Annotated in this window: 49 protein-coding genes (2 of these 49 running past the window's edge); 28 read left to right on the top strand and 21 right to left on the bottom strand. The window is 72.5% G+C overall.

Translation table 11 applies throughout. From position 1 onward, the window contains the following. From AB5J51_RS33010 to AB5J51_RS32975, 8 genes are all read right to left on the bottom strand, one after another. A protein-coding gene (locus AB5J51_RS33010; protein WP_369779286.1) for a GMC family oxidoreductase crosses the window boundary here: on the bottom strand, positions 1–719 show its beginning. It extends 808 nt beyond the left edge of the window; 719 of the gene's 1,527 nt are visible here — the first part of the coding sequence; it begins with the start codon at positions 717–719; its stop codon lies off the left edge, out of view. A gap of 2 nt (positions 720–721) precedes the next feature. Next, the gene (locus tag AB5J51_RS33005) at positions 722–2,224 is read right to left on the bottom strand and encodes an aldehyde dehydrogenase family protein (RefSeq protein WP_369779285.1); all 1,503 of its coding nucleotides are present in this window, start codon (positions 2,222–2,224) and stop codon (positions 722–724) included. A 171-nt stretch (positions 2,225–2,395) separates the two neighbouring features. Further along, positions 2,396–3,439, bottom strand: a complete 1,044-nt coding sequence (locus tag AB5J51_RS33000; RefSeq protein ID WP_133898713.1) for a pyridoxal-phosphate dependent enzyme — start codon at positions 3,437–3,439, stop codon at positions 2,396–2,398. Next, a complete protein-coding gene (locus tag AB5J51_RS32995; protein WP_369779284.1) occupies positions 3,360–4,361 on the bottom strand; it encodes a GHMP kinase in 1,002 nt (333 codons plus the stop codon). The genes AB5J51_RS33000 and AB5J51_RS32995 overlap by 80 nt, the downstream gene beginning before the upstream one ends. Then, on the bottom strand, positions 4,358–5,203 hold the full coding sequence (locus AB5J51_RS32990; protein WP_369779283.1) for a Rossmann-like domain-containing protein: 846 nt from the start codon (positions 5,201–5,203) through the stop codon (positions 4,358–4,360). Before AB5J51_RS32990 ends, AB5J51_RS32995 begins: the two co-directional genes overlap by 4 nt. A gap of 12 nt (positions 5,204–5,215) precedes the next feature. Next, positions 5,216–6,013, bottom strand: a complete 798-nt coding sequence (locus tag AB5J51_RS32985; RefSeq protein WP_133898711.1) for an ABC transporter ATP-binding protein — start codon at positions 6,011–6,013, stop codon at positions 5,216–5,218. Then, the gene (locus tag AB5J51_RS32980; RefSeq protein WP_369779282.1) at positions 6,010–7,053 is read right to left on the bottom strand and encodes a FecCD family ABC transporter permease; all 1,044 of its coding nucleotides are present in this window, start codon (positions 7,051–7,053) and stop codon (positions 6,010–6,012) included. The genes AB5J51_RS32985 and AB5J51_RS32980 overlap by 4 nt, the downstream gene beginning before the upstream one ends. After that, complete coding sequence (locus AB5J51_RS32975; RefSeq protein ID WP_369779281.1) at positions 7,043–8,077, bottom strand: ABC transporter substrate-binding protein; 1,035 nt, start codon at positions 8,075–8,077, stop codon at positions 7,043–7,045. The genes AB5J51_RS32980 and AB5J51_RS32975 overlap by 11 nt, the downstream gene beginning before the upstream one ends. 154 nt (positions 8,078–8,231) lie before the next feature. On the opposite strand from AB5J51_RS32975, the gene AB5J51_RS32970 reads away from it, so the two are divergent. The 7 genes from AB5J51_RS32970 to AB5J51_RS32940 all read left to right on the top strand — a co-directional run bounded on the left by AB5J51_RS32970 (position 8,232) and on the right by AB5J51_RS32940 (position 15,809). Beyond that, positions 8,232–9,494: an MFS transporter gene (locus AB5J51_RS32970; protein ID WP_369779280.1), complete on the top strand. Its 1,263-nt coding sequence runs from the start codon at positions 8,232–8,234 to the stop codon at positions 9,492–9,494. A gap of 97 nt (positions 9,495–9,591) precedes the next feature. Next, positions 9,592–10,143, top strand: coding sequence for an N-acetyltransferase family protein (locus AB5J51_RS32965; protein WP_369779279.1), 552 nt, complete (start codon positions 9,592–9,594; stop codon positions 10,141–10,143). 190 nt (positions 10,144–10,333) lie between these two features. Then, positions 10,334–11,821: a Y4yA family PLP-dependent enzyme gene (locus AB5J51_RS32960; RefSeq protein WP_369779278.1), complete on the top strand. Its 1,488-nt coding sequence runs from the start codon at positions 10,334–10,336 to the stop codon at positions 11,819–11,821. Then, positions 11,818–13,143: a pyridoxal-phosphate dependent enzyme gene (locus tag AB5J51_RS32955; protein ID WP_136222391.1), complete on the top strand. Its 1,326-nt coding sequence runs from the start codon at positions 11,818–11,820 to the stop codon at positions 13,141–13,143. Before AB5J51_RS32960 ends, AB5J51_RS32955 begins: the two co-directional genes overlap by 4 nt. Before the next feature lies 1 nt (position 13,144). After that, positions 13,145–14,347, top strand: coding sequence for an aminotransferase class V-fold PLP-dependent enzyme (locus tag AB5J51_RS32950; protein ID WP_053790823.1), 1,203 nt, complete (start codon positions 13,145–13,147; stop codon positions 14,345–14,347). Between the two features lie 55 nt (positions 14,348–14,402). Beyond that, positions 14,403–15,158: a trans-aconitate 2-methyltransferase gene (locus AB5J51_RS32945; RefSeq protein WP_053790824.1), complete on the top strand. Its 756-nt coding sequence runs from the start codon at positions 14,403–14,405 to the stop codon at positions 15,156–15,158. A gap of 174 nt (positions 15,159–15,332) precedes the next feature. Next, on the top strand, positions 15,333–15,809 hold the full coding sequence (locus tag AB5J51_RS32940; protein WP_369779276.1) for a VOC family protein: 477 nt from the start codon (positions 15,333–15,335) through the stop codon (positions 15,807–15,809). A 76-nt stretch (positions 15,810–15,885) separates the two neighbouring features. On the opposite strand, the gene AB5J51_RS32935 is transcribed toward AB5J51_RS32940, so the two are convergent. After that, positions 15,886–16,308, bottom strand: coding sequence for a hypothetical protein (locus tag AB5J51_RS32935; RefSeq protein ID WP_136222397.1), 423 nt, complete (start codon positions 16,306–16,308; stop codon positions 15,886–15,888). Positions 16,309–16,683: 375 nt separating this feature from the next. Here AB5J51_RS32935 and AB5J51_RS32930 point away from each other — a divergent pair, with 375 nt between their 5' ends. Beyond that, on the top strand, positions 16,684–17,436 hold the full coding sequence (locus tag AB5J51_RS32930; protein WP_136222399.1) for a hypothetical protein: 753 nt from the start codon (positions 16,684–16,686) through the stop codon (positions 17,434–17,436). An 81-nt stretch (positions 17,437–17,517) separates the two neighbouring features. Here the strand turns inward: AB5J51_RS32930 and AB5J51_RS32925 are convergent, their stop codons facing one another. Then, the gene (locus AB5J51_RS32925) at positions 17,518–17,943 is read right to left on the bottom strand and encodes a hypothetical protein (protein WP_136222400.1); all 426 of its coding nucleotides are present in this window, start codon (positions 17,941–17,943) and stop codon (positions 17,518–17,520) included. A 306-nt stretch (positions 17,944–18,249) separates the two neighbouring features. Here AB5J51_RS32925 and AB5J51_RS32920 point away from each other — a divergent pair, with 306 nt between their 5' ends. The 5 genes from AB5J51_RS32920 (at position 18,250) to AB5J51_RS32900 (ending at position 29,010) form a co-directional block, all read left to right on the top strand. Continuing rightward, complete coding sequence (locus AB5J51_RS32920) at positions 18,250–20,577, top strand: efflux RND transporter permease subunit (RefSeq protein ID WP_369779275.1); 2,328 nt, start codon at positions 18,250–18,252, stop codon at positions 20,575–20,577. Then, complete coding sequence (locus AB5J51_RS32915; protein WP_369779274.1) at positions 20,574–25,274, top strand: type I polyketide synthase; 4,701 nt, start codon at positions 20,574–20,576, stop codon at positions 25,272–25,274. The genes AB5J51_RS32920 and AB5J51_RS32915 overlap by 4 nt, the downstream gene beginning before the upstream one ends. A 10-nt stretch (positions 25,275–25,284) precedes the next feature. Then, on the top strand, positions 25,285–26,001 hold the full coding sequence (locus AB5J51_RS32910) for a 4'-phosphopantetheinyl transferase superfamily protein (protein ID WP_369779273.1): 717 nt from the start codon (positions 25,285–25,287) through the stop codon (positions 25,999–26,001). A gap of 131 nt (positions 26,002–26,132) precedes the next feature. Next, a complete protein-coding gene (locus AB5J51_RS32905) occupies positions 26,133–28,568 on the top strand; it encodes a SpoIIE family protein phosphatase (protein WP_136222409.1) in 2,436 nt (811 codons plus the stop codon). A 211-nt stretch (positions 28,569–28,779) separates the two neighbouring features. Next, positions 28,780–29,010, top strand: coding sequence for a response regulator transcription factor (locus AB5J51_RS32900; protein WP_053786583.1), 231 nt, complete (start codon positions 28,780–28,782; stop codon positions 29,008–29,010). A gap of 41 nt (positions 29,011–29,051) precedes the next feature. Here the strand turns inward: AB5J51_RS32900 and AB5J51_RS32895 are convergent, their stop codons facing one another. Continuing rightward, on the bottom strand, positions 29,052–30,071 hold the full coding sequence (locus AB5J51_RS32895) for a serine/threonine-protein kinase (RefSeq protein ID WP_136222411.1): 1,020 nt from the start codon (positions 30,069–30,071) through the stop codon (positions 29,052–29,054). Positions 30,072–30,319: 248 nt separating this feature from the next. Here AB5J51_RS32895 and AB5J51_RS32890 point away from each other — a divergent pair, with 248 nt between their 5' ends. Beyond that, positions 30,320–30,745, top strand: coding sequence for a hypothetical protein (locus AB5J51_RS32890; protein WP_136222413.1), 426 nt, complete (start codon positions 30,320–30,322; stop codon positions 30,743–30,745). Between the two features lie 65 nt (positions 30,746–30,810). Here AB5J51_RS32890 and AB5J51_RS32885 read toward each other — a convergent pair whose 3' ends face one another. Next, positions 30,811–31,269, bottom strand: coding sequence for an Lrp/AsnC family transcriptional regulator (locus AB5J51_RS32885; protein ID WP_030300086.1), 459 nt, complete (start codon positions 31,267–31,269; stop codon positions 30,811–30,813). Positions 31,270–31,396: 127 nt separating this feature from the next. Here AB5J51_RS32885 and AB5J51_RS32880 point away from each other — a divergent pair, with 127 nt between their 5' ends. The 4 genes from AB5J51_RS32880 to AB5J51_RS32865 all read left to right on the top strand — a co-directional run bounded on the left by AB5J51_RS32880 (position 31,397) and on the right by AB5J51_RS32865 (position 36,638). Further along, positions 31,397–32,377 (top strand): EamA family transporter, encoded by a 981-nt coding sequence (locus tag AB5J51_RS32880; RefSeq protein ID WP_369779272.1) that lies wholly within the window; start codon positions 31,397–31,399, stop codon positions 32,375–32,377. Beyond that, complete coding sequence (locus AB5J51_RS32875; protein WP_133898693.1) at positions 32,370–33,563, top strand: aromatic amino acid transaminase; 1,194 nt, start codon at positions 32,370–32,372, stop codon at positions 33,561–33,563. Before AB5J51_RS32880 ends, AB5J51_RS32875 begins: the two co-directional genes overlap by 8 nt. Before the next feature lie 339 nt (positions 33,564–33,902). Beyond that, on the top strand, positions 33,903–35,906 hold the full coding sequence (locus AB5J51_RS32870) for a discoidin domain-containing protein (protein ID WP_369780350.1): 2,004 nt from the start codon (positions 33,903–33,905) through the stop codon (positions 35,904–35,906). 102 nt (positions 35,907–36,008) lie between these two features. Further along, positions 36,009–36,638, top strand: a complete 630-nt coding sequence (locus tag AB5J51_RS32865; protein ID WP_053790185.1) for a TetR/AcrR family transcriptional regulator — start codon at positions 36,009–36,011, stop codon at positions 36,636–36,638. 28 nt (positions 36,639–36,666) lie between these two features. Here AB5J51_RS32865 and AB5J51_RS32860 read toward each other — a convergent pair whose 3' ends face one another. After that, entirely contained in the window at positions 36,667–37,626 is a 960-nt protein-coding gene (locus tag AB5J51_RS32860) for a LysR family transcriptional regulator (RefSeq protein WP_053790186.1), read from the bottom strand. Positions 37,627–37,783: 157 nt separating this feature from the next. Between AB5J51_RS32860 and AB5J51_RS32855 the strand changes: the two genes are divergently transcribed. Then, on the top strand, positions 37,784–41,278 hold the full coding sequence (locus tag AB5J51_RS32855; RefSeq protein WP_369780349.1) for a M28 family peptidase: 3,495 nt from the start codon (positions 37,784–37,786) through the stop codon (positions 41,276–41,278). Positions 41,279–41,361: 83 nt separating this feature from the next. Here AB5J51_RS32855 and AB5J51_RS32850 read toward each other — a convergent pair whose 3' ends face one another. Further along, the gene (locus tag AB5J51_RS32850; RefSeq protein WP_053790188.1) at positions 41,362–41,640 is read right to left on the bottom strand and encodes a hypothetical protein; all 279 of its coding nucleotides are present in this window, start codon (positions 41,638–41,640) and stop codon (positions 41,362–41,364) included. 151 nt (positions 41,641–41,791) lie between these two features. On the opposite strand from AB5J51_RS32850, the gene AB5J51_RS32845 reads away from it, so the two are divergent. Continuing rightward, the gene (locus AB5J51_RS32845; protein ID WP_053790189.1) at positions 41,792–43,069 is read left to right on the top strand and encodes a VWA domain-containing protein; all 1,278 of its coding nucleotides are present in this window, start codon (positions 41,792–41,794) and stop codon (positions 43,067–43,069) included. Further along, positions 43,069–43,899 carry a hypothetical protein gene (locus AB5J51_RS32840; RefSeq protein ID WP_369779271.1) on the top strand — a complete coding sequence of 277 codons (831 nt, stop codon included), beginning with the start codon at positions 43,069–43,071 and terminating at the stop codon, positions 43,897–43,899. Before AB5J51_RS32845 ends, AB5J51_RS32840 begins: the two co-directional genes overlap by 1 nt. Before the next feature lie 69 nt (positions 43,900–43,968). Here AB5J51_RS32840 and AB5J51_RS32835 read toward each other — a convergent pair whose 3' ends face one another. Genes AB5J51_RS32835 through AB5J51_RS32825 form a run of 3 tightly spaced genes read right to left on the bottom strand, consistent with a single transcriptional unit; the run spans position 43,969 to position 46,669 of the window. Continuing rightward, positions 43,969–44,787: a hypothetical protein gene (locus AB5J51_RS32835; RefSeq protein WP_369779270.1), complete on the bottom strand. Its 819-nt coding sequence runs from the start codon at positions 44,785–44,787 to the stop codon at positions 43,969–43,971. Next, complete coding sequence (locus AB5J51_RS32830; protein WP_369779269.1) at positions 44,784–45,434, bottom strand: response regulator; 651 nt, start codon at positions 45,432–45,434, stop codon at positions 44,784–44,786. The genes AB5J51_RS32835 and AB5J51_RS32830 overlap by 4 nt, the downstream gene beginning before the upstream one ends. Further along, entirely contained in the window at positions 45,422–46,669 is a 1,248-nt protein-coding gene (locus AB5J51_RS32825) for a histidine kinase (RefSeq protein WP_369779268.1), read from the bottom strand. The genes AB5J51_RS32830 and AB5J51_RS32825 overlap by 13 nt, the downstream gene beginning before the upstream one ends. A gap of 178 nt (positions 46,670–46,847) precedes the next feature. Here AB5J51_RS32825 and AB5J51_RS32820 point away from each other — a divergent pair, with 178 nt between their 5' ends. Beyond that, positions 46,848–47,249, top strand: a complete 402-nt coding sequence (locus AB5J51_RS32820) for an LPXTG cell wall anchor domain-containing protein (protein ID WP_136222425.1) — start codon at positions 46,848–46,850, stop codon at positions 47,247–47,249. Here the strand turns inward: AB5J51_RS32820 and AB5J51_RS32815 are convergent. Further along, positions 47,246–47,917, bottom strand: a complete 672-nt coding sequence (locus AB5J51_RS32815) for a DUF2278 family protein (protein ID WP_053790195.1) — start codon at positions 47,915–47,917, stop codon at positions 47,246–47,248. The genes AB5J51_RS32820 and AB5J51_RS32815 overlap by 4 nt on opposite strands. Positions 47,918–48,061: 144 nt before the next feature. Here AB5J51_RS32815 and AB5J51_RS32810 point away from each other — a divergent pair, with 144 nt between their 5' ends. The 3 genes from AB5J51_RS32810 to AB5J51_RS32800 all read left to right on the top strand — a co-directional run bounded on the left by AB5J51_RS32810 (position 48,062) and on the right by AB5J51_RS32800 (position 50,209). Continuing rightward, positions 48,062–48,730, top strand: a complete 669-nt coding sequence (locus AB5J51_RS32810) for a DUF6445 family protein (protein ID WP_053790196.1) — start codon at positions 48,062–48,064, stop codon at positions 48,728–48,730. A 182-nt stretch (positions 48,731–48,912) separates the two neighbouring features. Then, positions 48,913–49,578, top strand: coding sequence for a molybdopterin-dependent oxidoreductase (locus AB5J51_RS32805; protein WP_136222676.1), 666 nt, complete (start codon positions 48,913–48,915; stop codon positions 49,576–49,578). Beyond that, complete coding sequence (locus AB5J51_RS32800; protein WP_053790198.1) at positions 49,562–50,209, top strand: cytochrome b/b6 domain-containing protein; 648 nt, start codon at positions 49,562–49,564, stop codon at positions 50,207–50,209. Before AB5J51_RS32805 ends, AB5J51_RS32800 begins: the two co-directional genes overlap by 17 nt. A gap of 54 nt (positions 50,210–50,263) precedes the next feature. Here the strand turns inward: AB5J51_RS32800 and AB5J51_RS32795 are convergent, their stop codons facing one another. Beyond that, positions 50,264–51,832 carry a hypothetical protein gene (locus AB5J51_RS32795; protein ID WP_369779267.1) on the bottom strand — a complete coding sequence of 523 codons (1,569 nt, stop codon included), beginning with the start codon at positions 51,830–51,832 and terminating at the stop codon, positions 50,264–50,266. A gap of 161 nt (positions 51,833–51,993) precedes the next feature. Then, a complete protein-coding gene (locus tag AB5J51_RS32790) occupies positions 51,994–52,188 on the bottom strand; it encodes a hypothetical protein (RefSeq protein ID WP_053790200.1) in 195 nt (64 codons plus the stop codon). Positions 52,189–52,388: 200 nt separating this feature from the next. Between AB5J51_RS32790 and AB5J51_RS32785 the strand changes: the two genes are divergently transcribed. Then, positions 52,389–53,342, top strand: coding sequence for a fibronectin type III domain-containing protein (locus AB5J51_RS32785; RefSeq protein WP_369779266.1), 954 nt, complete (start codon positions 52,389–52,391; stop codon positions 53,340–53,342). An 84-nt stretch (positions 53,343–53,426) separates the two neighbouring features. Continuing rightward, positions 53,427–55,529 carry an NB-ARC domain-containing protein gene (locus AB5J51_RS32780; RefSeq protein WP_369779264.1) on the top strand — a complete coding sequence of 701 codons (2,103 nt, stop codon included), beginning with the start codon at positions 53,427–53,429 and terminating at the stop codon, positions 55,527–55,529. Between the two features lie 144 nt (positions 55,530–55,673). On the opposite strand, the gene AB5J51_RS32775 is transcribed toward AB5J51_RS32780, so the two are convergent. Next, positions 55,674–55,859, bottom strand: a complete 186-nt coding sequence (locus tag AB5J51_RS32775; RefSeq protein WP_053790202.1) for a DUF5999 family protein — start codon at positions 55,857–55,859, stop codon at positions 55,674–55,676. A 358-nt stretch (positions 55,860–56,217) separates the two neighbouring features. On the opposite strand from AB5J51_RS32775, the gene AB5J51_RS32770 reads away from it, so the two are divergent. After that, a protein-coding gene (locus tag AB5J51_RS32770) for an IS982 family transposase (RefSeq protein ID WP_369777534.1) crosses the window boundary here: on the top strand, positions 56,218–56,577 show its 5' end (the start). Its footprint extends 534 nt past the window's final position; 360 of the gene's 894 nt are visible here — the first part of the coding sequence; it begins with the start codon at positions 56,218–56,220; the stop codon falls past the right edge of the window.

Here is a 56,577-nt window from a genome sequence, read left to right as displayed (position 1 = left end):
CGCCGGGCGCGTACGACGTGCTCCGCGCCCTCCTTGGTCCGGATGTGCACGCCGGTGGCGCGGCTGCCCTCGAGCTCCAGCCGGAACGCCCAGGTCTCCAGGGCGATGTGCAGGTTCGGCCGGTCCAGGAACGGGTGCAGGTAGGCGACCGAGGCGGACGAGCGCTTGTTGTTCTCCGGGTGGTAGGCGAGGTCGAAGAAGCCGGCGCCCTCGTGGAAGGGGCGCTTGTTGAAGCCCTCGACGCGCGGCACGCCGAGCGCGGTCTGCGCCGCGTCGACGAAGTCCCGGGCGATCGCGTTCCTGTCCGCCTCCCCGACGGGGACGATGTTGTTGCGCAGCCGGGCGAAGTAGGGATCCATGGCTGCCGCGTCCCAGCCCTCGGCGCCCGCCTCCGACCACTCGTCCCAGTCGGAGGGAAGCGGTTTGAACGCGATGAGGGTGTTGTGCGAGGAACAGCCGCCCAGCACCCGCGCACGGCTGTGGCGGATGTGCGAGTTGCCCCGGGGCTGCTCGGTGGTGGGGTAGTCGTAGTCCAGCTCGCCGCCGAGCAGGCCCATCCAGCGGCGCAGGGTGAGGACGTCGTCGCGGCCGACGTCGCTGGGGCCGCCCTCGATGACGGCGACGCTGACGTCCGGGTCCTCGGTCAGCCGGGAGGCGATCACGGAACCCGCGGTGCCGCCGCCGACGACGACGTAGTCGTACACGTGGTGGTCGTTCATCCTCAGCCCTTCGCCGTCGCGCCCGCGAACCAGCGCACGGGGCGCGGAGCGAGGTTCTGGTAGATGTGCTTGGCCTCGCGGTACTCGGCGAAACCGCCGGGGCCCAGTTCGCGGCCGATGCCGGACTTGCCGAAGCCGCCCCATTCCGCCTGGGGCAGGTAGGGGTGGAAGTCGTTGATCCAGACGGTGCCGTGGCGCAGCCGGGCGGCGACCCGCCGGGCGCGCTGTTCGTCGGAGCTCCACACCGCTCCGGCGAGGCCGTACTCGGTGTCGTTGGCGAGGGCGACGGCCTCTTCCTCGGTGCGGAAGGTCTCGACGGTGAGGACGGGGCCGAAGACCTCTTCGCGCACGACCCGCATGCCGCGGTGGCACCGGTCCAGGACCGTGGGCCGGAAGAAGTAGCCGGGACCGGCCGGCTGCTCGCCGCCCGCACGCAGGACCGCGCCCTCGGCGAGAGCGGAGGCCACGTACTCCTCGGTCCTCGCCAACTGGGCCGCGGAAACGAGCGGACCGCACTCGACGCCCGCATCGGTGCCGCGTCCCAGCCGGATCAGCTCGGCCCGGCGGGCGAGCTCGGCGACGAAACGCTCGCGCAGCGACTCCTCGACGATGAGGCGGGAGCCGGCCGAGCAGACCTGGCCGCTGTGGATGAAGGCGGCGTTGAGCGCCTGGTCGACGGCGGTGTCGAACCCCTCGGGCGTCGAACATGCGTCGGCGAACACGACGTTGGGGTTCTTGCCGCCCAGTTCGAGGGCGACCTTCTTCACGCTGTCGGCGGCCGCCCTGGCGACCTTCGTACCGCTGACGAGACCGCCCGTGAACGAGACGAGGTCGACGTCGGGGTGCTCGGCGAGCCGAGCGCCGACGGTGCCGCCGGGGCCGGTGACGATGTTGGCCGCGCCGAGCGGAAGTCCGGCCTCCAGGAGCAGTTCGACCAGCACGACCGTGGTCAGGGGGGTGATCTCACTCGGCTTGATCACGAACGTGTTGCCGGCGGCGAGCGCGGGCGCGATCTTCCAGCTGGCCTGGAGCAGCGGGTAGTTCCACGGCGTGATCAGGGCGCAGACTCCGACCGGCTCGTGGACGACGACACTGCGGATCTCGTCCGAACCGGCGTCGACGACCCGTCCGCCGTCCTCGTTCGCCACGAGGTCGGCGAAGTAGAGGAAGGCGTCGCGGACGCAGTCGACGTCGACGCGGCCCTCCTCCAGCGTCTTGCCGGCGTCCTGGCTCTCCAGTGCGCCGATCCGCTCGCGGTCGCGCTCCAGCAGGGTGGCGACCCGCCGCAGCAGAGCGGCCCGCTCGGCGACCGGCGTACGCGGCCAGGCACCGTCGTCGAACGCGGCTCGTGCCGCGGCCACGGCGTCGTCGGTGTCCTGGACACCGCCCTCCGACACGACCGCGAACGGGGTCGCGTCGACGGGGTCGATGATCTCGCGGGTGGCGCCGGACAGGGCTGCGCGCCACTCTCCGCCCACATGAATGCTCTGTTGTGCTCCGGTCACGTTGCGTATGGCCTTTCGCTTCTTTCGAATCCCCCTGCCGGTTGCACCGGCAGTCCGGCCGCTTGCCCGGGCACCCGGGATCCATGCGCAAAACGTTGCGGAGAGTGTTCTGCTTCACTGACGAAGACGTGATAAATAAGGACATTTGCGTCAGATCGCTTGAGTGGAAAATCAGGAGTGCGCACGCCGTGCAGCCGACAGGCCCGTATCCGGCGCCGGGGCACGGTTCCAGCACATGCGGGACCAGGGAAGGGCCAGCCGGCTCCGGTCGGAGACCTCCTGCGGCACGAGGTCCGAGATCCGGGCGGCCTCCCGGTGGCGGGCGTAGACGGACTCGACGTAGCGGTGGCCGGTGTCGGCCGCGATGAAGAGGACCGTCCGCTCGGGTGAGCGCCCGCGTTCGTGGCGGGCGGCGAGGTAGCCGGCTCCGGTCGACAGGCCCGCGAAGACCGCGTGCCGGCGCAGCAGGTCGACGCTGCCGGCCAGCGCCGCGTCGAAGGAGATCCAGTGCAGGGTGTCGTACATCTCGTGCGAGACGTTCCCGAAGGGGATGGAACTGCCGATCCCGGCGATGATGATCTCGGGGTCGGAGACGTGTTCGGCGCCGAAGGTGAGGCTGCCGTACGGCTGGACGCCGACGAGTTCGACGTCGGCGCGGCCTGCGGCGGCCCCGCGCAGGTAGCGGGCGAGAGCCCCCGTGGACGCCCCCGAGCCCACGCCCCCGACCACGGTGAGCCCGGTCACGTCGCCGGTCTCCTGCCGGATCCGGTCGGCGATCGCGCGGTAGCCGAGGTAGTGGATGTCGTCGTGGTACTGCCGCATCCAGTGGTACTCGGGGTGCGCGGCGAGGATCTCGTGGATCCGCGCCACGCGCCGCTTCTGGTCGAGCTTGAGGTCGCTGCACGGTGGCATCTGCTCCAGCGTCGCCCCGAGTACGGCGAGCTGGGTGCGCAGCGTGTGGTCCACCGTCGTCGAGCCGACGATGTGGCAGCGCATGCCGTACCGGTGGCAGGCCAGGGCGAGGGCGTAGGCGTAGATGCCGCTGGAGCTGTCCAGCAGGGTGTCCCCGCGGCGCACCGCGCCGGTGTCCAGCAGGTGGCGTACCGCCGCGAGGGCGGAGACCACCTTCATCGTTTCAAAGCGCAGGCAGACGAGCCGGTCGTCGAGGCGTATCAGGTCCGGACGGCCGATCGCCTCCGCGATGTGCTGGTCCATGCAGGATCTCCTGGGTGGTGGAAGTCGTGAAGGTCCGGGTGGCGCGGATGCCGTGGGTGTCGAGTGCGCGCAGGCAGCTGCGGACGCGGTGCCGCAGACCCGGTGCGGCCGGGTCGAACAGCACTCCCGCCACCGCGCCGCTGTGCGCGATCTGCACGCCGACCGCGCCGGCCCGCCGGGCGATTGCCGTCAGGGCCTCGAACTCCGGGTGGCCGAGGGCCTGCTGGCCGCGCCGGGCGCTGGCGGTGGCGACCTCGCCGAGGAGCCGGGCGTCCGCGGTGGCCACCGCCCGGCGCAGCAGCGAGCGCAGCCGCTCGAAGGCCCGTACGTCGTCCTCGGAGGCGTCCCGGACGGGCAGGGACAGGGTGTCCACGGGTGCACCTCCGCCGAGGGCGCAGCCCACGACGACCAGCGGTGGCATGGCCGGGCCGAGGACCTCCAGCACCCGGCCCTCCCGCTGTGCGAACAGCACCGGCCGGCCGTCCAGCATCAGCGGATCGCAGGCCAGTTCCGCGCGGACGGCCAGCCGGGCCACCGTGTCGGGCGCCAGCCGCAGTCCGTACGAGTCCGCGACCGCGCGCACCGTGGCGATGACGTCGCTGGTGGAGCTGCCCATGCCCAGGCCCACCGGTATGTCCCCGGTGAGCCGCAACTCCCCGCCACAGGGCGGCTGTCCGGTCCGCTCCGCGCATTCCGCCACCGCGAGGGCCGCGGCCCGCACGGCCTTCGTGCGGTCGGCGGGTACGGCGGTGAGCGCCTCGGGCGCCGTACCGGGCCGGGGGACGAACGCGGCGTGACTTCCCGGGCCTGCCATGGGGAGGGTGACCAGGCCCGCGCACCTGCGGCCGCCGTCGTCGAGGAAGACGCCCTGGAGGATCTCGCCGTGATGGCAGGGGGCGTCCCCGGTGCCGGTGGGGATCACGCGCGGCTCACCGTCCGGTAGCGGTACAGGACCGTCTCCTCGGCGCTGAACTGGGAGAAGGGGAACGGTTCCGCGGACAGCGCCGTCACGCCCGAGCCGAGGAAGGCGCGGGCGACGGCGCTGCCGGACTGCGCGTAGACGATCAGCGGGATACCGCGGGACCGGCAGCGCTCCAGGATGGTGTCGAACGATCCGTTGCCCAGGGTCATACCGGTGGCGACGACGGCCTCTGCGCGCTCCAGCACCTCGTGCATGTCGTCGGTGACGGCGTCGCCCCACTGGGTGGCCTTGAGGTTGAAGTCGCAGGGCAGCGGTTCGCCGCCGCGCGCGCGGATCGCCGCGACCAGCGGATTCACCACGCCGATGAGGCCGACCCGGGCGCCCGCCGGGATGTCGAGCAGTCCGGCGACGGCCGCGTCGCGGGCCTTCGCGCGTACCTCCGGGGTACCGGTGGGGAGGGTCACGGGCTCGGCGTCTGCGGCCTCGCGGTGCGGGCGGGTCTCGGACAGGTAGGCGTCGAGGGCGGCGATCCGCAGCGGGCGCGGGGCCTCGCGCAGCAGCACGTCGAGCGGGGTGCCGGAGGAGTCGCGGCAGATGGACGGGGCGATCTCGCCGGCCTCGAAGGCGCAGCCGCCGAAGGAGCCGCCGAGGCGGACCAGGACGTACTGGTTGAGGTAGGTGGTGTCGCCGCCGGCCAGGCGGGTTCCGTGATGGATCCAGAACACGCTGGTGGCGATGAGTTCGGAGGGGAGCGGGCCGTGTTCGCCGGCCAGGACGGCCTCGATGAGCCCGTCGACGGAGGTCACGGGGGCGGGGGCAGGGGAAGGAGTCGTGCGATGCATGGGATTTCCGTTTCACGGGGCGGGTCGGGGTATCGGCGCCTGGGCTCCGAGCGGGCCGCGGTAGGTGACCACGGGGTGGCCCAGGGCGTCGGTGGTGAGTGCGGCGTCGACCTCGAAGACCTCGGCGAGCCGCTCGGCGGTGAGCACGGCGGCGGGGGTGCCGGAGGCGACCAGGCGGCCGTGGTGCAGGAGCAGCAGCCGGTCGCAGTACCGGGCGGCGAGTGACAGGTCGTGCAGCGCGACCAGGACCGTCTGCCCGGTGCCGGCCAGCAGCTCCATCAGTTCCAGCCGGTGTCTGACGTCGAGGTGGTTGGTGGGCTCGTCGAGCAGCAGCCCGTGCGGCTGCTGGGCCAGCGCGCGGGCGATGTGGGCGCGCTGCCGCTCGCCTCCCGACAGCGCCTTCCAGGAACGGCCGGCGAGCGAAGTGAGTCCGACGCGTTCCAGCGCGGCGGCGACCACTGCCCGGTCGGTGGCGTCCGGCCCGCGCCAGCGGTCCCGGAACGGGGTCCGGCCCAGGCCCACGACATCGGCGACCGGCAGATCGCTTTCCGCACCCGAGTCCTGTGCGACGAAGGCGACATGACGGGCGGTCCGCAGCGCGCTCCAGTGACGTATGGATTCGCCGTCGTAGCAGACCGTGCCCCCGTCGGGCGCGCGCAGGCCGGCCAGGCAGCGCAGCAGCGAGGACTTGCCCGAACCGTTGGGCCCGAGCAGCCCGACCGTCTCACCGGGGGCGACGTCCGCGCTGACCTCGCGTACGACCGCCGTGCCCGCCACCGACCAGCTCAGCTTCTCGGCGGTGATCCTCACAGCTCACCCCGCTTGCGCAGCACGAGGAGGAAGAGCGGTACGCCGAGCAGCGCAGTGATCACGCCGACGGGAACCTCGCGGGGCGCGAAGGCGATCCGCGCCAGCGCGTCCGTCCACACCAGGAACACCGCGCCCACCAGCGCCGCGTACGGCAGCAGCAGCCGGTGCAGCGGCCCGACGAGGAACCGCACCCCGTGGGGGACGATCAGCCCGACGAAGCCGATCGCCCCCACGGTGGCCACCGCGACCGCTGTCAGCGCGGCCGTGACCACGAGCAGCAGCATCCGCGTGCGCCGTACAGCGATACCGAGGGACGCGGCGGTGTCGGCGCCGAACGCGAGCCCGTCGAGGGCGTTCCAGCAGAGCCAGGCCACCAGCAGCCCCAGCGGGGTGACGATCGCGCAGACCGCGACGGTGTTCCAGCGGGCCGGCGCCATCGAGCCGAGCAGCCAGTGGGTGACGGCCCGCGTGGTGTCGGCGTCCGCCGAGGCCATCAGGACCAGCGAGGTCACCGCGGTGAACAGCTGGCCGATCACCACGCCGGTGAGGACGATACGGCCGGAATCCAGCCCGGTGCGTCGCAGCAACAGCAGGAGCAGGCCGAAGGAGACCAGCGCGCCGGCGAGTGCGCCGCCGGTGACCCCGAGCGTGCCCGCGCCGACCCCGAGGACGACGACGCAGACGGCTCCCGCCGATGCACCGGAGGAGACTCCGAGCAGGTAGGGGTCGGCGAGTGCATTGCGGGTGACCGCCTGGAGCACCGTTCCGGACACGGCGAGCGAGGCGCCCACGAGGGCGGCCATCAGCACGCGCGGCAGCCGCAGGTCCCAGATGAGCGAGTCCACCAGTGGGGGCAACGGCTGCACGTCCAGGCCGAGACGGGAGCCGAGGACGCGGGCGAAGCCGGTCCAGCTCACGTCGGCGGTGCCGGTGCGCACGGCAGCCGCCACCGAGCCCGCCAGGGCGCCTGCGGCCAACAGCAGGAGGACCGCGTGGGCCGCCGCGGACCGCCCGGGCGGGGTGTCCGGCCTAGCGGACATACCCGAGGTCCTTCATGCCGTCGGCCAGCAACCCGAGGGCATGGACGGAGCGCACGGAGGGGTCCAGCTCGATGCCGGGCACCTCGAGGATCTTGTTCTCGCGGACGGCGGCCAGCTTCGAGACCACCGGATGCCGGGTCATCGCGGCGCGCTTCTCGGCGGCGCTGTCCCCGGGACGGCCGCGCTCGGACAGGTCGCCGATCACGATGAAGTCCGGGTCGCGCCGGGCGATTTCCTCCCAGGAGACCTCCGGCCAGTCCTCGTCGACGTCGTCGAAGGCGTTCTTCGCGCCGACGATGCGGCTCATCTCGCTGGGCAGGCCGGTCCTGCCCGCCACGTACGGCATGCCGTTGAAGACGGAGTAGAGGTAGACGACGGTCGGCCGGTCCGCTCCCCGGGCGGCCTCGGCGGCGTTCTCCCCGGCCCGGGCGACCGCCGCGCGCTGATCGGCCGCGAGTTCACCGGCCCGCTCCTCGGCGCCGAAGACCTTGCCCAGGTTCTCGTAGTCGGAGAAGAGCAGCTCGAAGGGGGACCGGCCGGCGGGGTTCTGCTGCGGGCAGTCCACGGCGCTGACGAAGGTGGGGACCTTGAGGGCGTCCAGTTCCTCGCGGGTGCCGGCCCGGTCCGCGGTGTAGAGGTCGGTGGAACCGGCGACGACGAAGTCGGGGGTGGCGGCCCTCAGTTGCTCGCCGGTGGCGATCTTCGGGGCGATGACCGGGACCTTGGCGTACGCGGCCTCGTATTGCGGCGGGATCTTCGTCTTGAGGTTGGCGGTCCCCGCCATCCGGTCCTGGAGGCCGAGTTCGAGGAGGGTCTCCGTCGAGGTCTGGTCCAGGGCGACGGTCCGCTGCGGCGGCCCGGCGAAGGACACCGGGCGGCCGCAGCTGGTGACGGAAACCCCCTTCGTGCCGCCCTGGGCCGCGGGCCCGGCGTCCGCTCGGGAGCCGTCACCGGCTGCCGTGGAGCAGCCCGCTGTGGCGAGGGCGAGGGCCAGGGCTATGCCGAGGCGGGCGGGATTGCGCATGGGTTCTCCGGTCTGGGAGGGAGGCGTGGGTGTTGTCGTGCACCGGGCAGGAGTGCCACGTTCGAAGAGTACTGTAATGGTATTCATTTTCATTAACGACCCCCGGGGTGCGGTTCACCGAGCCGCTCCCCCACCTCCGAGGAGCACCCACACCGTGGCGACCACACCCGCACGCACAGCGGCCAAGACCGCTGCCCCGCCCCCGCGTTCGGTCCTCCTGGACCCCGCTTTCCTGCGCCTGTGGGCGGGCACCACCGCCTCGGGCCTCGCGACCTGGGCCCTGCCCTTCGTCCTCGGGCTCGCCGTCCTGCACCGCGACCTCGGCGCCGCCGGCCTGGGCCTGGTCCTCGCCGCCCGCACCGCCGGCTTCCTCGCCGCCGTCGCCGTGGGCGGCGTACTGGCCGACCGGCACTCCCGCCGCGAGGTCGTCCTCTGGTCCGCGCTCGCGGCGGCGGTCGCCGCGCCCCTCCTCGCCGCCGGACTCGGGCGCTCGCTCGTGCTGATGACGGCCGCCGCCGCCCTCGCCGGCGCCGGACAGGGCGCCTGCCGCCCCGCGTTCCAGGCACTCACCGCCGAGACCGTCGAGCCCGGGCGCCGCCAGCAGGCCAATGCCGCCATGACCATGGCCGTACGCAGCTCCACGCTCGCCGGTCCCGCCCTGACCGCCCTGCTCGCCGCCTTCTTCGGCGTCGGGACGCTGTTGCTCGGCATCGGGCTGCTCTGGCTGGTCGCCGCGCTCGTCCCCGGCAAGGGCGCCGGCACGACCGGGCCTGCCGCGGAACCCGCTCCGCGCGCCGGTTTCCGCGCCGAATTCCTGGAGGGCATACGGGAGGCGCGCCGTCATCCCTGGTTCCTCGCCGGACTCGCCGCCCTCGTCGCCGTCATCGCCCTCGGCTACTCCGCCACCAGCGTCGCGCTGCCCCTGATCAGCCGGGACCGCTACGGTACCGAGTGGGTGCTGGCCGCGGCCATGACGGCGTACACCCTGGGCGCGCTCGGCGGCGCCCTGGTCATCGCCCGTTGGCGGCCGCGCTCCCAGGGCCGGGCAGCCTTCGCCGGGCTGGCCGTCTACGGCTTCGCCCCGCTGAGCCTGATGCTGCCCGTGCACCCGGCCGCGGTCGTCGCCGCGTACGCCGTCGCCGGGATCGGCATCGAGCTGTTCAACGTGCCCTGGTTCACGGCCACCCAGCGCGAGGTCGCCCCGGACAAGCTGGCCCGCGTCTCCTCGCTGGACTTCCTCCTCTCGTACGGCCTGGCGCCCGTCGGGCTCGCGCTGATCGCGCCCGCCATCGACGCCTTCGGGGTCACTGCCGTACTCGCCGTGTGCGCCGCCGCCTGCTTCCTCGTGCCGGCCGCGGCGGCGCTGGTACCCACCGCCCGCCACTTCGGGCGTACGGCCCCGGCCACGACGGACTGACCGCCGGCGCCCACGGCCCTGCCGCCCCACCCCGGCCGGTCCGCCCTCACCCGGCCGGGGGCACCCGTCGACGGCCGTGTCTGGCAAGCTGCGCTCCATGGCCGCGCAGCAACCACTCGACTTCGCCCAGATCACCCGCCCCCGGGAGCTGACCGCCGAACTCCGGGACCAGCTCGTCGACTGCTGGGTACGGGTGATCAACGCCGGGGGCGCCGTCATCCCCCGGGGGCTCCCCATGCCTCCGGTGAGCACCGGCCAGGCCGACCCGGCGCTGGGCCTGCTCGTCGGCGAGCTCGATCCGCGCCGTGCCCGGATGCTGGTCGCCACGGCCGGCGGAAGGCTCGCCGGGTGGCTGGTTCTGCGCCGTGACCCGCATCCCCTCGTCGCGCACTGCGGCGCCGTCAACCACGTCATGACCCACCCCGACTTCCGCGGCCGCGGCATCGGTACGGCGCTGATGCACCGGATCCGCGATCTCGCGCGTCAGGAGATGGGGCTGGAGCAGTTGCACATCGCCGTCCGGGCCGGCCTGGGGCTCGAGGTGTTCTACGCCCGTCTGGGCTGGCGCGAGATCGGGCGCTGGCCCGGCGGGCTGCGGGTCGCGCCCGGCGACGACCGCGACGAGATCCTCATGCACCTCGCCCTCTGAGCCCGCTGAGCCCCCTGGGCCACCTGGGCAACCTGGGCCACCTGGGCCACCTGGGCCACCGCAGCGCCCGGGCGGGCCCGTCGCGTTTCGGTCATCTCCCTCCATCACGCGTCCGAACCCGCTCAGAAGGGCAGGAACAGGGCCGCAAGGCAAATCGTCGTACGATCGGAGCGCGGGAGGAGCAGCTGCGATGGACACCGGCCCCCTGTACCTGGAACCGCGGTTGGCACCACGGCTCGGCGCACTGCTCGGCTCGGCCCCGTTCCTGCACATGCTCGTGGACGCCCTCGGTTCGCCCCTGGGCGTCCTCCTGCCCGACCAGATCGCGGAGAACGCCGAGGGTTTCCGCTCCGTCTACCGCCGCCACCGCCTCGGCGGGCAGGTCTTCTTCGCCCACAAGGCCAACCGTTCCCGGTCCCTCGTCCGGCGGCTCACCACCGCGGACGCCGCCGTGGACGTGGCCTCCCTCGGCGAGCTCCGCCATGCCCTCGGCGACGGCTTCACCGCGGACCGCATCATGGCGACCGGCCCCAAGGATCCGGCGTTCCTCTGGCTGGCCGCGCGGTCCGGGGTCACCGTGAACGCCGACGGGCCCGGTGAGCTGGAGGCCTTGGCGGGCCTCGTCCGGCGCCACGACCTGCCCCGCCCGAAGGTCCTGCTCCGGCTCTGCGGGTTCGAGACCTCGGGACCCAGGATGCTGTCGCGCAGGAGCCGGTTCGGTACGTCCGTGAAGGCCCTGGGCCCGCTGCTGGACCTCCTCGAACGCCACCGGGACTCCCTCGATCCGGTCGGCGTCGCGTACCACCTCGACACCACGAGCCCGGACGAGAAGGCCATCGCCCTCGAAGGCTGCCTGCGCGCCATGGACGACCTGCGATTAAGGGGGTTCCAGCCGCGCGCCGTCGACATCGGCGGCGGCTTCGGTGTCGGCTACCTCGCCCACGCCGCCCAGTGGGACCGCTACACGAGCGAGCTCGCAGCCGCCGTGATGGGCCGGCGCCCGCCGCTCACCTGGGGCGGCCACGGGTACGGTCTGCACGCCGAGGGCGGTACGCTCCGCGGCGCGCTGAGCCTGTACCCCGCCCACCGCCCGGTCGCCGGGGCCGGCTACCTCGACGCGCTGCTGTCCCAGCCCGCCCCCACGCTGGGCCGCCCGCTGGGCACCCTGCTGCTGGAGAGCCTCTACGACCTGTACACGGAGCCGGGCCGGGCCCTCGCCGACCAGTGCGGGCTGTCGCTGGCCCGGGTCCTGGAGGTACGGCACCGGGACGCGGGCCCTGCGTTCGTACGCCTCGCCATGAACGCGAACGACGTCAGCCTGGAGGACCACGGCATCCTCATGGACCCGGTCCTCGTGCCCCGCGACGGCGAACCCGCCGGCCCGCAGGAGCCGGTCGGGGTCCACCTCATGGGCAACCTGTGCCTGGAAGCCGATCTGGTCACCCGCAGAACGGTGTTCCTGCCGCGGCTGCCGAGGCCGGGCGACCTGCTCGGCTTCGCCAACACCGCCGGGTACTGCATGGACTTCAGCGCCACCCGTGCCCAACAGCAGCCGGTGGCCCGCAAGGTGGCCGTCCGGGAGGGACCGGGAGGATCCGCTTGGCGCTGGTGTCTGGACGAGGAGTACTGGCCGATCGAGGAGTACCGGCCGATCACCGATTCGGGGGGACGGGCATGAGGTACGACAGCATCACCGAGGCCATCGGCAACACCCCGCTGGTCCGCATCGATCCGGCCGTGCACGGCCTGCGCCGCATCGACCTCTATGCGAAGCTCGAGATGCTCAATCCCTTCGGCTCCGTCAAGGACCGCGCCGCCTGGAACATGGCCCGAGCCGGTCTGCCCGGAGCCCGGGAGCGCGGCGAGACGGTCGTCGAGCTGTCCAGCGGCAACACGGCCAAGGCGCTGGCCGTCATCGCCGGCATGCACGGGCTGTCGTTCAAGAGCGTCACCAACCGGATGCGCATCCCCGAGGTCAAGGACCTGCTCCTGCTGCTGGGCGCCGAGATCGAGGAGCTGCCGGGCCGCAGCGAATGCCTGGACCCGACGGACACCGAGGACCCGCTGACCCTCTTCCACCAGAGGCTGAACCAGTCCGGCAATGCCCACCTGCACACCGACCAGTACTTCAACGCGCTGAACACGGAGGCGCACGAGACGGGTACGGGTCCGGAGATCGTGGCGGACCTGGACGGCCGGGCCCCGGACTGGTTCCTCGCCTGCGTCGGCACGGCGGGTTCCTCCACGGGCGTGGCCCGGGCCCTGCGCGCCCACGATCCGGCCGTACGGGTGATCGGGCTGGTGGGTGAGAAGTCGGACTTCATCCCCGGCATCCGCAACATCGACGAGGTCCACGAGGTCGGCCTCTTCGACCCGGCCACGTACGACACGATCGAGTCGGTCAGCGCCGACGACGCCATCGACGGCATGCTCACCCTGGTCCGGCGCTGCGGGATCCTCGCCGGGCCCACCGGCGGCGCCGCGTACCGGGGAACGGTCCGCCATCTGAAGCCGATCGACGCGGAGTTGACGGGGCCGGACCGCCGGAGCGCGGTCTTCATCGTCTGCGACCGGGTGGAGAGCTACCTCGGCTACGTCAAGCAGCGCCGCCCCGAGCTGCTGGGCCGCCCGCCCGCGCGGAACTCCGTGACCGCCCTGACGGACACCGAGGTACGGGCGGCGCAGGTCATCGAGGTGGCCGAGGCGCAGAAGTGGCTCGCGGCCGAGCGCCCGCTGGTGATCGACCTGCGCAGCTCCTTCGCCTACGCCGCGCTGCACATCGACGGATCGGTCAACATCGTCGACGAGCTCTTCGACGAACTCGTACGGGGCGGACTGCCGTTCGGCAAGCGGCAGCCCGTCCTCCTGGCGTGCCCGGTCGGCGAGCAGTCGGCTCGCTATGCGGCCCTCCTGACCCGGATGGGCCATCCCGACGTACGCAGCCTCGCGGGAGGGATCATCGCGTGGCGTGACGCGGGCGCACCGCTGGTGCGTGACTGACATGGCCGATGCCGACACCGGCGCCCTCGAGGAACTGCGTTCCTGGCAGCGTCCGTTGCGCGCCCAGTTCCCGATCATCGCGGCGAACCCGGGGCTGGCCTACCTGGACAGCGCGGCGACCGCGCAGAAGCCGCAGGCCGTACTGGACGCCGTGCAGCAGTACCTCACCACCTCGAACGCCAACGCGGGCCGCGGCTCGTACCCCTGGGCCAATGCGACGACGGCCGCGGTGGAGCGGGCCCGCGGCCGGGTCAAGGAGTTCCTGGGAGACCCCGAGCCGGACGGGTCGTCGGTGCACTTCACCAGCGGGGCCTCCGAGGGGCTGCGGACCGTCGCCCGGGACTGGCTGGCGGGCCGGCTCACCGACGGGGACGAGATCGTCGTCCCGTTCGCCGACCACGAGGCGAACCTGGCTCCGTGGTTGGAGGTACGGGAGCTGCTGGCCCGGCAGGGCGTACGCATCCGGGTCCGGGAACTGCCCTACCAGGACGGCTCCGGCGACTACGACCCGGTGGCACTCGCCGCCTCGGCCGGCCCCCGCACCCGTTTCGTCGCGGCCACCCATGTGCACCACGTCTACGGCGCCGACATGAACGTGCACCGGATCCGCCGGGTGGTCGGGCCGGACGTCCCGATCTGTCTCGACGCCGCGCAGAGCATCGGCCACCTGCCGTTCTCCGTCGCCGGACTCGACGTGGACTTCGTGGTGTTCTCCGGCCACAAGGCCCTGGCGCTGCCGGGTACCGGTGCGGTCTGGGCCCGTGGCCGACGGGGGCCGGAGTTCCGGCCGGGCGGCTGGGCCGGCACGCCGAACACCGTGGGCATCGCAAGCCTGACGGCCGCGCTCGACTGGCTCGACGCGGCCGGCACGGACCGGATCGAGGCGTGGACGGTGGCGCTGGCGGCGCGGCTGACGGACGGCCTGAGCCGGCTGGACGCGTACGAGGTGCTCGGCTGCCGCTCCAGCCTGGCGGCCGGCTCCGAGGTCCAGCGGCGCCGGAGCATCGTGGCGTTCCGGCACCGCGAGATCGAATCCCGCGATCTCGGGTTCATCCTCTACAGCCACGGGTTCATGGTCCGGTCCGACGGACACTGCCAGGCGGGCGCCCAGGTGAAGGACGGATCCGTGCGGGTGAGCCTGCACGTGTACAACACGGCCGAGGAGGTCGGGGCGTTGCTCGCCACCCTCGCCAATCTGCAATGATTTTCATGTGGAGTTCAGGGCCGTGAGAACGGCAGAGGCACGAGCGGACAGAAACATGAACCTGCACACGGTGGCGGCCGGCCGGTGGGTGGAACGCTGGGAACGGCAGCAGCAGCGGTACGCGGTCGACCGCGAGGAGCGGTTCACCGTCATCTCCGACGTGGTCGAGCGCGTGACGGCGGGCTGCGCGGCCCCCCTCCTCGTCGACCTGGGATGCGGGCCGGGGTCGCTCGCAGCCCGTCTGGCGCAGCGCATGCCCGCGGCCGAGGTCGTGGGCGTCGACGCCGATCCGCTGCTGCTGGAACTCGGGCGGGCGCACCACGGAGCGGCCCTGCGCTTCGCCGAGGCCTCGATCGGGGAGCCGGGCTGGCTCGACGGGCTCGCGCTGGAGCGCCCGGTGGACGCCGCCGTCTCGACGACGGCCCTGCACTACCTCGGCGAGGACACCCTGCGGCGGACGTACGAGGAGCTGGCCGGGTGCATCCGGCCCGGCGGAGTCCTCGTCAACGGCGACCACCTGGAACCGGACTCCCCCAAGGTCCACGAGCTCGCCGTCGACATCGGCCGGCGGCGCGCCGAGCGCCAGCACGCCCTGGCGCACGAGGACTGGGAGTCGTGGTGGTCGGCAGTGCGGGCCGACCCCGAGCTGACGCCCCTCCTCGCTGCCCGCGACCGCCGCGCCCACCCGCGGTGCGAGGGCAACGACCTGACCCTCACCGACCACCTCGCACTGCTGCGCGGGGCGGGCTTCGAGCACGTCGGCACGGTCTGGCAGTTCGGCAACAGCCACGTGGTGGTCGCGGTCCGCTGACCCCACTCCACGGCGCCCCGCCGCCCGAGTGCCACGGAAGCGGCCGTGGGCCCTTCGGGGCAACCGGTACGGAGGTGCAGCGCGGCGCCGGAGCGTGCCCTGCGGGGTCGGGATATCAGTGGTCGCGGACGGCGGTCGGCGGTGATCGCCACTGTTCGGAAGGGCGGGAGCCCGGTGGCCGTCAAACCCATTCCCGAGGGGCATCCGCGGGTCACGCCGTACCTCTGTACCGACGGGGCCGCTGCCGCGATCGACTTCTACGTGTCCGTGCTCGGCGCGACCGAGCGGATGAGGATGCCGGCTCCCGACGGCAGGATCGGCCACGCCGAGCTGGAGCTGGGCAACTCGGTCATCATGCTCGCCGACGAGTACCCGGAGATCGGATTCCGCTCGCCGAAGTCGGTGGGCGGCACGCCCATCACCCTGCACGTGTACGTCGAGGACGTCGACGCCGTCTTCGCCGAGGCCCTCTCCCGCGGCGCCACGGAGGTGTCCCCGGTCAAGGACGAGTTCTACGGCGACCGCACCGGGCAGCTCGAGGATCCCTTCGGCCACCGCTGGAACATCGCCACGCACGTGGCGGACATCCCCCCGGAGGAGATGGAGAAGCGGGCGAAAGAGGCACTGGAGACCATGCAGGACGGCGGCTGAGCCACCGGACGTGCGGACGCCGGAGAGGCTGTGGACCTCTCCGGCGTCCGCGTGGGGGGCGGTGGGGTGTGGGCCCTCAGCGGGCGAGCTTCGCCTTCAGGTTCTGCAGGACCTCCTGCTTGATGTCCTGTGTGGTGACGGTGCCGCCGGTGCCGGTGCCGTTGCCGCCCACTGCGGTGGCGTCGCCGGTGTTGACGGCGTCCGCACTGGCGTTGCCACCGCGGGCGACACCGGTGGTGACCGTGCACCCGCCCTCGCAGTTGGCGACGCCGGTGCTGGCGTTGCCGCCGCGCGCGGTACCGCCGACGGTCGTGTTCCCGGCATTGGCGTTGCCGCCGACGCCGATGCCGTCGGCACTGTCCTGGGGGAGCGTGACGGCCTGCTGCGGGGCGGCGGTCGGCGCGGCCATCGCGGTCGCCGGCAGCGCGACACCGCCGCCGATCAGTGCCACGGAAGCTCCGGCCAGGACGATACGACGGGTCCAGAAACGCTCAGACATGAGAATTCTCCATTCGGTATAAAAAGGTCGCATTCTGCCCCGCGGAAAAGTCCGGAGATATGCTCCGGCTTCATGTCCTCCGAGGCGTTCCCCGGTGAGGGCGCACTTCAAATAAACCCTGTCGGAGAACCTGCGTCACGCCACTCGAACACGTGACTTGACGCCCAGAATCGATCTTGATACCGGGAAGCGACGGGAACACGCCGCGCTTCGCCAGATCCTGCTCGGAGCATGATCCACACGCTAACGTCAACCTCGCATAAGCCCAGGGATCCCCGGCGTCTGCACAGCACCGGGCGCATCCGACCGGCAGCCTCAGCGCCCGCCCGCTTGGCCACAGGCGAAGACCTCGCACAAGAATCCCGGAGAATTCCGATGAATGAGCGTTCCTGGACCCGTCGTATCGTGCTGGCCGCGGCTTCCGTGGCACTGACCGGCGTCGTGGCCCTGCCGGCGACCGCGATGGCCGCACCGGCATCCCCCCAGTACGGCTACGCCGGCATCACCACTGCCGCAACGGACGGCGCACCGTCCGTGTGCAGGGGGATCTGCCACGACAGCGCCAACACCGCCGCGGGCAACGGCACCTCCGGCGTGTGCGAGGGCATCTGTCACGACAGCGCCAACACGGCCGTGGGCGACGGTTCCTCCGGCGCGTGCCGGGGGCTGTGCGACGGCAGCACCAACACGACCGTGGGGGTCGGCGCGTTCAGCGAGTGCGTGGGCCTCTGCGGCACCAGCACGAACACCGCCGTGGGTGACGGCGCCTTCAACGCGTGCAGCGGTCTGTGCCAGGACAGCGTCAACACCGCCGTGAGCGGTGAGGTCGTGCGCGGCACGTCCGAGGCCGCGAACTCGGTCGGGCAGAGCACGCGGACCTTGGGTGACGGCGACACGGGTACGGGGGGTGACGCCATCGCCGTCAGCGGCGATGCCAGTGCCGCGAACACCACGGTGGGCGGTACCGCCACCGGCGGCAACGCCAACTCCGGTGTCGGCACCTGCATCGGCAGGTGCACCATCACCACGGGTGCCGCAACGGGCGGCGCCGCCAGCGCCGACGCCCTCAACACCGGCAACGCAACGGCCGTGACGGGTGACGCGACGGCCACGGGCGGCAACGGCTGACGAGCCGGACAGGCACGGAACGGACGCCGGAGAGGCTGTGTGCCTCTCCGGCGTCCGTCATGTGGGGGCGGTGCCCCGCCCTCAATTGCCGAGCTTCTGCTTCAGGTTTTCCTTCAGCTGCAGCTTGATGTCCTGCTTGTTCACCTGGCCGCCCGTGCCGGTGCCGTCGCCGCCGACGGCGGTGGCGTCGCCGGTGTTGATGGCGTCGGCGCTGGCGTCACCGCCGGTGGCGTTGCCGGTGGTGACCTCGCACCCGCCCTCGCAGTTGCCGACGCCGGTGCTGGCGTTGCCACCCTTTGCCTCGCCGCCGACCGTGGTGTTCTCGGCGTTGGCGTCGCCGCCGGTACCGATGCCGTCGGCGCTGTCCTGGGGGAGGAGGCTGACGGCCTGCTGCGGGGCGGCGACGGGTGCGGCCATGGCGGTCGCCGGCAGGGCGATGCCACCACCGAGCAGCGCAACGGAAGCTCCGGCCAGGACGATACGACGGGTCCAAAAACGCTCAGACATGAGAATTCTCCATTCGGGATAAGAAAAGGCTGGTAAACCGTCTCCGGGAGTTCCCCGGTGAGGGCGTACTCCAAATAAACCCGAAGACGGAACCCGCGTCACGCCACTCGAACACGTGACTTGACGCCCAGAACCGATCTTGATAGAAGCCGGCCGCCGTGCCGGGGTGAACTCTTCTGCCCCGCACGAAGCGGCCTGTCAAGTAACGAATAGCCGGGGCTATGACCCCCTCCCTCCTCCCGGCACGGTGGAAATCGACCGTCCTGCTCAGAGCAGGAGCGAAACACCATCCGACCGGAGGCATTCATGTCCCGTCGTGCAGGGGTCTTCGTGACCCGCCGCCCACGGCTCGTCCTCTTCGCCGCGCTCGTGTTTCTCCTGCTGTCCGCCGTGTTCGGCGCAGAGGCGACCGGCCGGCTGAAGACGCAGGGGTACGACGATCCGCGATCGGAGTCGAGCCGCGCCGCCAGCGTGGCGGCCGAGCACCTGGGGGCGTCCCCCAACCTGGTCGTCGTCGCGCAGGCCGGCGCCGGTTCCGTCGACGGTCCGGCAGCCCGGAGCGCCGGCGAGGCCCTGACCGGACGCCTGCGCGCCGCACCGCACGTGAGCGCCGTGACCTCGTACTGGACCGGCAACGCGGCGGAGCTGCGCAGCCGGGACGGCCACGCGGCCATGCTCGTCGCGCACGTGGACGGCGAGGGCGAACAGCTCGGAACGCGGGTCAGGCAGCTGAGCAAGGAGCTGACCACCCCGACGGCTGCCACGACGCCCCTCAAGGTGCACGTGGGTGGACCGGCGCTCATCGACGCCGAGCTCCAGGACCTCTCGGAGTCCGACCTGAAGCGGGCCGAGTCTGTCGTGCTGCCGGGAACCCTGATCCTGCTGGTCCTGGTGTTCGGCAGTGTGGTGGCCGCGGCGCTGCCCCTGCTGATCGGGGTGCTGGCCATCGCCGGGACGCTGCTGGTCCTGAGCGTGCTCGGCGCCGTCACCGACGTGTCCGTGTTCGCGCTGAACCTCACCACCGCGCTCGGCCTGGGGCTGGGCATCGACTACGGACTGCTGATCGTCTCCCGGTTCCGCGAGGAGCTCGCCGACGGACACGGCTCGCGCAGCGCCGCCTTGCGGACCGTGCGCACCGCGGGCCACACGGTCCTCTTCAGTGCCGCCACGGTTTCCGCCGCGCTCGCGACGCTGCTGGTGTTCCCGCCGTACTTCCTGCGCTCCTTCGCGTATGCGGGCATCGCCGTGGTGGCGATCGCTGCGGTGAGCGCCGTCACGGTGCTGCCGGCCCTGCTCGCGCTGCTCGGGAAGCGGGTGAACGCCTGGGCCGTGCCGTGGCGACGCCGGGCCCACGCCGGCTCGGAGTCACGTTTCTGGCGCAGGCTGGCGCAGATCGTCGTACGCAGGCCGCTGATCGCGGCGCTGCCGGTGATCGGGCTGCTCGTGGTGCTCGCCGGGCCGTTCGCGCACGCCGGTTTCGCCACCCCTGACGAGCGGGCGCTGCCCGTGAGCTCGTCCAGCCGTCAGACCGGGGACCTGGTGCGCGGTGCGTTCGACATGAACGGCCCGAGCGCGCTCACGGTCGTCATGACGGGCAAGGCGTCCTCGCCGGCCCGGGAGGACTACGCCCGCCGGCTGTCCGCGCTCCCGCAGGTCGCCCGGGTCATGGGGCCCGAGGGCAGCTTCCGTCACGGCGAGAAGGCAGCGACCCCCGGCTCCGCCGGAACCGCGGCCAAGCCCGTCGGCGACGGCCCGGCCCGGATCTCCGTGGTGCCGCAGGCGGAACCGCAGTCGCGCGCCGCCCAGCAGCTCGTGCACGCCGTCCGCGCGACTCCCGCCCCGGCGGGCACCGACGTCCTCGTCGGCGGACCGAGCGCGGTCCTGGTCGACGCCAAGGCCACCGTGGGAGACCGGCTTCCGCTGGCCCTCTCCCTGATCACCCTCACCACGTTCGTTCTGCTGCTCGGCTTCACGCGCAGTCTGCTGCTGCCGCTGAAAGCCATCGCGCTGAACGCCCTGAGCCTCGCGGCCGTCCTCGGCGCGATGGTGTGGGTCTTCCAGACGGGCCATCTCCAGCACCTGCTCCACTTCACGCCCGGCCCCCTCAGCACGACCATGCCGGTGCTGCTGTTCTGCATCGTCTTCGGGCTCTCGGTGGACTACGAGGTGTTCGTCCTCGCCCGCATCAAGGAGGCGCACGAGGCCGGGCAGGACAACGCCGACTCGATCGTCACGGGCATAGCCCACACGGGCGGCATCGTCACGACCGCCGGCGCCCTCCTCGCGTTCACGCTCCTGAGCTTCGGCACCTCCCAGGTCTCGCTCCTGCAGTTCTTCGGAATCGGCGCAGGCCTCGGCGTCCTCCTCGACGCCACCCTCGTGCGGGGCGTCCTCGTACCGGCGCTCATGCGCCTGGCGGGAGGCCTGAACTGGTGGGCGCCGTGGCCGATCGGACGCAAGGTGCCGCATCCGGCGTCCGTTCCCCGCCCGCCCGGCAGGGGTGCCCCGCCGCCCTCGCGGCCTCACCTGCCCCCACCCCCTCGCACCGCCGACTCCCTCGGTGCAGAGCCCGTCCCCACCGCCTTGGTCGCCGTCCGCCCGGGGCACCACGCAAAGGAAGAAGACCCGTCATGACCGACATCGCCATCACCGGACTCGGCTGCCGCTACCCCGGCGCCCCCGACATCCACGCCTACTGGAAGCTCCTGCTGAGCGGGGAACGCCAGTTCTCCGCCGTCCCGGCGGAACGCTGGAACCACGGCACCTTCCACGACCCCGGCAACCCGTCGGCCCCCCACGCCGCGTACACCGACCAGGTCGCCTTCCTGGATGCCGTGGACCGTTTCGCCGCCCCGCACTACGGGGTGCCCCCCGCCCGCGCCCGGGCCATGGACCCGCAGCACCGGCTGATGCTCGACGTCACCCGTGAGGCCCTCGACGACGCGGGGCTGGGCCGTGGCGACTTCGACCGCGAGAACACCGGGGTCTTCCTCGGCATATCGGTGTCCGACTACAAGGACCTCATGGCGGCTCCCCTCCGGGTCATCGCCCTGGCCGACGAGTCGCCCGCGGCGGACCACCCCGGCGGCCTCGACGCCGCCAGGGAGGAGGCAGCACGGCTCGGCACCGTCCAGAGCTTCACGCTGCCCGGGAGCCTGCTCAACATGGCGGCGGGCACGGTCAGCCGGCAGTTCGACCTCGGCGGCCCCAGTTTCGCCGTCGACGCCGCCTGCTCGGGCTCACTGGTCGCCCTCGACCAGGCGATCGCCCACCTGGAGCGGGGCACCTGCCGCATCGCCGTCGTCGGCGGCGTGTACCTCAACCTCACCCCCGACAGCCTGGTCGGCTTCTCCAAGCTCCGCGCACTGTCCGCGACCGGGGTGTGCCGCCCGTTCGACGAGGCGGCCGACGGCTTCGTCCTCGGCGAAGGCGCCGGCGCCGTCGTCATACGGCCGCTCGCGGACGCCCTCGCCGACGGCGACCGCGTCTACGCGGTGATCAGGGGCATCGGCTCGGCCAACGACGGCGCGTCCCCCGGACCGCTGACCCCCACCCCCGAAGGCCAGCTGCGCGCCATGCACCGGGCCTACGACGACGCCGGGGTCGCCCCCTCGTCGGTGGGCTTCATCGAGGCCCACGGCACCGGCACCACCATCGGAGACCGTGCCGAGGTGGAGGCGCTGCGCCGGCTGCGGACCGAGTTCCCCGACGACGACCCCGCACTGAGCTACCTCGGGGCGGGCAAGGCCCTCATCGGGCACTCGCTGTCCGCGGCAGGCATCGCGGGGCTGATCAAGACGGCCCTGGTCGTCCACCACCGCACGATCGTGCCGCAGCCGGAGACCACTCCCCATCCGGACCTGGGCATCGCCTCGGCGGGCCTGCGCTTCGCCGACTCCGTACGGCCCTTTCGGGCCACGGGCACCCCGCGGCGTGCCGCAGTCAGCTCGTTCGGTTTCGGCGGCACGAACGTCCACGTGGTCCTGGAGGAGGCGCCCGCCCCTGCCGTCGACCGCCCCGCCGAACGGACCGAAGCCGACGGACCCCAGCTCGTCCTGCTCTCGGCCGGCAGCCCCGAGCTGCTGGACGAGCACATCGGCGACGTTCTCGACGCACTCGACACGGCGGACAGCCCGCCGGTGGCCGCCGTGGCCCACACCCTGGGTGCGCGCGAGCCGCTGACCGCCCGGCTCGCGATCGTCGCCGCCGACACGGACGAACTCGTCCGGCGGCTGCGCGAGGCCCGCCGACAGCTCGCCGACGGCGCCCGGGGCGACCTCGGTGACGGCGCCTTCGCCGCCGACGCCCCCCTGCCGCCCGCGCAGCGCCGCATCGCCTTCCTCTTCCCCGGGCAGGGCAGTCAGCGGCCGGGCATGATGCAGGACCTCTACGAGAGGTTCACCGGCTTCCGGGCAACCGTCGACGCCCTCGGCGCCGTGGCCCGGCGGAACATCGGCTTCGACCTCACCGATCTGCTGTACGGCGAGGCCTCGGCCGCGGGCGACGACCAGGAGCTCAGGCAGCGGCTCGCGGCCACCGACGTGTGCCAGCCGCTGCTCGGCACCGTCCAGATCGCCGCCACTCGCCTCCTCGCCGACTGCGGCCTCACGCCCGACCTCACCCTGGGCCACAGTGTCGGAGAGTTCGCCGCGGCCGCAGCGGCCGGAGCCCTCACCGACGAGGCAACCGTCCGGCTGCTGGGCCACCGGGGGGCAGCCCTCCGGCGGGCCGAGACCGGCTCCCGGGGCGGAATGCTCGCCGTGCAGGGCGACGAGGAGACCTGCCGCCGACTGATGGCCGGCATCGACGACGTCTGGCTCGCCTGCTTCAACCAGCCGCGGCAGCTCGTGGTCAGCGGCTCCCTGCGGGGGCTCGCCGTCCTGCGGCGCGCGTGTGCCGAGGCCGGGGTCGTCACGCTGCCCCTCGAGGTGTCGGGCGCCTTCCACTCGCCGCAGTTCGCCGCCGCCGACGAGGCCTTGGGCGCCTACCTCGCCGACCGGCCCCTCGGCAGCCCCGCCCTGCCGTTCGTGTCGTCCGTGGACGCTGCGGTCTGCGCCGACGCCGACCGGCTGCGCGAGCTGTGGTCCCGGCACGCGTCCGCGCCGGTCCGCTTCGGCGATGCCGTCCGGACCGCCTACGAGCAGGGGGCCCGCGTCTTCCTCCAGGTGACCGGCGGAAACTCGCTGCTCGCCTCGGTCCGCCGCAACCTCACCGGCCACGACGACGTCCACGCCGTCTGCGCCGCAGAGGCGGCGCCCGACGGCGGACGCGGGTTCGTCCGGGCCCTCGCCCGGCTCGCGGCCCTGGGCGCCCCGGTCGACCCGCGCGCGCTGGTTCCCGAGGAAGCCCGCCGTCTGCTGGACCTTCCGGTCGCGAGGCTCGACACCCAGTCCTACTGGGTGCGGAGCATGCGCACCGCACCGCAGGACACCCCCGCCACGACCCTCCCGCCCCACCCCGCACCGCCCCAGGAGAGCTCGATGAACGCCCCGACGAACGCCACGATGAACGACCCCGTGAACGACCCGGTGAACGAACTGCTCCAGCTGGTCCGGCAGCAGGTGACGCTGCTCGGCCGCCTCACCGAGCCGCTGCCCGTGCAGCACCCCGCCGCGCAGGTCACCGGTCCGGCCACGGCAGTTCCCGTACCCGCACCCGCACCCGTGCCCGCTGCCCCGGCCGTTCCCGGCCCGGCCGTTGCGGCCCCCGCCGACCCGCCCGCCGTTCGCGCGCCGGCCGACGAGGAGCCGTCGCCGATCCGCGGCATCGACGAGGTGACCGACGCCGTGCTCACGCACGTGGCCCGGATCAGTGCGTTCCCCGTGAGCAGTCTGCGGGGCGACCAGCTGCTGATCGACGATCTCGGCTTCGACTCGCTCATGCTGACCGATCTGTTCGCCTCCCTCCAGCGGCAGTGGCCGCAGTGGACGTCCGACGAGAGGGCTGCCGACCGGCCGACCGCCGGCAGGATCGCCGCGCTGATCGCGGACGGCTCCGCCGACGCCGCACCGGCTGCCGTCCCCGTACAGCGCACCGACCAGGACCACGAAGCCCCGCCCCCGCCGGCCGCCGACCTGCCCGCGGCCGCACCGGCCAACGCCCCGCTGCCCGAGGAACAGACGCGGATCGAGTGCTTCCCGGAGGTCGCCGCGCACGGTGAGCGTTTCGCTGCCCTCGTCCGGACGGGTCTGCCGAATCCGTACTTCGTCGTGCACGAGGGCGGCATCACGGACACGACCGTCGTCGACGGCCGGGAACTCGTCTCGTTCTCCAGCTACAACTACCTGGGCATGGCCACGCACCCCCAGGTGGCCGGGGCGGCCCAGGAGGCGATCGCACGCTGCGGCACGTCGGTGTCCGCCAGCCGGCTGCTGTCCGGGAGCCGTCCGCTCCATCTGGAGCTCGAGACGGAACTCGCCGACCTGCTCGGATGCGAAGCCGCCCTCACCCTGGCCAATGGGCACGCCACCAACGTGACCGTGATCGGACACCTCGTCGGCCCCGGGGACCTCGTCGTCCACGACTCCCTCGCCCACGACAGCATCCTGCAGGGCTGCAAGCTCTCCGGCGCGACCCGGCGGCCGTTCCCCCACAACGACGCAGCCGCGCTCGACGCGATCCTCGGCCAGGTCCGCCACGAGTTCCGGCGGGTCCTCGTCGTCGTCGAGGGCGTGTACAGCATGGACGGCGACATCGCCGACCTGCCCGCCCTCGTCGAGGTCAAGCGCCGGCACGGTGCGCTGCTGATGATCGACGAGGCGCACAGCATCGGGACGGTCGGCGCGACCGGGCGGGGCATCGGCGAGTACTGCGGCACCGACCGCACGGCCGTCGACCTGTGGTCGGGCACCCTGTCCAAGGCGCTGGCGAGCTGCGGCGGTTACGTCGCCGGGAGCCGCTCGGTCGTCGAGTACCTGCGCTACACCGTTCCGGGCTTCGTCTACAGCGCCGGCATGACCCCGGCCGACACCGCCGCGTCGCTGGCCGCGCTGCGACTGCTGCGCGCCGAGCCGCAGCGCGTGGCTCGCCTTGCGGAGAACGCAGCACTGTTCGTCCGCCTCGCGCGCGATGCGGGCATCGATGTCGGGGACAGTCGGGACACCCCGGTCGTCCCCTGCATCGTCGGGGACTCCCTGAAGACCCTGCGCCTCGCCGAGGCCCTGTTCCAGCAGGGCGTCAGCGTCAATCCCATCCTCTACCCGGCCGTACCCGAGGAGATGGCCCGGCTGCGCTTCTTCATCACCTGTGACCACACCTGCGACCAGATCCGTCACGCCGTGACCGCGCTGGAGCACGAGCTGCGGCACCTCGACCGGGCCATGGCCGCCTGATCCCGCCGCCATGGACACCACCTTCCCGGCGATCACGCCGGGCCACGTCCACCGATGGTGCGGAGCCGGCCTCGTCGTGGCCCACCGTTCCGGCCTGTGGCAGACGGCGCCCGTCTCACGGGTCCTCCCGCCGCACCTCTCGCCGGCCGAGCGGCGCGTGGTCCAAGCGCTGCCGGCGTGGCGGCAGACCGAATGGGTGGCCGGCCGTGTGCTCGCCAAGCACCTGGTCGGCGAAGCCGTCGGCGCGCCCGCGGACGACGTGGAGATCCTTCCGCGTGCCGACGGCAGTCCGTACGTCGTCGTGGGCGGCGATCCGCTGCCGGCCGTGAACGTCTCCATCAGCCACACCGCCCGGCACGTCGCCGCGGCCCTCGCGCCGGAACCGGTCGGAGTGGACCTGTGCGAGACGCAATCGGCGGCCGCGGTCCGCCGGGTCGGGGACCACGCCTTCTCCCCCGCGGAACTCTCCCTCATCGGCACGGACCGGCCTGATGTCCTGGCCGGCGCCTGGGCGCTCAAGGAAGCCGCAGTCAAGGCCGACCGCAGCGGCATCTTCGGTGACGCTCCGCGCCGCGTCCGGATCACCGGCCTGGCACCTCCCGTACTCAGCGGAGGGCGCCGCGCGATGCTGTGGCGGGCGGGAGACGCGGTCCTCGCCCTCGTCCTCGCGCACCCCGCCCCGTCACCGGGCGTCGCTGCGGCCCTCCCCTCGGGGCCGGCCGGCTGAGCGCCCCCCTTGGCAGCACTGCGTTGGTGCTCCTTGCCCTGCCGGATGATGCTTGTCAGTGGAGCGCCTGGCCGTGCAGGGGTTGCCGTGGGACAGCGGCAGAGGAACTAGCGAGGGCGAGATGAGCGGCGATGGAGCAACTTCCCAGCTTTCCTGGTGAGCGGCCGGAGGAAACGAACGCCTCCCTCGAGTCGGCCTACACGGCCACGGCCACCATCAGCGAGCAGGGCATCGTGACGGAGTGGAGTGACGATGCCCGTCGGCTGCTGGGCTACACGCCGTCCGAGATCGTGGGGGTGCCCGCCGCCGAACTCCTCGCCGACGGCCTCGCAGACGCTTCGGCGCGGCTCCCGGCCGGCCAGGAGCGGTGGAGCGGCACCGTGGCGCTGCGGCACCGGGACGGCCGGCGCTTGGAAGTGGGACTGCTCGCGCACCGCCTGGCGTCCACCGACGGGACCGCCCGGTGGCTCGTGGCGTCCGCCGTCACGAGGGAGCCCGGCCCGCCCTGGGGCGAACCGCTGCAGGAGTGGGCGTTCACCCAGTCCCCCTGCTTCCTGGCGATCTTCGATGCGGACCTGCGGCTGGTCCGGGCGAATGCCGGCATGGAGCGCACGCTCTCCCTCACGGAAGACGAGATGCGCGGGCTGCGGCTGCCGGAGATCGCGCCCGATCCCGTGAGCGACGAGACGGAGGGGAGGATGCGCCTGGTCCTGGAGACCGGTGAGGCGCAGTACGTGGATTCCTTCGTGCGTTCCCCGGGCGCGGGTACCCAGCACGGCTGGGCGACCTCGCTGGCCCCGTTGTGCGACCCGGACGGCCGGGTGCGCGCCGTGTCCTTGGCCGCGCACGAGAGGACGGCGGGCGAGGGTGACCGGCAGCGGATCCTCGTGCCGGACGTCGCGGACGCCCGCATCGGCACCGCGCAGGACACCGCCCACACCGCGCAGGAGGTGGCCGACGTCGCCGTCCCCCGGCTGGCCGATTTCGCGTTGGTCGACCTGCTGGACCCTCCGCCGCGCGGTGACGAGCCGTCCGCCGGCCCCGCCTCGGGGCCGGTCCCCGTGCGCCGTGCCGCTGTGCGGTCGGTCCTCGAGGGAAACCCGGAGTCCCAGGTCGCGGTCGGCGGGACGACCAGCTATCCGGCGCTGTCGCCGCCCGCCCAGTGTCTGGCCACGGGGCGCGGCGCCGTGTACGGGCCGACCGACCCGGCGCTCGCCCAATGGGTGGCCGAGGACGAGAGGGCCGCCGCGTGGATCAGCGAGTACGGGACCCACTCCGTGATGGTGGTGCCGCTGCAGGCGGGCGGGCTCACCCTCGGCGTGGCCGTCTTCGGCCGCCACCGGCGCAGTGAGCCGTTCCTGCCGGAGGACCTGCAGCTGGCCGAGGAGCTGGCGACCAGGGCGGCCGTCAGCATCCACGACGCGCACGGATCCTCGCGGGAGCACACCTCCACGATGACGCTGCAGCGCAGCCTGCTGCCGCACACGCTGCCCACCCAGGCCGCACTGGAGATCGCCTCCCGCTATCTGCCCGCGGGTACCGCGGCCGGCCTGGGCGGCGACTGGTTCGACGTGATCCAGCTGTCGGGTGCACGGGTGGCCCTGGTCGTGGGCGATGTCGTCGGCCACGGCATCCGCGCCGCCGCCACCATGGGCCGGCTGCGCACCGCGGTCCGCACCCTGGCCGACGTCGACCTGCCGCCCGACGAGCTGCTCACCCACCTCGACGACCTCATCATCCACCTGTCCGCCGACGAGGCCGACGGGGGCGGCGCCGGTGAAACCGCGGGGGGCATCGGCACCACCTGCCTGTACGTGGTCTACGACCCGGTCACCTGCCGGTGCACCGTCGCCCGGGCCGGCCACCCGCCGCCCGCCGTGGTCTCCCCGGAGGGCTCCGTGTACCTCCTCGACGTCCCGGCCGGCCCGCCTCTGGGCCTGGGAGGCCTGCCCTTCGAGACCGTCGAGGTCGAGCTCCCCGAGGGCAGCGTCCTCGCCCTGTACACCGACGGCCTGCTGCAAGCCCGCGAGCACGACATCGACGAGGCCCTGGACAGCATGTTCGCGGCGCTCACCCGTCCCGCCACCACGCTGGAGACGGTGTGCGACCGCGTACTGACGGCCATGCTGACCCACCGTCCCGATGACGACGTCGCCCTGCTCGTCGCCAGGACCCGGGCCCTGCATTCGGACAAGGTCGTCGTCTGGGACCTGAACCCCGACCCGGCCGTCGTCGCCCAGGCCCGTCGGAGCACCACCGACCAGCTGACGGCCTGGGGGCTCGAGGAGGCCTCCTTCGTCACCGAGCTCCTGGTCAGCGAGCTGGTCACCAATGCCATCCGCTACGGCGAACCGCCCATCCAGCTGCGGCTGATCCACGAGAACAGCACCCTGATCTGCGAGGTCTCCGACACGAGCAGTACGGCCCCGCACATGCGGCGGGCGCGGACTTTCGACGAGGGAGGGCGCGGCCTGCTGCTGGTCGCCCAGCTTGCCCAGCGCTGGGGCACCCGGCACGCCCCGATCGGCAAGACCATCTGGGCCGAGCAGTCCCTCCTGGGGTTCTGAGACCGCCGAGCACTGCTCCTGGCGGTGCGGCGCGTGCGCGAAGGTACGGGAAGAGGGCCCCTGTGACGCGCCTGTGACAGTCGACGGACACCGTCGTGAAGGTACCGGCGCAGGATTTTAAGCAGGACAAACCGGACATTCAGCTACATGTCCACCTGCTTCCGAGGGCGCGAGCAGAGATGACCGATCCGATCCGTCGGAAGGAAATCCCATGAGCCTCACCCTCACCGCCCCGCAGACCGAGACCGCCGCCCTGGCCCTCGCCCCGCGCGAGCAGGAGGCACTGGGCCACATCGCCGCCGGCCGCACCTACCTCCAGACGGCCCGCCACATGGGACTGTCCAAGCACACCGTCGACGCCTACCTCCGCCGCATCCGCGCCAAGCTGGGCATCAACAGCACCGCCGAGCTCACCCGACTGGCCATCTCCATGGGGCTCTGACCCCCGAGCACCACCCGCTCGTACGGAGCGAGCGCAGTGACCTAGAGAGCGCCTGACGGGCGCGCGAAGACCGGCCGGGCCCAGGCCGGAGGATCCGGTGTCCGCGCCGGGTCCTCCGGTCCGTGCCCGGCCGGTAGCGCTTCGGCCCGGGACGACGGACCGACCGGCCGGGGGGCGCCGGTCGCGGTGGCGACGCGCAGGGCCGCGACGAATTCCAGGCAGGAGTCGTAGCGGTCCTCGGGGATTTTCGCCAGGGCCTTGGCCAGGACTTCGTCGACGGCGGGCGGGACTTCCGGCCGCCGCTCGGTCACGGGAGGCGGGGGGTCGTACTGGTGCGCCCACAGCAGCGCCGCATCCTCGTCGCGCTCGAAGGGCGGCCCGCCCGCGAGGGCCTCGTACACGACGCAGGCGAGGCTGTAGAGATCGCACCTGCCGTCCAGTGGCCGGCCGGAGATCTGCTCCGGGGCCATGTAGCCGAGCGTGCCGAGGAACTCGCCCGTGGTGGTGATCCCAGTGGCCGACCGTGCGTTCTTCGTCAGTCCGAAGTCCGTGAGGTAGACGTGTTCGGGGTGCTCGCTGTCGGTGCCCGCGGCGATCAGGATGTTGCCGGGCTTGATGTCCCGGTGCACCAGATCGTGCTCGTGCGCCGCATCGAGGGCCGAGGCCACCTGGGCGGCGATGCGGACGGCGGTCGGCACGGGGAGGGGACCGTCCCGGTCCAGCATGGCCCGCAGGTCCAGGCCGGAGACGTAGCGCATGGCGAGGTACAGGACGCCGTCGGTCTCACCGGCCTCGAAGATCGGCACGATGTGCGGGTGGTCGATCGACGCCGCGACACGCGATTCCCGGGTGAACCGGCGCCGGAAGGTTTCGTCGCGGGCGCGTTCCGGGGCGATCAGCTTGAGCGCCACCATGCGGTCCAGATTCAGGTCCCTCGCGCAGTAGACGACGGCCATGCCGCCGCGGCCGATCATGCGCTCGACCCGGTACCCCGCGATCTGCTTCCCGATCAGGCCGGAGGGGCGGCCCGCGTAGAGGCTCAAGTCCGATGCCGTGCCCATCAGGCACCACCCTCACCCGGCCGACCTGGCGACGGCTCGCCGACGCGACGGGCCGCTCTTCCCTACCGGGAATTCTATCCAGCGATCCACAAGAGCGCCCGGCCTACCAAGATCGATTCCCGGCGTCAAGCCACGTTTTCGAGTGGCGTGACGCGTGTTCTCCCGTCGGGTTTATTTGAAGTACGCCCTCACCGGGGAACTCCCGGAGACGGTTTACCAGCCCTTTCTTATTCCGAATGGAGAATTCCATGTTCGAGCTTTTCACGACCCGTCGCATCGTTCTGGCCGGAGCTTCCCTGGCGCTGGTCGGTGGTGGCATCGCCCTCCCCGCGACCGCCATGGCCGCGCCCACCGCCGCCCCGCAGCAGGCCGTCACCCTCCTCCCCCAGGACAGCGCCGACGGAATCGGCACCGGCGGCGACGCCAACGCCGAGAACACCACCGTCGGCGGCGAGGCCACGGGCGGTAACGCGAGCACCGGCGTCGGCAACTGCAAGGGCAAGTGCGAGATCAAGACCGGCAACGCCACCGGTGGCGACGCCAGCGCCGACGCCATCAACACCGGCGACGCCACCGCCGTAGGCGGCGACGGCACCGGCACGGGCGGCCAGGTGAACAAGCAGGACATCAAGCTGCAGGTCAAGGAGAACCTGAAGCAGAAGCTCGGCAAGTGAGGGCAGGAAATCACCCCCGCACGACGGACGCCGGAGAGGCCAACAGCCTCTCCGGCGTCCGCATGTCACGTGGGGCTCGGGTAGACCCGGGACTGTTTCACGCTGCCGAATGCAAAGCTCGACTCGATCGACGCGATGCCGGGGATGGCGTGGATCCGGTGGCGGACCAGGGCCTCGTACGCCTCCAGGCTCTCGATGACCACGCGGAGCAGGTAGTCGCTGCTTCCGGCCATCAGGTAGCAGTCCTGGATGTGCTCGATGACCGCGACGTGCTCCTCGAAGACCCGGACGGCCTCCTTCGTGTGCCGGTCCAGGCGTATCCGGACGAAGACGGTGATCGGCAGGCCGAAGGCGACCTGGTCGACCATGGCCGTGTAACCGCGGATCAGGCCGGCCTCCTCCAGGCGCCGCACCCGGCGCAGGCAGGGCGACGGGGACAGCCGGACCCGGTCGGCGAGGTCCTGGTTGGACAGCCGTCCGTCGGCCTGCAACTCACGGATGATCTGCAGATCGACTGCGTCCATCACCCCTCCTTGGCAGATTCTGCCCCAAACGTATGTCCGGGAGGCAGAACTGGCAATCGGCTGCCCCGGCAAAAGATCTACCGTTGCTCCATGGCCGGATCCGGCCCCTGAGGCTGGAGGAGCCCCCTTGGTCACCACGAACGCCGGGCCCGCGACGGCGCCCCCATCGGCCCGCGCCACGGGCCGCTCCGGGCTCTCCCCGCAGGCGCAGGGCACCCTGGCCCTGGTCGTGACCGTGCTGATCTGGGCCGCCTTCGCGCTCAGCGCCCGGGCCCTGAGCACCTCCTCCCTGCTGCCCGCCGACGCGGCCCTGCTGCGCTTCGGCGTCCCGCTGCTCGTTCTGGCGCCCGCGCTGTGGCGGCGGCGCCGGCGGATCGCCGCCGTGCGCCCGGCCGCCGCGCTCAAGATCGCCTGCGGGGCGGGGGTGCCGTTCTTCCTGGCCGCGATGTACGGCGGCTCCCTGACCTCGGCGGCGTTCGTCGGCTCGATCGTCCCCGGGATGGTCCCGCTGTTCGTCTCCGCCCTCATGGTCGCCGGCGGCCGCGGCGCGCCGCGGGGCACGCAGGCGGCCGGCCTCGGGCTGATCGCGGTCGGCGTGGTCGCGCTGGTCTGGCGGTACGTGGTCCCGCTGGACACGCAGGTGCTGGCAGGCGCCGGCATCCTGCTCGTCGCCAGCGGGCTGTGGGCCCTGTACACCGTCGGGCTGAGGGAGGTGGACCTCGATCCCGTCGGATCGATCGGCCTGCTCTGCCTGCCCTCGTTCGCGGTGATGGCCCTGCTGGTGCTGACCGGGGTGCTGCCGACCGGCCTGGCCTCGGCGACCGGAAGCGACATCACTCTGTTCCTGGTGGTGCAGGGGCTGGGCGTCGGCCTGTGCGCCGGCCTGCTGTACGCCTTCGCCATCCGCAGCCTCGGCGCGGAGCGCAGCTCCACCGTGGGCAGCCTCAGCCCGGTCGCCGTGGTCCTGCTCGCCATTCCCCTGCTCGACGAGTCGCCGACCGTGGCCGTGCTCATCGGCGTCCCGCTCATCACCGCGGGCGTCGCCCTCGCCAACCGGCGCCCCCGTACCCGTACCCGCCCCCAGCCCGAGGTTCCCGTCCATGCTTGAGCTCCTCCTGCCGCCGCCCGTCGACCCGCTGTGGGACCTGACCGAGGCGTACGGCGCCGACGCGCGGCCCGAGCGCCTGAACCTCGTCCTCGGCGTCTACCGCGACCAGACGGGCGGCACCCCGGTCATGGCGGCCGTCCGCGAGGCCGAGATACGCCTGGCGGAGCACTCCGCGTCCAAGGAGTACCGGGGGCTCTCCGGCAACGCCGGCTTCAACCGGGCGATGCTGTCGCTGGTCCTGGGCCCGGGCGGGGCGGCCGAGCGGGCCGTGGCCGTCCAGACGGTCGCGGGCAGCGGCGCGCTGCGCCTGCTGGCCGACCTGATCTGCCGCACCCGGCCGGGCACGACGGTCTGGATCAGCGACCCCGCGTACGTCAACCACCGGCCCATCCTCGAGGCCGCCGGGCTGACCGTGCGGACGTACGGCTGGGTCGACGCCGAGGGCCGCTTCGACACGGCGGGCATGCTGCGGGACCTCGGGGAGGCGCGGCGCGACGACGTGGTCCTGCTCCAGGGCTGCTGCCACAACCCCACCGGGGTCGACCCGTCCGCGCAGGACTGGGAAGCCGTGGCCGGGCTGGCCGCGCGGGCCGGCTGGGTGCCGTTCGTGGACCTCGCGTACCACGGGCTCGGCGACGGACTGGAGGCCGATCTGGCCGCCACGCGACTGCTCGCGGAGCGGGTTCCGGAGATGCTGGTCGCCATCAGCTGCTCGAAGAACTTCGGCCTCTACAGCGACAGGACCGGTTGCGCCGTCGTGCTCGGGACATCGCACCAGTCGCTGCGGCACGTGGAGACGGCGCTGCAGAACGCAGCGCGCACCCTCTACTCGATGCCCCCGGAGCACGGCGCCGCGGTGGTGACGGCGATCCTCGAGGACGAGGGGCTGCGGGCCCTGTGGCGTGCGGAGCTGGACGGGATGCGGACCCGGATCGAGGACAACCGGAAGGGTCTGACCTCCGAGCTGACCGCGCTGGGCTGGGACGCGCAGGCCGATGTGCTGGCGAGGCAGAAGGGGATGTTCTCGATGCTGCCGCTCACACCGCGCCAGATGCTGCGGCTGCGCAGCGGGTTCGCGATCTACGGGACGACCGCGGGGCGGATCAACATCGCGGGGATCCCGGCCCACCGGATCTCCTGTCTCGCGCAGGGGATCGCGGCGGTCCTCGGCGAGGGCGCCGAGTAGCGCCCGCGCATCGTGGCGGGCGCCGGGGTTCCGGCGCCCGCGCACGGCTGCCACCACGACGGTCGTCCCGGCGGGCTGCGCCGTCCCCGGTCCTCCCCAGGGCACCTCGCACCCACACCTGACATTCGATCAGGTCATCCGTCCCGGACCCTTGACTCTGTTACCGCCGGTAGCCATTCTCGTCACACTGCTGCGCGGGACATGACAATCAGCCGGCTCTCTCCGACGGTCTGCGTCCTCGACCGCGCCATCCGCCTCCCGATGACGTGAGTGATGACCATGACCCGAGCCCCCCGCACCAGGCGCAGGCCCCTCGCGCTGCTCGCCCTGCTCTTCGCCATGGTGGCCATGGCCCTCGGCCCGGCGCCCGGCGCCGCCGCCGAGGGCGAGCCCGGCTGGTGGAACCCCACCGCGCGGCCCGCGCCCGACTCCCAGATCAACGTGACGGGCGAGCCCTTCAAGGGCACCGACGCGCAGGGACAGGTACGGGGCTTCGTCGACGCCCACGACCACATCATGTCCAACGAGGGCTTCGGCGGCCGGCTCATCTGCGGCAAGGCGTTCTCCGACCTCGGGGTCGCCGACGCGCTCAAGGACTGCCCGGAGCACTACCCCGACGGCACCCTGGCGGTGTTCGACTTCATCACCAAGGGCGGGGACGGCAAGCACGACCCCAACGGCTGGCCGACGTTCAAGGACTGGCCCGCCCACGACTCGCTCACCCACCAGCAGAACTACTACGCCTGGATCGAGCGCGCCTGGCGCGGCGGCCAGCGCGTACTCGTCAACGACCTCGTCACCAACGGCGTGATCTGCTCGGTCTACTTCTTCAAGGACCGCAGCTGTGACGAGATGACCGCCATCCGCCTCGAGGCGCAGAAGACGTACGACATGCAGGCCTACATCGACAAGATGTACGGCGGCCCGGGCAAGGGCTGGTTCCGCATCGTCACGGACTCCGCGCAGGCCCGCGACGTCATCAAGCAGGGCAAGCTGGCCGTGGTGCTGGGCGTGGAGACCTCCGAGCCCTTCGGCTGCAAGCAGATCCTGGACATCTCCCAGTGCAGCAAGGCGGACATCGACCGCGGGCTCGACGAGCTGCACCGGATCGGCGTCCGCAGCATGTTCCTCTGCCACAAGTTCGACAACGCCCTGTGCGGGGTCCGCTTCGACGGGGGCGCCCTGGGCACGGCGATCAACGTGGGGCAGTTCCTGTCGACCGGCACCTTCTGGAAGACCGAGCAGTGCACCGGCCCGCAGCACGACAACCCGATCGGCCTGGCCCCCGCGCCTTCGGCGCAGAAGGAGCTGCCGGCGGGCGTGTCGGTCCCCTCGTACGCGGCCGACGCACAGTGCAACACCCGTGGTCTCACCGACCTCGGCGAGTACGCCGTGCGCGGCATGATGAAGCGCAAGATGATGCTCGAAGTCGACCACATGAGCGTCAAGGCCGCGGGCCGGGCCTTCGACATCCTCGAGTCCGAGTCCTACCCGGGCGTGATCTCCTCGCACAGCTGGATGGACCTGGGCTGGACCGAGCGCCTCTACAAGCTCGGCGGGTTCGCCGCCCAGTACATGAACGGCTCCGAGGGGTTCAGCGCCGAGGCCGCGCGTACGAAGGCACTGCGCGACAAGTACCGCGTCGGCTACGGGTACGGCACCGACATGAACGGGGTCGGCGGCTGGCCGGGCCCGCGCGGCGCCGACACCCCGAACCCGGTGAAGTACCCCTTCCGCAGCACCGACGGCGGCTCCGTCATCGACAAGCAGACCGCCGGGCAGCGCACCTGGGACCTGAACACCGACGGCGCCGCGCACTACGGCCTCGTCCCCGACTGGATCGAGGACATCCGGCTCGTCGGCGGCCAGGGGGTCGTGGACGACCTCTTCAAGGGCGCCGAGTCCTACCTGCGCACCTGGGGGGCGTCCGAGCAGCACAAGGCCGGGGTGAACCTCGCCGCGGGCGCGCCCTCCTCGGCCAGCTCCGCCGAGTGGAACCCGTTCGTCAGCTACGCGCCCGGCCGGGCCGTGGACGGCAATACGAGCACCCGCTGGGCGAGCGACTGGAACGACGACCAGTGGCTCCGGATCGACCTCGGGTCCCCCGGCCTCGTCAAGCGCGTCACCCTCGACTGGGAGCGCGCGTACGGGAAGTCGTACCGGATCGAGGTCTCCACGGACGACGTGAACTGGCAGACGGTGTGGTCCACGGCCTCCGGTGACGGCGGCCTGGACACGGCGCAGTTCGCCGGCGTTTCCGCCCGCTACGTCCGCGTCCACGGGACGGGGCGCGGTACGCAGTGGGGGTACTCCCTGCACGAGGTCGGCGTCTACAGCAGCTGACGGCGCGCCGGGGCGGCGGCCGGGGCCGGTCGGATCGGATCCTGCGATCCGGCCGGCCCCGGCCGTCCGCCGCAGTACGCGAACGAAGGGAACAGAATCCGCATGGCACGGATGCCGTTGGCGCAGCGGCGCCGGCAGCTGACCGAGGCCGCGATCCGCGCGATGACCCGCGACGGCGTCCCCAGGACGACGACCCGCTCCATCGCCGCCGAGGCGGGCGTGTCGCTGAGCGTCTTCCACTACTGCTTCGACTCCAAGCAGGCGCTGCTCGAATCCGTCATCGAGACGATCACCGAGCACTACCTGACGGTGGTGAAGGAGGCCATCCGGCCCCGCACCACCCTCCGGGAGACCGTCCGGGCCGGCTTCCAGGCGTACTGGGACCACGTCTGCGCCCATCCCGCCGAGCACATGCTGACGTACGAGCTCACGCAGTACGCCCTGCGCGAGCCGGGGTTCGAGCATCTGGCCCGGCGCCAGTACGAGCTGTACTGCGCGACGTACGCCGAGCTCATCGAGCAGGTCCGGCTCGGCATGGAGTTCGAACTCCGCGTCCCCGTCCCCGTACTGGCCCGCTATCTGGCGGCGATGACGGACGGGCTGACCCTGAACTTCCTCGTGCTCGGCGACGCCGCCGCGGCGGCGGAGATCCTCGACATGGTCACCGACCACGTCGCGGGACTGGTCCACGCCGAGCGGCTCCGCCCGCACGCCGCCGGCGCCCCCGTCTGAGGGCACCGGCCGCAACGGGCCCCGACCCTCACCCGAGGACCGGGTGGGACTCCGGGTGGGCGTTCCACCAGGTGCGGTGGAAGGGGTTGTTGTCCACGTTGGCCAGGTACGCGCCGGCCGCCGCGCGGTAGAGGGTGTCCGCCTGTCCGGCGGAGACCGACGAGCGGTTCCATGCGAGGCGGATGCGGCCCGTGATCGGGGTGCCGAGCAACGGGCGCATCACGGTGCCCTCCACCGCGGGGGCCGTGGGCTGGGTGAGGGAGATGGCCCGGCCCGCCGCCACCAGGTCGTGGCGCATCTTGCGGTCGGTGATCCGGTAGCGCAGGGACGGGACGAAGCCGGCCTTCGCGCAGGCCTCGACCAGGGCTTCGGGGCCGCCGTCGTCGTCCTCCACCAGGGTCATCCACTGCTCGTCGGCCAGTTCGGCGAGGTCCAGGACCTCGCGCCCCGCCAGGGGGTGCCGGGTCGACATCCGGATGCAGAACGGCTCCTTGGGCACCAGGGTCCGGGCCAGGACCCCCTGGGGCAGCGCGACCTCGTGGTCGTTCACCTCGCCGTAGACGATGACGTCGTACCGGCCCGCGCCGAGCATCCGTACGAGCGCGGTCACCGAGTGCTCCACGTCCACGGTGATCTCCCGCCCGGACAGGGTCAGGTCCGTCCGCGTGAGCAGGCCGTCGATCAGGACGAGCAGGATGCAGCCGAGCCGCAGCGGGGCGTCGGTCGCCATGGCGCGGGTCTCGGCACCGAGGGTTTCCATCTCGGTGAGCACGCGGCGCGCCTTGGCCAGGACGAACTGGCCCAGCGGAGTGGGTTCCACGCCGTGCCTACCGCGAACGAAGAGCTCGCCGCCCGTGACCCGTTCGATCCTGCGCAACTGCGCGGAGAGCGCGGGCTGGGAGACCCCCAGCCGGCGGGCCGCGCCGCCCAGACTGCCGGACTCCGCTATCTGGCACACGGCTTGCAGATGCCTCAACTCCAGCTGCATTCCGGCAGCTTACGCAGCGTGACCCCACGGCACCATAACGCGGGTCTTATGCGCGCAGAGATGTCCCAATCTCGCCATGTCCACGCCCATACTCGGCGCCAACACCCAGCCGCACCCCCCACACGATCGGAGTGGACTCTTGCAGCCCACCAGATGGATGGCTTCCGTGGCGGCCATGGCGCTGACCGCGAGCCTCGCCGGCACGCTGGCCACCGCAGCATCGGCCTCGGCACAGGCCCAGTCCGCACCCTCCCCGCAGGCCAAGTCCGCCGAGCGCGCGGTCGCCGCCGCCGACGCGGCGGTCCGCAGCGGTCTCGACACCCTGGTCAACTCACCCCAGCAGCAGTACGAACGGCGCCTGGTCACCCCCTGGGTACAGGACCTGTACTCCGTCTCCTACGAGCGCAGCTACCGCGGCCTGCCGGTCGTCGGCGGCGACGCGGTCGTCCTCGCCGACGGCGAAGGGCACGTCCGCGCCCTCCAGTCGGCCACCTCCACCGTGATCGACGTGGCGACCACCCCCTCCGTCACCGCGAAGTCGGCCGAGGCCACCTCGCGCGCCGAGCTGGCGAAGGTCGACAAGGTGCAGGGCAGCCGGCTCGTCGTCAAGATCAAGGACGACAAGCCGGTCCTGGCCTGGGAGACCGTCCTCTCCGGCAACACCAGGACCGCGCCCAGCAAACTGCACGTCTTCGTCGACGCCCGCACCGGCAAGGTCGTCGACCGCCACGACGAGGTCGTGGCCGGCAGCGGCACCAGCAAGTGGAACGGTCCGAACCCGCTCACCATCTCCACCACCGCCTCGGGCGGCTCGTACTCGCTGCGCGACCCGAACCGGCCCGGGTTGAGCTGCGCGGACTACAGCACCGGCACCGTGTTCACGAAGTCCTCGGACTCCTGGGGCACGGGCAACGCGACGTCCAAGGAAACCGGCTGTACGGACCTCATGTTCGCCGCCCAGAAGCAGTGGGACATGCTGAGCCAGTGGCTGGGCCGCAACGGCGTCAACGGCAACGGCAGCAGCTTCCCGGGCAAGGTGGGCCTGAGCGACCTCAACGCCTACTGGGACGGCAGCTCGGTCACCATCGGGCGCAACAGCGCCAACGAGTGGATCGCCGGGATCGACGTGGTGGGCCACGAGTACGGGCACGCCATCGACTCCAACACCCCCGGCGGCACCAGCGGCCAGGAGTCCGGGCTCGGCGAGGCCACCGGCGACATCTTCGGCGCGCTGACCGAGGCGTACGCCAACGAGCCGGCCCCGTACGACACTCCGGACTACACCGTCGGCGAGATGATCAACCTCCAGGGCAACGGGCCGATCCGGAACATGTACAACCCGCCGGCCGTCAACAACGACCCGGCCTGCTACAGCTCCGCGATACCCGGCACCGAGGTGCACAAGGCCGCGGGTCCGCTGAACCACTGGTTCTACCTGCTGGCCGAGGGCAGCAGCCCGGGCGGCGGCAAGCCGAACAGCCCCACCTGCAACCAGTCCACGGTCACCGGCGTGGGCGTGCAGAACGCCGGTAAGATCTTCTACGGCGGCATGCTCCTCAAGACCAGCAGCATGTCCTACAAGAAGTACCGGACGGCGACCCTCAGCTCCGCCAAGTCGCTCGACCCGACGACCTGCAACCTGTTCACCAGGACCAAGGCCGCCTGGGACGCGATCAGCGTGCCCGCCCAGTCCGGCGACCCGACCTGTACCCCGAGCGGCCAGAACGACGACTTCTCGATGGCGCTGAACCCGGCGTCGGGCACCGTCCAGCAGGGCGCCTCGGTCACCACCACCGTGACCACCAACACCACCACCGGACAGGCGCAGCAGGTGACCCTCACGGCCACCGGACTGCCGTCCGGAGTGACCGCGTCCTTCAACCCGGCCACCGTGCAGTCCGGCCAGTCCTCGACGCTGACCCTCTCCGCCACGTCCAACGCGGCGCCGGGGGCCTCCACCGTCACGGTCAAGGGCCAGGGACCGAGCCTCGCGCACACCGTCGACTACGCCCTCAACGTCGGCAGCACCCAGCCCGGGACCGACCCGCCGAACATCAACGTGGCCAACGTCCAGGCCCACCTCACCCAGCTGAACACCATCGCCTCGCAGAACGGCGGCAACCGCCGGGCCGGCAGCGCCGGTTACACCCAGTCCGTGGCGTACATCAAGGGCAAGCTGCAGGCGGCCGGCTTCACCGTCACCGAGCAGAACTGCACCTCCTGCACCTACCCGTCCAACAACCTGATCGCGGACTGGCCCGGCGGACCGGCCGACCAGACCGTCATGTTCGGCTCCCACCTCGACAGCGTCTCGGCGGGCCCGGGCATCAACGACAACGGATCGGGCTCGGCGACCCTGCTGGAGAACGCGCTCGTCCTCGCGCAGAAGAACCCGACCATGACCAAGCACGTGCGGTTCGCCTGGTGGACCGACGAGGAGCAGGGCCTGAACGGCTCGGAGTTCTACGTGGGCCGGCTCAGCAGCGCCGAGAAGGCAGCCATCAAGGGCTACTACAACTTCGACATGGTCGGCTCGCCCAACGGCGGCTACTTCATCAACAACGTCAACTCCACGACCGCAGCACCGCTGAAGGCGTACTGGACCTCGCTCAACCTCGCCCCCGAGGAGAACACCGAGGGCCAGGGCCGCAGTGACGACTACTCCTTCCAGCAGGGCGGCATCCCCACCTCCGGCTACGCGGCCGGGGCCAGCGCCCGCAAGACCTCGGCGCAGGCCTCGAAGTGGGGCGGCACCGCGAACGCGGCGTACGACTCCTGCTACCACAGCTCCTGCGACACGACCGGCAACATCAACGCGACGGTGCTGGACCGCAGCGCCGACGGAGTCGCCTACGCGATCTGGAAGCAGGCCGTCGGCGGCGACACCCCGGCGCAGGACTTCTCGATCAGCACCTCCCCGGCCGCCGGCTCCGCCGACCCGGGCACCAGCGTCACCTCCACGGTGAACACCGCCACCGTCAGCGGCAGCCCCCAGACGCTCGCCCTGTCGGTCTCCGGCGCCCCGTCCGGCGTGACGGCGACGCTCAGCCCGACGTCCGTGCAGTCCGGCAGCTCCTCCACGCTCACCGTCCAGATCGGTGCGGGCACGGCGCAGGGCACCTACACCCTGACCGTCACCGGTACGGGCACGGTCGCCCACAGCACCACCTACACCCTGACCGTCGGCGGCGGGGGTACGTGCACCCCGAAGCAGGTCGTGGTCAACGGCGGCTTCGAGAGCGGCAGCAGCCCGTGGACCGCCACGGCCGGCGTCATCACCAACCAGTCCGGCCAGGTCTCGCACAGCGGCTCGTACATGGCGTGGCTGACCGGCTACGGCACCTCCCACACGGACAGCGCCTCCCAGTCGCTGTCCCTGCCCGCCGGCTGCGCCACGGCGCGGCTCGCGTTCTACCTGCACATCGACACCGACGAGGACGAGAACGTGGCCTACGACCGGTTCACCGTCTCGGTGGGCGGCCAGACCCTGGAGACCCTGTCCAACCTGGACGCGGCCCCGGGCTACGTGCTCAAGAGCTACGACGTGTCCCGGTTCGCCGGCCAGACCGTCACCCTGAAGTTCCAGGGCGTGGAGGACCAGTCCCTCCAGACCTCCTTCGTCGTGGACGACGTCACCCTCCAGGCGAGCTGACGCCCGCCTGATCCCCTCCCGAGCGGCATGTTCCCCGGCTTCACGGCCGGGGGCGTGCCGCTCGGCCGCGTCGCCGTAGGGCGTCAGTAGTGGCGCGGGGACATGACCTGGGGGTCGGCGTCCGGGGCCTCGAGGACGCAGCGCGGCAGGCCGGGACCGGGTGTCGCGCGGACGGACACCGGCATCGGCGGCTCGGTCGGCAGCTCCACCTGCACGGTGACGGGCCGGTCGTGGTGCGTGGTGCCGTGTCCGGTCTCCTTGCCGTCGACCAGGATCTCCACCTCGACGTGGTGGCCGGTCTCGACGGTGGCGCTGACGGAGTGCCCCGCATGATCGATGTGGAAATGATGGCGTCGTCTCATGAGATCGCCTCCGTCGGGGCACTGCCAACCGGCCCCCCGTCCAGCGTAACCGCGGCCGCCGCCGGCAGCAGGTCGGCCACCGCACCGCCGGGGCGGGCAGGGTTCCCCGGAGCGTTTTGGTTTGGGGGTGGATCCTCAATACGATCCGGCGATGATCACAAGAAAATGGGTGGCGGCCGGGGCCTGTGGCCTGTTGGCCACTCTGGCGGTCGGGCTCTTCCCGGCGAATGCCGCCGCCGGCGAACCGGTGGCGAAGGAGTCCCCCAAGGTCGAGCTGGTCCTCGACGTCAGCGGCTCGATGCGGGCGACCGACATCGACGGCAAGTCGCGGATGGCCGCGGCCAAGCAGGCCTTCAACGAGGTGCTGGACGCCACGCCGGACGAGGTACAGCTCGGGATACGGACCCTCGGGGCCACCTATCCCGGTGACGACCGGCAGCTCGGCTGCAAGGACACCAAGCAGCTCTACCCGGTCGGCAAGCTCGACCGGACCGAGGCGAAGACGGCGGTTGCCACCCTGGCCCCCACCGGCTGGACGCCCATCGGGCCCGCCCTGCTGGGCGCGGCCGAGGACCTCAAGGGCGGCAACGCGACCCGGCGGATCGTGCTCATCACCGACGGCGAGGACACCTGCGCCCCGCTCGACCCGTGCGAGGTGGCGCGGGACATCGCGGCCCAGGGCATCCACCTGGTCATCGACACGCTCGGGCTCGTCCCGGACGCCAAGACGCGCAACCAGCTGATCTGCATCGCCGAGGCAACCGGCGGCACCTACACCTCCGTTCAGCACACCGCCGAGCTCTCCGGCCGCGTCAAGCAGCTGGTGGACCGCGCGGCCACCCCGGTCGTCACCCCGGTGGCGACCGAGGGGGCCAAGCAGTGCGCGGGCGCCCCGCAGCTCGGCCCGGGCCTCTACACCGACCGTGAGACGTTCGGCGAGCACCGCTGGTACCGGGTGGACGTCAAGCCCGGCCAGGAGCTGCGCGCTTCGGTGAGCATCGCCGCCGACCGCGCCGTCAACAACGACTACGGTGTCATGCTGCGTGCGACGACCGTGCACGGGCGGGAGATCGTCCGCGGCTCGGAGGCGGGCGACGGACGCACCGACATGATCTCCGCCGGCCTGCGCTACCCGAAGGCCGAGCTCGACTCGGACACCGACGAGGACGGCAAGGCGGCGGTGGAGACCGTCTGTCTGCAGATCAGCAACTCCTTCTCGGCGCCCGCCTCGGTCAAGACCACCCCGGGCCTGCCCGTCGAGCTCACCATCGACGTGGTCGACGGGCCCGACGACGCGTCCGACGCGGCGGCGTTCGGCCTCGGCCGCGGCTGGTGGCTGCTCGGCGTGCTGGTGCTCGCCGGTCTCGTCGCCGGTCTGCTGTGGGGCTGGATCTCCCGCTGGCGTATCTCGGTCTGGAGGACCAACTGATGCGTACCGTACGCATACTGACCGCCGCAGCCCTCGCCGTCGGCGGTGTGCTCGGCCTGGCCGCCGCGGCCGCGGCGGACACCCCGTCGGCGAGCGCGAGCCCGAGCTCCGGCGGCAAGGCGTCCGGGCCGACCGAGGCGGGCACCGCGTTCCGTACCGCCACGGCGATCCAGCCGGGCCAGCGGGCCACGGCCGACGCGTCCACCGGTGACTACCTCTACTGGGTGGTCCCGCTGGACTCGGGGCAGCGGGCCACGGTCAAGGCCACGGTGAAGCTGCCTCCGGCGGCGAACCGGCACGGCGCCTCGACCTGGCAGCTCGACGTCTACGACGGGCTGCGCCGCCGCCAGGCGTGCACGTACGGCACGCAGCAGGCCGCGGCGGCCAAGGAGGCCGCCTCGGTCGAGCTCTCCTGCACCCTGCGCACCGTCCGCCCGGGAGCCGAGCCCTGGGCCAACGACCCGCTCCCCGGCAGCTACTACGTCCGCCTGACGGTCGTCGGCGTGGCGGAGGAGGACCTCGGTCTTCCGGTACGGGCCGAGGTCGAGGCCGTCACCCGGGACACGGGAGGCGCCTACGCGGTGGACGGCGCCCTGGCGGCGCCGCTCGTACCCGGCATCGGCAAGACCGCCCAGGCGGCCTCGGGGAGTTCGGCGAAGCCGCAGCCCGCGGCGGTCGGCGAGCCGGCCGACGGCTGGTCCGGCGGCCGCTGGTCCGACCGCTGGGTCTGGACCGCGGCGGGCGGACTGCTCGGCGCCCTCGCCGGCATCTTCGGGTACTCCCTCACCCGCGGCAGGGGCCGCCCCACCCGGGTCCCGCCCCACGCATGACCGCCCCGGCGGCCACGGCACCCGGCCGTGGCCGCCGCCGTTCGGCGTGGACCCGTGGGGGCACGGCTCTCAGTAGGCCGCCTCGGCGCGGCCCGAGTCCGCCGAGATGTCCAGCCGGCCCGGCGCTGCGGGGTCGTGCATACCGGGGGCGACGTCGCAGCGGCCCGTCCCCGCCCGGTCCGTGACCCGGAACCGGGTGGCCGCGGGCACGGTGAGCCGGAGGTGGCCCGCGCCCGCCCGGGCGGTGACCTGCTGCGGCGGGGCGGCGAAGCGGGCGACGGCCGAACCCGCCCCGGCCCGGAGGTCGGCCTGCGGCGAGCTGAGCCCCGAGGCTTCGAGCGAGCCGGAGCCGACGCTCGCCCGCAGCGGTCCGCGCAGCGCGGTCAGCCGGAGCCGGCCGGCACCGACCTCGGCATCGACGGCGCCGGCCAGCCCGCTGATGTCCACCGTGCCGGAGCCCGCGCTCACCTTCACCGGAATGCCGGCGGGCACGGTGACGCCCAGGTCGACCGAGCAGCCGAGGCCCGATTCCACGACGGCCCCGACCGCCGGGCAGCGCGGCGTCAGCTTCAGGGTGTCGCCGAGCCAGCTCTCCTCGATCTCCGGAGCGGTCAGCGACCAGCGCACCTCGGCCCGGTAGGCCACCTGCCGGTCGGAGCGGGGGGTGACGCGTACGTCGGCGCCGCCCGCATCGATCTCCACGGCGGCCACCGGCCGTTCGCCGCTGCCTCCGCTCAGCGTCCCGCTCTCGGTGGACGTGTACGCCCAGACCTGCCGGGCGGCCGGGGCGACGACGAAGACGGCGCTCAGGACCGCGGCCACGATCCACGCCACCCGCTGCGGACGCCAGCCGTCTGTCTCACCGCTTCCGCCGCCGCCTGCGCTCACGAGGTCCCGTCCAGGAAGCGCAGCACCGCCAGCACCCGCCGGTGGTCGCCGTCGGCCTGCGGCAGGTCGAGCTTGGCGAGGATGTTGTTGATGTGCTTGGCGACCGCGCTCTCGCTGATGACGAGCTGCGCCGCGATCCCCGCGTTGGAACGCCCCTCGGCCATCAGCGCGAGCACCTCCCGCTCGCGCGGGGTGAGCCGCTCCAACGGGTCGATGCCCCCGCGGCGCAGCAGCAGCTGCGAGACGACCTGCGGGTCGAGCGCGGTGCCGCCGGCCGCGACGCGCTTGAGGGCGTCGATGAACTCCTCGACGTCGGCGACCCGTTGCTTGAGCAGGTAGCCGATGCCCCCGGTCCGGTCGGCCAGCAGATCGGCGGCGTAGCGCTCCTCCACGTACTGGGAGAGCAGCAGCACCGAGGTCCCGGGCCACTGCCGGCGGATCATCAGGGCGGCGCGCACGCCCTCGTCGGTGAAGCCGGGCGGCATGCGGACGTCGACCAGGGCCAGGTCGGGCCGGTGTTCGGCAACGGCGGCGAGCAGGGCCTCGGCGTCCCCCGTCTCGGCGGCCACCTCGAATCCGGCCATTTCGAGGACCTTGACCAGCCCTATTCGCAGCAGCACCGAATCCTCGGCGATCACAGCCCGCACGGCAGCTCCACAGTCACGACGGTCGGGCCCCCGTGGGGGCTGTTGATCAGGATGGTTCCGTCGACCGACCCTACGCGTTTGCGCAGGCCCACCAGCCCGGTGCCGCGGGCCGGGTCCGCGCCGCCCACCCCGTCGTCGGTGACGGTGATGCGCAGCAGGCCGGCGTCCCGGCGGGCCTCCACGCGGCAGCGTGAGGCCTTGGCGTGCTTGGCGACGTTGGCGAGGGCTTCGGAGACGACGAAGTAGGCGACCGCCTCGACGGTGGGACCGGGCCGGTCCGCCAGTTCCACGGTCAGTTCGACGGGCAGGGGCGCCCGGGCCGCGATCCCGGAGAGGGCCGCGTCGAGTCCCCGGTCCTCCAGGACGGCCGGATGCAGGCCGCGTACCAGGCTGTTGAGCTCCTCGATGGCCTCCTTGGCCTCGCGGTGGGCCTCGTCGATCACGGCCTTCGCCTCGGGCGGCAGGTCGGTGAGCGTGGCGCGGGCGATCCCGAGGTTCATGGCGAGGGCGACCAGGCGCTGCTGGGCGCCGTCGTGCAAGTCGCGTTCGATCCGGCGGCGTTCGAGGTCGGCGGCGTCGAGGACGCCGGCCCGGCTCTCGGCGAGGTCTTCGACGCGGCGCTCCAGCTCCTTGGCCCGGTTGGGTCCGAGGAGGGCGGCCGCGGCGAAGGCGTCGAGCCGGGCCAGGGCGGCGGCCGCCCAGGGGGTGGCCGCCAGGAGCAGGGCGCCCAGCACGGTGACGACGTCGTAGCCCTGGGTCCAGCCCAGGTCGCGGTCCCCGACGGGCAGCAGCCACGACCAGGCGTACACGGTGGCCCCGGCGATCCCGCCTGCCCAGGCGAGGACGATCAGGGCCCCGCCGGTCCCGGCGAGCGGGCTGACGAGCAGGTGGTACCCGTACTGCCGCCATGTCGACTCGGAGCGCAGCCGTTCGAGCAGCCCGCGCGGGTGCAACGGCCGGTGCGCGTACCCGACGGCGGGTATCTCCAGCTCCACCAGCTCCCGGAACCGGCTGCGCTGGAGCAGGGTGAGCAGCGGGCTCAGGAGCAGCATCACGAGCAGGGCGGCCACCGCGCGTCCCGGCGCCACGACCACGCAGGTGAGCGCGGCCGCGGCGGGCAGGGCCGTCGGGATCCCGGCGACGGGGAAGGCGGTGCTGCGCCAGGCCCACGCCGACCAGGGAGCGTGGGCGGCGATCCAGCCGGTGGTGCGCCGCAGCGCCCCGGAAATTCCCATGCCCGTACGGTAATCGCACTGGTCAGAGCCGTGCCACCACCCTGGTGCCCGCCCGGGGGTGCAGCCAGTGCCACCCCCGGTCCGGACAGTGCCGCTACTGATTTCGCCCTCCCGCGCGACCAGAGTGGTCGCCGTGCCCGGGGGACGGACCGCCGGGGCCGGAAGGAGCTCCACCGCCATGACCCTCGTCGCCCCGCGCTTCCACGCCCGCCGCACGCCCTGGCCGGCCGTACTGCTCAGCGGAGCCGCAGTGGCGCTCCTGCCGTGGATGGCGGTGCTGGTGAAGACGCTGCCGCAGACCGCGGAGGTCTCCAACTGGTCCACCGCCTGGATCGGGCTGGACGCCGTGCTGGCCGCGGGACTCGGCGGTACGGGCCTGCTGCTGAGGCGGCACGATGCCCGCGCGGCGCCCCTCGCCGCGGCGACGGCCGCTCTGCTGGTGATGGACGCCTGGTTCGACGTGACGACCTCGGCTCCGGGCAGCGCCCGGGCGACGGCCCTGGTCCTGGCGGTGGGCGCGGAACTGCCGCTCGCGGCGGTGTGCGCGGTGGTGGCGGCCCGCCGCCCGCACCAGCCCTAAGGCTGCGCCCGGACCGGGTGGCCCTCGGCGTCGGTGGGTTCCTTCTGGGTGGAGAACCTGGAGATGAACACGTCGAAGAGGCCGTCCGGGCGCCGGGTCAGCGTGGCCCCGTCCTGCCAGATGCCGTTGTCCGCCCACCACTGACTGCCGTACGGGTCGCCCTGGTTCTGGTGGATGTTGTGCATGCCGAGCCCCTCGTCGAAGGGCTCGCCGAAGATCAGGACCGGCCGGCCGGGCACGAGGATCGGCTCCAGCGCCCCGGAGGCCTCCAGGTAGGAGCCTGAGATCCAGGGCCGGGGCGGGCTCAGCCGGTTCAGGATGCGCTGGTACCAGTGCGGCGGGTGTCCACCGAGGAGGCAGCCGGGGCGGTCCGCGAGCGCAGGGTGCCGGAGGTAGTCGAGCGCGCCCGATCCGGAGGTCATGGCGAGGTCGTGGTACCCGGGCGACGGCGAGTCGACGGGTTCGAGCACCGAGGCGTGGAGGGTGAACACCTTCCACTGCACCCCGACCGCGGAGTTCTTGCTGTCCACGTCGACGGCACACGCGTAGCGGCCGCCGGGGGTGTCGACCTCCAGATGGACGTGGAACCAGCGGCCCTGGTCGTCGGGCCGGTCGCGGAAGTGGCGGTGCAGGGTTCCGGACAGCACTCCGTAGTTTTCGAGCGGCATCCCGCCAGTGAACCACCCGGCCGGCCCGGCGGCGGACGCCCCAGGGCGTGTCCGTACCGACGCGGCACCCATGGGGAACACTTGACGGAACGTTGACTGCCTCCGGAGCGAGCCGCCCCGGGCACGGTGGCTACGGTCCCTCCCATGCCCCTACCTCCTCCCCTCCCCGTCCTCCCGTACCGCAAGCCGACCCGCGGGCGCGACTACTGGGTGCTGGACGACGTACTGCCGGATCCGGACGCCGTACGGGAGCGCTGCCTGGCCAAGGACGACTGGACCGAGGGCTATCCGCACAAGCCCGAGAGCTGGCCGGGGCTGCGCGCCATGCCGGGTCTCGAGCCCGATGAACTGGCCCTGGTGGAACGGCTGGTGCGCAAGTCGACCGGCGCCCCGCGGATCTGGGCCGAACGGCCCGCGGGCGGCGGCACGTTCAACCACAACTGCGTCCAGGTCGTCGGCGAGGGCGAGTCCGAGCCGCGCCCGCACACCGATTCGCGGACCCTCTGCCGCTACGCCGCCGTGCTCTACCTCAACCCGAAGGCCCCGAAGGACTGCGGGACGAGCTTCTACCGCCAGAGCCTGCCCGGCGGCGCCCTGGGCGGCAACCAGGTGATCGCACCGCACAACAACCTGGTCGACGCGCTGGGCACCCGCTTCGTGTCCCCCGACTCCTTCACCGAGGACGTACGGGTCCCCCACCGCGCCAACCGGCTGCTGCTCTACTCCGCGAACCTGATCCACAGCGCCACCGGGTACTTCGGGCAGACCCTGGAGGAGAAGCGGATGACGGCCGTCTTCTTCTGGCAGGCATAGACCGCGGCGCGGGACGCGGACAAGTGTGACGGAAGTCTGACGGACTGCCGCCGGGCCTGGTGCGGGGGCGCCGGCGGTGGTCGAATCGGCCCGTGAGCCCAGCACCCGCACCCGTACCCGCACCACCGCCGCCCGACCCCGACGGTCAGGGCGCGCCGGTCGGCCGCCGCCTGGTCCTCGGGATGGTCGGGCTCGGCGCGGCCGGACTGGTCGGCGCCCCGTACCTCCAGGGCGGTTTCGACGGCCTCCTCGGCGCTGCCGCCGACAAGGACCCCACCGGCCTCACCGGCCTGCTGCCGAACGGCAGCGGGTTCCGCTACTACTCGGTGGCCTCCTCCGTCCCCCGCCGCGGCCCCGAGAACTACCGGCTCACCGTCGACGGCCTGGTCGACCGCCCCATGACGTACACCCTCGACGCGCTGCAGCAGCTCCCGCAGACCCGCGTCGTACGGGACGTCCAGTGCGTCACCGGCTGGCGGGTTCCCGGCACCCCCTTCGAAGGGGTGCCGCTGGCGCGGCTGCTCGACGCCGCCGGGGTGCGCCCCGAGGCCCGGGCGATCCGGTTCAGCTGCTTCGACGGCACGTACACCGAGAGCCTCACGCTCCCCCAGGCCCGCCGGGACGACGTCATGGTGGCGCTGCGCATGCAGGACAAGCCGCTGAGCCACTCCCACGGCGGTCCCGTCCGGCTGTACGTCGCCCCCATGTACTTCTACAAATCGGCGAAGTGGCTCTCCGGCATCACCGTCACCCGTGACGTCGAGCCGGGCTACTGGGAGCGCCTCGGCTACGAGGTCGACGCCTGGGTCGGCCGGTCGAACGGACGTGACGATGCCCCCACGGTCTGAGCCCGCGCCGGAGCGCGCCCCGCACCCCGGGCGGGTCCGCCGGTTCAGCCGCGCCGAGCGGTGGATCCACCGGGCCACCGCCGCGCTGATGGGCCTGTGCGGCGCCACGGCGCTCTGCCTGTACCTGCCACCGCTGGCCGAACTCGTCGGCCGCCGCCACCTCGTCGTCACCGTGCACGTCTGGTCCGGGCTGCTGCTCGTCGTGCCGTTCCTGCTGGGGCTCGCCTCGCGGGCCTTCCGCGCAGATCTGCGGCGCCTGGGCCGGTTCGGGCCGCACGACCGGGTCTGGCTGCGGGCCGCCTTGCGGCGCGACCGCGTGACGGAGCGGCCCGCCGGGAAGTTCAACGCCGGGCAGAAGGTGTACGCGGGCTGGCTGGCCGGGGCGGTGCTGGTGATGGCCGGCACCGGCGTGCTCATGTGGTGGACCGGTCTCGTCCCGGTCGGCCGGCGCACGGCCGCCACCTTCGTCCACGACTGGCTGGCCCTCGCCGTCGGCGTCGTGCTCGCCGCGCACATCGGCAAGGCCCTGGCCGATCCCGAGGCCCGGCGCGGGCTGCGCACCGGGTCCGTCGGCCGCGCCTGGGCCGAGCGCGAGCACCCGCTGTGGCAGCCCGGACGGACCGAGGAGTGAGGGGGGCCGGCCGACACGGATCGCGTGCCGGCCGGGGCCGCTGCGGGCCCGGCCTCAGCCGCCGTCGCGGACCGCGACGATGCCGTTGAAGACGCCGACGTACGCCGTGCCGTCGGGGCCGAGGGTGATCGGCGCCCAGTTGTTGTCGTACAGGGGGCCGGTGCCGGTCAGCTGCCGCCAGCGGCGCTCGCCGGTGCGGAAGTCCACCGCCGTCAGGTACCAGGCGTCGATCCCCCAGGCGTTGGGCTCCTTCTCGTAGAAGTAGAGCAGCCCGTTCGCGGTGGACAGCTTCGGGACGACGGAGGGCGCGCGGATGCCGCTCTGCCACACCGTGTCGCAGCCGCTGCCGTCGGCGCGGACGTCGATCCGGCTGGCGCCGCCGACGACCGACTTGCCGAGCAGCAGGCTGGTGAGGTTCTCGTAGCCGTAGTTGTTCTCGACGACGATGCTGTTGCCCCAGGTGATCAGGGAGTTGTCGGTGGTCGAGGCGCCGCTGGCGAACACCGGGACCGTGCAGACCAGCCGCCGGTCGGCCGGCACGTCCGCGCCCCGCCGGTAGACCAGGACGTTCATGCGGTCGTCGGCGTTGTCGGTGATGGCGACGTAGCCGTCGCCGAACAGGTCCGGGGTGGTTCCCGAACCCTGGTTCACGGAGCCCGGTTTGGTTCCCGTACCGCGGTCGTACGTCTGGCGCCACTGCACCTCGGGGGTGCCGTCGGCGGCGGCGCGGAAGCTGTAGAGGGCGTGGTCGGAGACGATCGACACACCGTCCTCGGCGACCGAGAAGGAGTTCTGGATCTCCTCGCCGGGAAGCCGGATCGAGCGGATCTGCGAGGTCTGCGGGTCCACGGTGCCCACCCTGCCCTGGCGGGTGACCCACCAGATGCGGCCGTTCCAGTCGGGCATCACGGAGGTCACGGGGTCGCAGGTGCCGCTGGGCCGCAGGTTGGTCCAGGTGACGCAGTCGTGCGGGACCTGGCCGGTGAGGTCCCAGTCGTCGTCCACGGCGAACGCCCAGCTGCCGTCCGGCTGCTGCGTGTGCGAGAGGCGCAGGATGTGCTGGCGGGAGTCGGCCAGGACGGCCCGGTCCTCGTTGTCGAGGTAGAAGTAGGCGCCGCCCGAGGTGTCCTTGAAGATCTTCGAGAAGTCGAGGGAGGTGATCGCCTCGACCGTCGAGGAACGCTGCGGGAGCTGGTGTTCCGCGAGCGTGGCCAGCGTACGGGGGTCGAGGAGCTTGACCTTGAAGCCGGAGAAGGTGCCGCACACCGTGACCAGCCTGCCGCCCGCGTCGAAGGTGGCGGTGGCGCATTCGCCGCCGAGGGCCGCGATCTTCTCGCTGGTCACCCTCGGGTTCTTGCCGAGCGGACCGGACCAGGGGAAGGTGGCGCTGCCCCCGGCGTCGGAGTGCATGCCGCTGCGGCCGTTGGGCGCGAGGAAGGGGTGCTGGGGCGGGGCTTCGCCGGGTAGCGGGGCGGCGGCCGCGGGGGCGCCGTCGTAGTGGCTGACCAGCCGGTGGCCGGGGGCCTGGGGTATCTGCTCTGCCTGCGCCGGGGAGATCCCGTACATCGCCGTGAACACGATGAGGGCGGGGACCACGGCGCAGTTCAGCGCTCTTCGGAACATCCGGACTTCCTCCGTTCTCTTCAGTTTTATTGACAGTGCGTATGACATCGCGCCGCCGCCAGACGCTAGATCGCACCGCATGAGGAGTCCATGGAAGAGCCGGATGATTCACGAAGGCGCAACAGTCGATCAAGCCGGACCGGCCGCCGGCCCACGGGCGCCTACGGGCGCAGGCCCGAGACCACTTGGGCGGTGGCCGACAGACCGTCGTGGATGGTTGCCGCCATGCTGCTGCTCGCGAGGTAGAAGCCGAGCAGCGCGCAGACGAGGGCGTGGGAGAACTTGAGGCCGCCGCTGCGCATGAAGATCCATGCGAGGACGAGGAGCAGCACGACCACGGAGAGCGAAATCACCATCGATACCTCCTGAGAGCGGCGCCCATCGTGGCGCAGGAAGGGGTGCCTTCGGGCGAAACCCGTGTCCGCCGTACGGGTGTTGACCGTCCGTGACGGGCGATCCGTGCTTGACGATCTCTCCCCGGGGCTTGCCCTGCCGCCCACGCCCGTGCCATATATGTCTAGACCTTTACGAGGAAGCGGACGTCGAGGAGGGCCCCGTGCGACGCACCGCCCCCCTGCTCGTCCTCCTGGCCGCCACCGGACTCGCCGCCTGCACCGCGGCCGACACCCGGCCGCCGGCAGCCCCTGCCGGGATCACCGCGCAGGCCGGCAGCGCCACCTCCGTGCACGTCATGTGGCAGGCGGCGGCCCCGGCCGACGGGGTGACCGGCTACCAGGTGTTCCAGGCGGGCCGGCTGGTGCGCGAACTCCCGGCCGACAAGACGATGGTGGACATCACCGGCCTCACCCCGCAGACCGCCTACGCCTTCACGGTCCGGGCCCGGGACGCCGCCGGCAACGCCTCCGCCCCGAGCGCGGCCGCCGCGGCCACCACCCCGGCGGCCAAGGCCGAGGACCGCCAGGCCCCCAGCGCCCCCGCCCGCACCACGGGCCGGGCCGACGGGCCCCGGGCCGCCACCCTGTCCTGGGCTGCCGCGACCGACGACACGGGCGTGACCGCGTACGACGTCTACCAGGGCGGCATCCGGATCCACACGGCCGGCCCCACCGAGACCGGCACCACCCTGACCGGCCTCCAGCCGGACACCGTCTACACCTTCACCGTCCGCGCCCGCGACGGCGCGGACAACTCCTCCCCCGACGGCCCGGCGGTGGACGTGACCACCCCGCCGTCCGCCGGCCAGGGGCCGGGCACCGCCCCCGCCGAGTTCACCGCGACCGCCTCGCCCGGCGCCGTCACGCTGACCTGGACCGCGCCGGACACCGGCCGCCCGACCGGCGAGTACGAACTCCACGTCAACGGACGGCCCGTGACCGTCATCCAGTTCGGCGCCGGCGCCGTGCCCCCGTCCGGGGCCGCCGGGGTGGAGCACCGGCTCACGGTGACCGAGCCCGCCGGCACGCAGTGGACGCTCAAGCTGCGCGCCCGCCTGCCCGACGGCAACTGGGGAGCGTTCTCCGCGGAACGGCGCATCGTACTCGTGCCGTGAGGCGGCCGGCCGATGTCCCGGCAACGTGACAGCAAAACGGACCGAACGGCACTACCGGACAAGAAGATCGCGCACAATACATCCGTGTTCGGTGAGTACGCGTTCAACAGCAAAGAGTCGGATTCCGCGGAGGCCGACGGCGATCCCGAGCCGGCTCCCGGCGCCCTGCCGGGGAACCTGCCGCCCGACCCGGCGGGCTTCATCGGCCGGGAGAACGAACTCGCCGAACTGCACTGCCTGTTGCGTTCCCGCAGGCTGACCACCCTCACCGGGGTGGGCGGCGTCGGCAAGTCCCGGCTCGCCCTGCGGGCCGTCACCGACCCCGAACAGGCCCGGCCCGACGGGGTCTGGTGGGTGGATCTCTCGCCGCTGCGCGATCCCGGCCTGCTCACCATGACCGTCGCCCACGCCGTCGGTCTGGCCGACCACTCCGCCCGCCCCCTCGACGAGGAGCTGTGCGCGTGGGTGGCCGACAAGGAGCTGCTCCTCGTCCTCGACACCTGCGAGCACATGGTGGCCGAGTGCCGCCACCTCGTGGGTGAACTCCTCCAGTCCGCACCGGGACTGACGGTCCTGGTCACCTCCCGGCAAGCGCTCGCCAGCCCCTGCGAGAAGGTCGTCGAGGTCTGCCCGCTGCCCTGCGACGGACCCGACAGCGACGCACTCGCCCTGTTCCGCGCCCGCGCCGTGGCCGCGACCCCGCAGGCCGCGGCCGCCTTCGAGGACCCCGAACGGGCCGAGCTCGCGGCCGAGGTCTGCCGGCGCCTCGACGGGATCCCGCTGGCGCTGGAACTCGCCGGCGCCCGGCTGCGCCTGTGGACCCTGGAGCAGACGGCGCAGCGCCTGGGCGCCCGCTTCGCCGTGCTGTCCGACACCCGGCCCGTGCTCCAGCCCCGGCACCGGACGATGCGGACCGCGATCGGCTGGAGCCACGAGCTGTGCGAGCCGGTGGAACGGCTGCTGTGGGCCCGGCTGTCCGTCTTCACCGGGGACTTCGACGTCGCCGCGGCCCGGGCGGTGTGCTCGGGCGGCCCGCTGCCCGCCTCCCGGGTGGAGCGGGTGCTGGCGGGGCTGGTCGCGAAGTCCGTCGTGCGGCGCAGCCGGGAGCGCGGCGCGGGCACCCGCTACCGGATGCTGGACACCATCCGCGAGTACGGCCACGACTGGCTGACCGAACTCGGCGAGGTGCACACGGTCGCCGACCGGCACGCCCACTGGTACGCGGCACTCTCCCAGGCCGCCGACCGGGGCTGGCTGGGCCCGGACCAGGTGGACTGGTACCGCAGGATGACCGCCGAGCACTCGCAGCTGCGGACGGCGCTGGAGCACCTCCTCGCCGCCGACCCGGCGGCCGCGCTCGAAATGGCGGGGGCGCTGTGGTTCTTCTGGTTCTCGTGCGGGCACGTCCACGAGGGCCGGGGTTTCCTGGAACGGGCGCTGAAAACGGCCCCGGGCACGGGTGCCGCGTACGCCCAGGCCGTATGGGCCCTCGGGCTGACCGCCCTGCTCCAGGGGGACATGGACGCGGCCCGGGAGCTGGGCGCGGAGTGCACCCGCGCGGCGGCCCGGCTGGCGGATCCCGAGCCGGAGCTGCGCGCGGCCTATCTCCACGCGGTGTCGGTGCTGATGCCCGGGGATCCCGTACGGGCGCTGGAGCTGGCGGGGCCCCGGGCACGGGGCGGGCACGGCGGGCGGACCAGCGGCCCGGGCTGGCTCCTGTGCCGGCTGGCCACCAGCTACGCCCTGTGCGACCTGGAACGCTTCGAGGAGGCCGCCGAGGAGGCGCGGCGGCTGCGCGAGGCGTGTGCGGAGCTGGGCGAGCGCTGGCTGCGGGCGTACGCGGACTACGTGCTGGCGGTCGCGGCGCTCGGGCTCGGCCAGCACGGGGAGGCGGCACGCCACGTACGGGCGATGCTCTCGGGCAAGCGGCTGCTCGGCGACCGGTTCGGGATAGCTCTGGGCCTCGACATGCTCGCGGCGGCGGTGGCGGCGCTGGGCGACGGGGAGCTCGCGGCGCGGCTGCTGGGCACCGGGCACGCCTGGTGGCGCACGGTCGGCCGGCCGCAGATGGGCTCACCCTCGCTGACGGCCCTGCGGGACCGGGGCGAGCGGCAGGCCCGCGCGGCGATCGGCGACGAGGCCTACGAGGCCGCGTTCCTGGGTGGTGCGGCGGCGTCCACCGGCTGAAGTCCAGCCGGTGGGGCCGCGTAACGTCGGAGCTCCCGTCAGTACGGGAGGGGTCTGCCCGACGGTGTGCGCAGGTCCAGGTCTCGGGGTGCGGGCTTGGGGACGGGCTTGCGGATCAGCTGCTGGCGCATGCGGCCTCCTCGCTCAGACCAGGGCCGGGCGGCGGGGTTCCACCACGCGGCCGTCGGGGAGCAGCTCACCGGTATCGTCGAAGATCACCAGGCCGTTGCAGAGCAGACTCCAGCCCTGTTCGGGGTGGAAGGCCACGGTGCGGGCGGCGTCGTGATCGGCGCTGTCGGCGGACGGGCAGGGGGGCTGGTGGGAGCACATGGCGCACCTCCTCGCAAAGTGGGGCGGGAGGGCCGGTGGTCACCCGGTCGAATCCGCGATCCACGGTGGCGGTGAGTATTACTGATCGCCGCCCCCGGACGGAACCCATTTCAAGGGTCCAGTTCAGGGTGTGTATGCCCGCTCACCATGCGCTCATGCCCGGTATCCGGTTCGTTCACCCGGCGTCCCTTGGAGGGGGCGGCCTCCGTGCCCCGCAACGGTGTTCAGGGGGCGCACGGGCGTGGGCGGGATCACGTCCGGCGCAGATCCGCGTCCGGCTGCCGCGGCCGCCGCGCGGGCTAGACGAGTAAGTCCGAAGTCTTCGAGCGCATGAAGCGAGGGTCTCGTTAGTTCGCTTGTGACGACAAACCTCGAAACCCTCGCGACAGCACTGTACGTGAGGATCGATGACTCTCTGGCAGGAACGCGGCGGCCGGGCCGTCCTCCGAGGCTGACGGATGCCGAGCTGTTGACGCTCGCGGTGATGCAGGCCGTGCTCGGCTTCGTCTCCGAGGCCAGGTGGCTGCGTTTCGCTCGCTGCCATCTGGCCGCCGAGTTCCCCTACCTGCCCGGGCAGTCCGGCTACAACAAGCGCCTGCGGGCCGCGAACAGACTGATCGGCCGGTTCATCCGAACCCTGGCCCGGGACACCGATCTGTGGCACGACGACGTGTGGATCGTGGACTCCACCCCGGTGGAGTGCGCCCGGTCCCGGCCC

It is taken from the genome of Streptomyces sp. R33, from assembly GCF_041200175.1.
In the GTDB taxonomy this organism is placed as follows: Bacteria; Actinomycetota; Actinomycetes; order Streptomycetales; family Streptomycetaceae; genus Streptomyces; species Streptomyces katrae_B.
The sequence above is the reverse complement of the archived record's forward strand: the minus strand, read 5'-3'. Positions and strand labels throughout refer to the sequence as shown.

Bases quoted from the DNA above. Each gene is read 5' to 3' on its own strand.
- AB5J51_RS33000 (WP_133898713.1), bottom strand. From the start codon at position 3,439: ATGGACCAGCACATCGCGGAGGCGATCGGCCGTCCGGACCTGATACGC.
- AB5J51_RS32990 (WP_369779283.1), bottom strand. From the start codon at position 5,203: ATGCATCGCACGACTCCTTCCCCTGCCCCCGCCCCCGTGACCTCCGTC.
- AB5J51_RS32980 (WP_369779282.1), bottom strand. From the start codon at position 7,053: ATGTCCGCTAGGCCGGACACCCCGCCCGGGCGGTCCGCGGCGGCCCAC.
- AB5J51_RS32975 (WP_369779281.1), bottom strand. From the start codon at position 8,077: ATGCGCAATCCCGCCCGCCTCGGCATAGCCCTGGCCCTCGCCCTCGCC.
- AB5J51_RS32965 (WP_369779279.1), top strand. From the start codon at position 9,592: ATGGCCGCGCAGCAACCACTCGACTTCGCCCAGATCACCCGCCCCCGG.
- AB5J51_RS32960 (WP_369779278.1), top strand. From the start codon at position 10,334: ATGGACACCGGCCCCCTGTACCTGGAACCGCGGTTGGCACCACGGCTC.
- AB5J51_RS32955 (WP_136222391.1), top strand. From the start codon at position 11,818: ATGAGGTACGACAGCATCACCGAGGCCATCGGCAACACCCCGCTGGTC.
- AB5J51_RS32950 (WP_053790823.1), top strand. From the start codon at position 13,145: ATGGCCGATGCCGACACCGGCGCCCTCGAGGAACTGCGTTCCTGGCAG.
- AB5J51_RS32945 (WP_053790824.1), top strand. From the start codon at position 14,403: ATGAACCTGCACACGGTGGCGGCCGGCCGGTGGGTGGAACGCTGGGAA.
- AB5J51_RS32935 (WP_136222397.1), bottom strand. From the start codon at position 16,308: ATGTCTGAGCGTTTCTGGACCCGTCGTATCGTCCTGGCCGGAGCTTCC.
- AB5J51_RS32930 (WP_136222399.1), top strand. From the start codon at position 16,684: ATGAATGAGCGTTCCTGGACCCGTCGTATCGTGCTGGCCGCGGCTTCC.
- AB5J51_RS32925 (WP_136222400.1), bottom strand. From the start codon at position 17,943: ATGTCTGAGCGTTTTTGGACCCGTCGTATCGTCCTGGCCGGAGCTTCC.
- AB5J51_RS32920 (WP_369779275.1), top strand. From the start codon at position 18,250: ATGTCCCGTCGTGCAGGGGTCTTCGTGACCCGCCGCCCACGGCTCGTC.
- AB5J51_RS32915 (WP_369779274.1), top strand. From the start codon at position 20,574: ATGACCGACATCGCCATCACCGGACTCGGCTGCCGCTACCCCGGCGCC.
- AB5J51_RS32910 (WP_369779273.1), top strand. From the start codon at position 25,285: ATGGACACCACCTTCCCGGCGATCACGCCGGGCCACGTCCACCGATGG.
- AB5J51_RS32905 (WP_136222409.1), top strand. From the start codon at position 26,133: ATGGAGCAACTTCCCAGCTTTCCTGGTGAGCGGCCGGAGGAAACGAAC.
- AB5J51_RS32900 (WP_053786583.1), top strand. From the start codon at position 28,780: ATGAGCCTCACCCTCACCGCCCCGCAGACCGAGACCGCCGCCCTGGCC.
- AB5J51_RS32895 (WP_136222411.1), bottom strand. From the start codon at position 30,071: ATGGGCACGGCATCGGACTTGAGCCTCTACGCGGGCCGCCCCTCCGGC.
- AB5J51_RS32890 (WP_136222413.1), top strand. From the start codon at position 30,320: ATGTTCGAGCTTTTCACGACCCGTCGCATCGTTCTGGCCGGAGCTTCC.
- AB5J51_RS32885 (WP_030300086.1), bottom strand. From the start codon at position 31,269: ATGGACGCAGTCGATCTGCAGATCATCCGTGAGTTGCAGGCCGACGGA.
- AB5J51_RS32875 (WP_133898693.1), top strand. From the start codon at position 32,370: ATGCTTGAGCTCCTCCTGCCGCCGCCCGTCGACCCGCTGTGGGACCTG.
- AB5J51_RS32870 (WP_369780350.1), top strand. From the start codon at position 33,903: ATGGTGGCCATGGCCCTCGGCCCGGCGCCCGGCGCCGCCGCCGAGGGC.
- AB5J51_RS32865 (WP_053790185.1), top strand. From the start codon at position 36,009: ATGGCACGGATGCCGTTGGCGCAGCGGCGCCGGCAGCTGACCGAGGCC.
- AB5J51_RS32860 (WP_053790186.1), bottom strand. From the start codon at position 37,626: ATGCAGCTGGAGTTGAGGCATCTGCAAGCCGTGTGCCAGATAGCGGAG.
- AB5J51_RS32855 (WP_369780349.1), top strand. From the start codon at position 37,784: ATGGCTTCCGTGGCGGCCATGGCGCTGACCGCGAGCCTCGCCGGCACG.
- AB5J51_RS32850 (WP_053790188.1), bottom strand. From the start codon at position 41,640: ATGAGACGACGCCATCATTTCCACATCGATCATGCGGGGCACTCCGTC.
- AB5J51_RS32845 (WP_053790189.1), top strand. From the start codon at position 41,792: ATGATCACAAGAAAATGGGTGGCGGCCGGGGCCTGTGGCCTGTTGGCC.
- AB5J51_RS32840 (WP_369779271.1), top strand. From the start codon at position 43,069: ATGCGTACCGTACGCATACTGACCGCCGCAGCCCTCGCCGTCGGCGGT.
- AB5J51_RS32825 (WP_369779268.1), bottom strand. From the start codon at position 46,669: ATGGGAATTTCCGGGGCGCTGCGGCGCACCACCGGCTGGATCGCCGCC.
- AB5J51_RS32820 (WP_136222425.1), top strand. From the start codon at position 46,848: ATGACCCTCGTCGCCCCGCGCTTCCACGCCCGCCGCACGCCCTGGCCG.
- AB5J51_RS32815 (WP_053790195.1), bottom strand. From the start codon at position 47,917: ATGCCGCTCGAAAACTACGGAGTGCTGTCCGGAACCCTGCACCGCCAC.
- AB5J51_RS32810 (WP_053790196.1), top strand. From the start codon at position 48,062: ATGCCCCTACCTCCTCCCCTCCCCGTCCTCCCGTACCGCAAGCCGACC.
- AB5J51_RS32805 (WP_136222676.1), top strand. From the start codon at position 48,913: ATGGTCGGGCTCGGCGCGGCCGGACTGGTCGGCGCCCCGTACCTCCAG.
- AB5J51_RS32800 (WP_053790198.1), top strand. From the start codon at position 49,562: ATGCCCCCACGGTCTGAGCCCGCGCCGGAGCGCGCCCCGCACCCCGGG.
- AB5J51_RS32795 (WP_369779267.1), bottom strand. From the start codon at position 51,832: ATGTTCCGAAGAGCGCTGAACTGCGCCGTGGTCCCCGCCCTCATCGTG.
- AB5J51_RS32790 (WP_053790200.1), bottom strand. From the start codon at position 52,188: ATGGTGATTTCGCTCTCCGTGGTCGTGCTGCTCCTCGTCCTCGCATGG.
- AB5J51_RS32775 (WP_053790202.1), bottom strand. From the start codon at position 55,859: ATGTGCTCCCACCAGCCCCCCTGCCCGTCCGCCGACAGCGCCGATCAC.